Annotated in this window: 53 protein-coding genes, 2 tRNA genes, 1 riboswitch and 1 other annotated feature (2 of these 57 only partly in view); of the genes, 51 read left to right on the top strand and 4 right to left on the bottom strand. The window is 39.5% G+C overall.

What is annotated here, in order from left to right; translation table 11 throughout:
- Window positions 1-293 carry the start of a cytochrome ubiquinol oxidase subunit I gene (locus UN64_RS01130; protein WP_077359271.1) on the bottom strand. Its footprint begins 1,048 nt before the window's first position, so only the first 293 of its 1,341 coding nucleotides appear in the window; its start codon is at window positions 291-293; its stop codon lies off the left edge, out of view.
- Window positions 294-436: 143 nt separating this feature from the next.
- Between UN64_RS01130 and UN64_RS01125 the strand changes: the two genes are divergently transcribed.
- The 4 genes from UN64_RS01125 (at window position 437) to UN64_RS01110 (ending at window position 2,930) form a co-directional block, all read left to right on the top strand.
- Window positions 437-1,036 (top strand): TVP38/TMEM64 family protein, encoded by a 600-nt coding sequence (locus tag UN64_RS01125; protein ID WP_245801934.1) that lies wholly within the window; start codon window positions 437-439, stop codon window positions 1,034-1,036.
- Between the two features lie 129 nt (window positions 1,037-1,165).
- A complete protein-coding gene (dcd, locus tag UN64_RS01120) occupies window positions 1,166-1,681 on the top strand; it encodes a dCTP deaminase (RefSeq protein ID WP_077359270.1) in 516 nt (171 codons plus the stop codon).
- A gap of 13 nt (window positions 1,682-1,694) precedes the next feature.
- Entirely contained in the window at window positions 1,695-2,336 is a 642-nt protein-coding gene (locus UN64_RS01115; RefSeq protein WP_077359269.1) for a dCTP deaminase domain-containing protein, read from the top strand.
- 99 nt (window positions 2,337-2,435) lie between these two features.
- Window positions 2,436-2,930, top strand: coding sequence for a dUTP diphosphatase (locus UN64_RS01110; protein WP_077359268.1), 495 nt, complete (start codon window positions 2,436-2,438; stop codon window positions 2,928-2,930).
- 30 nt (window positions 2,931-2,960) lie between these two features.
- Here UN64_RS01110 and sspI read toward each other — a convergent pair whose 3' ends face one another.
- Window positions 2,961-3,167, bottom strand: coding sequence for a small acid-soluble spore protein SspI (gene sspI / locus UN64_RS01105; RefSeq protein WP_066291537.1), 207 nt, complete (start codon window positions 3,165-3,167; stop codon window positions 2,961-2,963).
- Between the two features lie 103 nt (window positions 3,168-3,270).
- Here sspI and UN64_RS01100 point away from each other — a divergent pair, with 103 nt between their 5' ends.
- From UN64_RS01100 to pheT, 3 genes are all read left to right on the top strand, one after another.
- Complete coding sequence (locus UN64_RS01100) at window positions 3,271-4,035, top strand: TrmH family RNA methyltransferase (RefSeq protein ID WP_077359267.1); 765 nt, start codon at window positions 3,271-3,273, stop codon at window positions 4,033-4,035.
- Between the two features lie 81 nt (window positions 4,036-4,116).
- Window positions 4,117-4,339 (top strand) — a binding site (T-box leader).
- Window positions 4,340-4,378: 39 nt separating this feature from the next.
- Window positions 4,379-5,413 (top strand): phenylalanine--tRNA ligase subunit alpha, encoded by a 1,035-nt coding sequence (gene pheS, locus UN64_RS01095; RefSeq protein ID WP_077359266.1) that lies wholly within the window; start codon window positions 4,379-4,381, stop codon window positions 5,411-5,413.
- A gap of 18 nt (window positions 5,414-5,431) precedes the next feature.
- Window positions 5,432-7,855, top strand: coding sequence for a phenylalanine--tRNA ligase subunit beta (gene pheT / locus UN64_RS01090; protein ID WP_077359265.1), 2,424 nt, complete (start codon window positions 5,432-5,434; stop codon window positions 7,853-7,855).
- Window positions 7,856-8,150: 295 nt separating this feature from the next.
- Here pheT and rnhC read toward each other — a convergent pair whose 3' ends face one another.
- Window positions 8,151-9,095, bottom strand: coding sequence for a ribonuclease HIII (rnhC, locus tag UN64_RS01085; protein WP_077359264.1), 945 nt, complete (start codon window positions 9,093-9,095; stop codon window positions 8,151-8,153).
- A gap of 153 nt (window positions 9,096-9,248) precedes the next feature.
- Here rnhC and zapA point away from each other — a divergent pair, with 153 nt between their 5' ends.
- From zapA to UN64_RS00995, 18 genes are all read left to right on the top strand, one after another.
- On the top strand, window positions 9,249-9,512 hold the full coding sequence (gene zapA, locus UN64_RS01080; RefSeq protein ID WP_066291524.1) for a cell division protein ZapA: 264 nt from the start codon (window positions 9,249-9,251) through the stop codon (window positions 9,510-9,512).
- Window position 9,513: 1 nt separating this feature from the next.
- Entirely contained in the window at window positions 9,514-10,050 is a 537-nt protein-coding gene (locus tag UN64_RS01075; protein ID WP_077359263.1) for a CvpA family protein, read from the top strand.
- Window positions 10,051-10,318: 268 nt separating this feature from the next.
- Entirely contained in the window at window positions 10,319-12,034 is a 1,716-nt protein-coding gene (gene polX, locus UN64_RS01070) for a DNA polymerase/3'-5' exonuclease PolX (protein WP_077359262.1), read from the top strand.
- 32 nt (window positions 12,035-12,066) lie between these two features.
- The gene (locus UN64_RS01065) at window positions 12,067-14,424 is read left to right on the top strand and encodes an endonuclease MutS2 (RefSeq protein ID WP_077359261.1); all 2,358 of its coding nucleotides are present in this window, start codon (window positions 12,067-12,069) and stop codon (window positions 14,422-14,424) included.
- A gap of 387 nt (window positions 14,425-14,811) precedes the next feature.
- Window positions 14,812-15,216: a DUF350 domain-containing protein gene (locus UN64_RS01060; RefSeq protein ID WP_077359260.1), complete on the top strand. Its 405-nt coding sequence runs from the start codon at window positions 14,812-14,814 to the stop codon at window positions 15,214-15,216.
- Between the two features lie 260 nt (window positions 15,217-15,476).
- The gene (locus tag UN64_RS01055) at window positions 15,477-17,168 is read left to right on the top strand and encodes a long-chain-fatty-acid--CoA ligase (protein ID WP_077359259.1); all 1,692 of its coding nucleotides are present in this window, start codon (window positions 15,477-15,479) and stop codon (window positions 17,166-17,168) included.
- 306 nt (window positions 17,169-17,474) lie between these two features.
- On the top strand, window positions 17,475-18,074 hold the full coding sequence (gene fadR / locus UN64_RS01050) for a fatty acid metabolism transcriptional regulator FadR (protein ID WP_077359258.1): 600 nt from the start codon (window positions 17,475-17,477) through the stop codon (window positions 18,072-18,074).
- Between the two features lie 25 nt (window positions 18,075-18,099).
- Entirely contained in the window at window positions 18,100-18,873 is a 774-nt protein-coding gene (locus UN64_RS01045; RefSeq protein ID WP_077359257.1) for an enoyl-CoA hydratase, read from the top strand.
- A gap of 15 nt (window positions 18,874-18,888) precedes the next feature.
- The gene (locus tag UN64_RS01040) at window positions 18,889-19,659 is read left to right on the top strand and encodes an electron transfer flavoprotein subunit beta/FixA family protein (protein ID WP_077359256.1); all 771 of its coding nucleotides are present in this window, start codon (window positions 18,889-18,891) and stop codon (window positions 19,657-19,659) included.
- A gap of 12 nt (window positions 19,660-19,671) precedes the next feature.
- On the top strand, window positions 19,672-20,643 hold the full coding sequence (locus UN64_RS01035) for an electron transfer flavoprotein subunit alpha/FixB family protein (RefSeq protein WP_077359255.1): 972 nt from the start codon (window positions 19,672-19,674) through the stop codon (window positions 20,641-20,643).
- A gap of 202 nt (window positions 20,644-20,845) precedes the next feature.
- Window positions 20,846-21,436: a histidine phosphatase family protein gene (locus UN64_RS01030; RefSeq protein WP_077359254.1), complete on the top strand. Its 591-nt coding sequence runs from the start codon at window positions 20,846-20,848 to the stop codon at window positions 21,434-21,436.
- A gap of 116 nt (window positions 21,437-21,552) precedes the next feature.
- Entirely contained in the window at window positions 21,553-21,864 is a 312-nt protein-coding gene (trxA, locus tag UN64_RS01025) for a thioredoxin (RefSeq protein ID WP_077359253.1), read from the top strand.
- A 130-nt stretch (window positions 21,865-21,994) separates the two neighbouring features.
- Window positions 21,995-22,939, top strand: coding sequence for an NAD-dependent epimerase/dehydratase family protein (locus UN64_RS01020; RefSeq protein ID WP_077359252.1), 945 nt, complete (start codon window positions 21,995-21,997; stop codon window positions 22,937-22,939).
- Window positions 22,926-23,864 (top strand): lysylphosphatidylglycerol synthase transmembrane domain-containing protein, encoded by a 939-nt coding sequence (locus tag UN64_RS01015; protein ID WP_077359251.1) that lies wholly within the window; start codon window positions 22,926-22,928, stop codon window positions 23,862-23,864. The genes UN64_RS01020 and UN64_RS01015 overlap by 14 nt, the downstream gene beginning before the upstream one ends.
- Complete coding sequence (locus UN64_RS01010; RefSeq protein ID WP_077359250.1) at window positions 23,861-25,318, top strand: alkaline phosphatase family protein; 1,458 nt, start codon at window positions 23,861-23,863, stop codon at window positions 25,316-25,318. The genes UN64_RS01015 and UN64_RS01010 overlap by 4 nt, the downstream gene beginning before the upstream one ends.
- A gap of 3 nt (window positions 25,319-25,321) precedes the next feature.
- Window positions 25,322-26,062, top strand: a complete 741-nt coding sequence (locus UN64_RS01005; protein WP_077359249.1) for a glycosyltransferase family 2 protein — start codon at window positions 25,322-25,324, stop codon at window positions 26,060-26,062.
- Between the two features lie 362 nt (window positions 26,063-26,424).
- Window positions 26,425-28,176 carry an excinuclease ABC subunit UvrC gene (gene uvrC, locus UN64_RS01000; RefSeq protein WP_425590093.1) on the top strand — a complete coding sequence of 584 codons (1,752 nt, stop codon included), beginning with the start codon at window positions 26,425-26,427 and terminating at the stop codon, window positions 28,174-28,176.
- Window positions 28,177-28,241: 65 nt separating this feature from the next.
- Window positions 28,242-28,430: riboswitch (Lysine riboswitch) on the top strand.
- Window positions 28,431-28,776: 346 nt separating this feature from the next.
- The gene (locus tag UN64_RS00995) at window positions 28,777-30,015 is read left to right on the top strand and encodes an aspartate kinase (RefSeq protein ID WP_077359247.1); all 1,239 of its coding nucleotides are present in this window, start codon (window positions 28,777-28,779) and stop codon (window positions 30,013-30,015) included.
- Window positions 30,016-30,055: 40 nt separating this feature from the next.
- Here UN64_RS00995 and UN64_RS00990 read toward each other — a convergent pair whose 3' ends face one another.
- Window positions 30,056-30,502: a YslB family protein gene (locus UN64_RS00990; RefSeq protein WP_077359246.1), complete on the bottom strand. Its 447-nt coding sequence runs from the start codon at window positions 30,500-30,502 to the stop codon at window positions 30,056-30,058.
- A 304-nt stretch (window positions 30,503-30,806) separates the two neighbouring features.
- Here UN64_RS00990 and UN64_RS00985 point away from each other — a divergent pair, with 304 nt between their 5' ends.
- The 26 genes from UN64_RS00985 to UN64_RS00850 form a co-directional block, all read left to right on the top strand.
- Entirely contained in the window at window positions 30,807-31,415 is a 609-nt protein-coding gene (locus tag UN64_RS00985) for a succinate dehydrogenase cytochrome b558 subunit (RefSeq protein ID WP_077359245.1), read from the top strand.
- A gap of 15 nt (window positions 31,416-31,430) precedes the next feature.
- Window positions 31,431-33,191 carry a succinate dehydrogenase flavoprotein subunit gene (gene sdhA, locus UN64_RS00980; RefSeq protein WP_077359244.1) on the top strand — a complete coding sequence of 587 codons (1,761 nt, stop codon included), beginning with the start codon at window positions 31,431-31,433 and terminating at the stop codon, window positions 33,189-33,191.
- A 2-nt stretch (window positions 33,192-33,193) separates the two neighbouring features.
- The gene (gene sdhB, locus UN64_RS00975) at window positions 33,194-33,949 is read left to right on the top strand and encodes a succinate dehydrogenase iron-sulfur subunit (protein ID WP_066291494.1); all 756 of its coding nucleotides are present in this window, start codon (window positions 33,194-33,196) and stop codon (window positions 33,947-33,949) included.
- 153 nt (window positions 33,950-34,102) lie between these two features.
- On the top strand, window positions 34,103-34,570 hold the full coding sequence (locus UN64_RS00970; protein ID WP_077359243.1) for an acyl-CoA thioesterase: 468 nt from the start codon (window positions 34,103-34,105) through the stop codon (window positions 34,568-34,570).
- A 155-nt stretch (window positions 34,571-34,725) separates the two neighbouring features.
- Entirely contained in the window at window positions 34,726-34,950 is a 225-nt protein-coding gene (locus tag UN64_RS00965) for a helix-turn-helix domain-containing protein (protein WP_066243534.1), read from the top strand.
- Window positions 34,951-35,140: 190 nt separating this feature from the next.
- A complete protein-coding gene (gene glcT, locus UN64_RS00960; protein ID WP_077361056.1) occupies window positions 35,141-35,989 on the top strand; it encodes a glucose PTS transporter transcription antiterminator GlcT in 849 nt (282 codons plus the stop codon).
- Between the two features lie 430 nt (window positions 35,990-36,419).
- Window positions 36,420-38,492 carry a glucose-specific PTS transporter subunit IIBC gene (gene ptsG / locus UN64_RS00950; protein ID WP_077359241.1) on the top strand — a complete coding sequence of 691 codons (2,073 nt, stop codon included), beginning with the start codon at window positions 36,420-36,422 and terminating at the stop codon, window positions 38,490-38,492.
- A 13-nt stretch (window positions 38,493-38,505) separates the two neighbouring features.
- Window positions 38,506-38,772, top strand: a complete 267-nt coding sequence (locus UN64_RS00945; RefSeq protein WP_077359240.1) for a phosphocarrier protein HPr — start codon at window positions 38,506-38,508, stop codon at window positions 38,770-38,772.
- On the top strand, window positions 38,772-40,487 hold the full coding sequence (ptsP, locus tag UN64_RS00940) for a phosphoenolpyruvate--protein phosphotransferase (protein ID WP_077359239.1): 1,716 nt from the start codon (window positions 38,772-38,774) through the stop codon (window positions 40,485-40,487). Before UN64_RS00945 ends, ptsP begins: the two co-directional genes overlap by 1 nt.
- Before the next feature lie 526 nt (window positions 40,488-41,013).
- On the top strand, window positions 41,014-41,817 hold the full coding sequence (gene racE, locus UN64_RS00930) for a glutamate racemase (RefSeq protein ID WP_171978767.1): 804 nt from the start codon (window positions 41,014-41,016) through the stop codon (window positions 41,815-41,817).
- Window positions 41,818-42,062: 245 nt separating this feature from the next.
- Window positions 42,063-43,109 (top strand): GerMN domain-containing protein, encoded by a 1,047-nt coding sequence (locus UN64_RS00925; protein ID WP_077359237.1) that lies wholly within the window; start codon window positions 42,063-42,065, stop codon window positions 43,107-43,109.
- 99 nt (window positions 43,110-43,208) lie between these two features.
- Window positions 43,209-43,817 carry an XTP/dITP diphosphatase gene (locus UN64_RS00920; RefSeq protein ID WP_077359236.1) on the top strand — a complete coding sequence of 203 codons (609 nt, stop codon included), beginning with the start codon at window positions 43,209-43,211 and terminating at the stop codon, window positions 43,815-43,817.
- Window positions 43,802-44,320 (top strand): metallophosphoesterase family protein, encoded by a 519-nt coding sequence (locus UN64_RS00915; protein ID WP_077359235.1) that lies wholly within the window; start codon window positions 43,802-43,804, stop codon window positions 44,318-44,320. The genes UN64_RS00920 and UN64_RS00915 overlap by 16 nt, the downstream gene beginning before the upstream one ends.
- A 94-nt stretch (window positions 44,321-44,414) precedes the next feature.
- Window positions 44,415-44,488: transfer RNA gene (locus UN64_RS00910), tRNA-Gly, on the top strand.
- A 190-nt stretch (window positions 44,489-44,678) separates the two neighbouring features.
- Window positions 44,679-44,755: transfer RNA gene (locus tag UN64_RS00905), tRNA-Arg, on the top strand.
- A 323-nt stretch (window positions 44,756-45,078) separates the two neighbouring features.
- Window positions 45,079-45,981: a branched-chain-amino-acid transaminase gene (ilvE, locus tag UN64_RS00900; protein ID WP_077359234.1), complete on the top strand. Its 903-nt coding sequence runs from the start codon at window positions 45,079-45,081 to the stop codon at window positions 45,979-45,981.
- 24 nt (window positions 45,982-46,005) lie between these two features.
- Window positions 46,006-47,673: a dihydroxy-acid dehydratase gene (ilvD, locus tag UN64_RS00895; protein WP_077359233.1), complete on the top strand. Its 1,668-nt coding sequence runs from the start codon at window positions 46,006-46,008 to the stop codon at window positions 47,671-47,673.
- Window positions 47,674-48,227: 554 nt separating this feature from the next.
- Window positions 48,228-49,946, top strand: a complete 1,719-nt coding sequence (ilvB, locus tag UN64_RS00890; protein ID WP_077361052.1) for an acetolactate synthase large subunit — start codon at window positions 48,228-48,230, stop codon at window positions 49,944-49,946.
- The gene (gene ilvN / locus UN64_RS00885) at window positions 49,943-50,461 is read left to right on the top strand and encodes an acetolactate synthase small subunit (protein ID WP_066291458.1); all 519 of its coding nucleotides are present in this window, start codon (window positions 49,943-49,945) and stop codon (window positions 50,459-50,461) included. Before ilvB ends, ilvN begins: the two co-directional genes overlap by 4 nt.
- 15 nt (window positions 50,462-50,476) lie before the next feature.
- Window positions 50,477-51,502, top strand: coding sequence for a ketol-acid reductoisomerase (ilvC, locus tag UN64_RS00880; RefSeq protein ID WP_077359232.1), 1,026 nt, complete (start codon window positions 50,477-50,479; stop codon window positions 51,500-51,502).
- On the top strand, window positions 51,489-53,030 hold the full coding sequence (locus UN64_RS00875; protein ID WP_077359231.1) for a 2-isopropylmalate synthase: 1,542 nt from the start codon (window positions 51,489-51,491) through the stop codon (window positions 53,028-53,030). Before ilvC ends, UN64_RS00875 begins: the two co-directional genes overlap by 14 nt.
- Window positions 53,031-53,048: 18 nt before the next feature.
- A complete protein-coding gene (leuB, locus tag UN64_RS00870; RefSeq protein WP_077359230.1) occupies window positions 53,049-54,143 on the top strand; it encodes a 3-isopropylmalate dehydrogenase in 1,095 nt (364 codons plus the stop codon).
- Between the two features lie 18 nt (window positions 54,144-54,161).
- The gene (gene leuC / locus UN64_RS00865; protein WP_077359229.1) at window positions 54,162-55,598 is read left to right on the top strand and encodes a 3-isopropylmalate dehydratase large subunit; all 1,437 of its coding nucleotides are present in this window, start codon (window positions 54,162-54,164) and stop codon (window positions 55,596-55,598) included.
- Complete coding sequence (gene leuD, locus UN64_RS00860) at window positions 55,585-56,178, top strand: 3-isopropylmalate dehydratase small subunit (protein ID WP_077359228.1); 594 nt, start codon at window positions 55,585-55,587, stop codon at window positions 56,176-56,178. Before leuC ends, leuD begins: the two co-directional genes overlap by 14 nt.
- Window positions 56,179-56,220: 42 nt before the next feature.
- Window positions 56,221-57,171 carry a threonine ammonia-lyase gene (gene ilvA / locus UN64_RS00855; protein ID WP_077359227.1) on the top strand — a complete coding sequence of 317 codons (951 nt, stop codon included), beginning with the start codon at window positions 56,221-56,223 and terminating at the stop codon, window positions 57,169-57,171.
- Between the two features lie 269 nt (window positions 57,172-57,440).
- Window positions 57,441-57,671 carry the start of a tetratricopeptide repeat protein gene (locus tag UN64_RS00850; protein ID WP_077359226.1) on the top strand. The gene runs 786 nt beyond the window's last position, so the window shows 231 of its 1,017 coding nt (coding positions 1-231); the start codon lies at window positions 57,441-57,443; the stop codon falls past the right edge of the window.

Raw genomic sequence — 57,671 nt, 5'->3', positions numbered from 1 at the left:
TCAATCTGAAAAGGCAGTGAGATTACTTTACCTACGATTTCCATGAATCCAGGCCAAAGTAGCGAAAGCTGAACACCTACTATAGTTCCAGAGGGAATAGCAACACCTAGTAATACAGCAAACGCCTTAGTCCAGCGCTTTGCCATGATGGCATAATCATTGTCCCCTTTTACTTGATGAATGATTTCTGCGATAACAATCATTAAGGGAAGACCAACACCGAGGGTAGCAAAAATGATATGAAAACCCAGTGATGTGCCAAAAAACGCTCTCGCGAGTACTACTGTGTCCATGCCGAATCCTCCTAAAAAATAAAACTATGTAAACAAACAATCTATGTTTAAGGTGTCATAAAGCATATAGGTTTATTCACGCGATAAAATTGTCATATAGTGCTCGTCTGCTGTCATATGTTGACTTAAAGGGGAGGTGCGGCGTGTTAGAGAATACTAGTGTTTACATGGAAGTCCTTAAGTTCAGCGGAATTTTTGCCCCTTTGCTCTTTATACTTCTGCAAGCGTTCAGGCAATTTTTTTTCTTGCCAGTTGGTTTGATCTGTCTTACAGGAGGAATTTTATTTGGTGCAGTAGCAGGCACTTTTTATTCTGTCATCGGCATTACCCTGTCGAGTGTACTCTTTTATTTTGGGATGAAAAGTATGCCAAAGCTTATGAAAAAAGTAAAAAGACTGCAAAGAAAATGGATTGGAAAAAGAATGCCTTTTTCAGTAGGTCAGATAGCCATCTTAAAGATGATTCCATTCATGCATTTTCACCTGTTAAGTCTTTGTTTGATCGAAGTTTCGTCAAATTTTAAAGAATATACAAAGGCAAGCATCATCTCAAACATTCCTATAGCCATTTTTTATTCATCGTTCGGATCTATTATGCTCTCATTGTCTCTTTTAACTTCAGCCATACTGCTTATTGTGCTTTCAGTCCTGTTTTATTTGCTAAGACGGAAAGAATGGGTCATAAAATGGAGTGAGTTTTTTGAGGAAACAGAAAAAGCAGAAAAGAGACGCATGCCTGCTTAAGGCATGCTTTTTTATTTATAGAAAGAAGTAAATAAAATGTTGAAAAATTTGTCATAATTTGCTAGGTTAAATAGGAGAATTTAAAAATATTTTATCTCTTGAACCAGTTTAAAAATGGAGGGATAACTTTTGATTTTATCAGGTTTAGAAATAAAAAAGAATATAGGCAAAGATATAGTAATTACTCCCTTTGATGAAAAACAATTGAATCCAAATAGTTATAATTTGAGATTAGGAAAAGAGCTATTATTATATGAAGTAGAAATTCTAGACATGAAGAAAAAAAATAAGACCAAGCTAATAACTATCCCAGAAGAAGGGCTGATTCTACAACCTGGTAAACTTTATTTAGGCAGAACTCTAGAGTACACAGAAACTAATAATTATATCCCCACTATAGAAGGTAGATCATCGATAGGGAGATTAGGTCTCACAATTCATTTTTCCTCTCCGTATGGAAATATTGGTTTTAAGGGCTATTGGACTTTAGAAATATCATGTGTACAGCCAATACGGATATACGAAGGTGTGAATATTTGTCAGATATACTACCATACAATTAAAGGAGATTTTGAAAATTACAGTGGCTTAAAGTATCAAAATAATAAAGGAGTTCAACCCAGTTATTTATATAAAGAATTTTAATGGGGGATTAATTATGTCAGTTGTACCTTTTATTACTGATGGAAAACATCAAAGCATAGTCACAAGACAAGAAGAATTTTCTTTAGAAGATTTAAAAGTATTAATGACCAATTTGGATACAAACCAACTAAATGAACCTCATGAAGCAAATACATCATATGATCTTAGGGTGGGAAAGGAGTACTTGGATCATAACGAGCCAAGACAAATGCGTTTAGCAGAAGGACAAGTAATAACTTTAAATCCTGGAGCAGCAGTAATTATTGAAACAGAGGAATATGTTCACTTCCCAAGATATAGATTTGGACAGATACTACCCAAAGTGGGTTTGCTCAGGGTAGGAATTTCAAATACAACCTCTAAAATAGATCCGGGTTATAGAGGTAAACTTTTAATAACAGTATTTAATCTTGGAAAACGAACTGTGAAGCTAAAAAAGGGTCAAAAATTCTGCAGTTTAATTATACATAACGTATTACGTGACGGAGTGCATGTATATGATAAAGAGCCTAAACAACTAGAAAGTAATCCGAGAGAAAATAAGAGGGAAAAATTCAAAAACATTGTAACTGGCCCATATTGGGGGTTTATTAGTTTTTTAATAAGCTTATTAGTGACAATAAGTATAGCAATTATATCAATTATAAAAGACTGAAAAAAAGATGCTGGGATTCCGGTATCTTTTTTTGTTATAAAATTTATCATCAAATCTAGATTACTTTGTTATAATATTTCTGTTAAGGAGGTCTTAATTTTGAATTTCGAACAACTTTTTTTAATGCAGCAACAACTGAATGAAAGAATTGTGAATAAATATAATCTACATGATAAAGAATTGTATGAAGAACACCTATTTGCTTTGATTGTGGAATTAGGTGAACTGGCAAATGAAACAAGGTGTTTTAAATATTGGAGTATTAAACCACCTTCCCCTCGTAATGTAATTTTAGAAGAGTATGTTGACGGTTTTCATTTTATATTATCTCTAGGATTAGATTTAAATATAAATAAAAATGAGATTTCCTTTATTGAAAGTACTAACTCTGAAAAAACAGTAATAGAACAATTTCTTTCTTTATATAAAATAATTAGTCAATTACAAGTGAATAAAAGTAAAAATGTCTATCTGTTATTATTATCAAATTATTTAGATTTAGGGTATATGCTTGGGTTTACAAATGATGATATTGTAACAGCCTACTTTGATAAAAACGCCGTAAACCATGAGCGTCAAGATACAGGATATTAATAAAAAACAAAACCCGGAAAAAACCGGGTTTTATTTTAAGCCGTTAGATAAAGTTGTTAAGATTTCTTCCTTCTTTTGTTCGTCTGAATTTTTCCAGATTACTTCGAAAAGGACACCTAGACCAGGAAGCATTTTTTCTTCTCCGCTCTCAATGGCATCAACGATCGTATCTTGCAATTGTTCTTTATTGTTGCCAGTAACGTTATGCAATACAGCTTTTCTCAAATCAAGATTCATGGATAAGCACCTCTATTAATATTTTTCTTTTTTTATTGTGCACGTTCTGATCTTGTTTTATGAAAAAATTAATAAATTTTTATGATTTAAAGGAGTACTTATTATGAAACACATCGAATCCGAATCCAACGCTTCGTTAAAGCAATGGAAAAAACTGCATTCAAGAAAAGAAAGAGAAAAAACAGGTACTTTCCTGCTGGAAGGTCCACATCTTATTGAAGAAGCAATTTCTTCTGGTGCAAAGCTTCAACATGTCATTATTGAAGAGAACTTTAAGATTAAAGAGGAATGGCTCAAAAATAAATTCACGTTATGGTCTGTCCCTGCAAAACTAATGAAACAGCTTTCTGAAACAGAAAAACCACAAGGTATTATTGCTGTATGCGAAATGACGGAACAGCCCGAAGAACGAATTAAACGAAATAGACGCTATTTGCTGATTGATGGTGTTCAAGATCCAGGAAACTTAGGAACAATTATACGTACGGCAGACAGTGCAGGAATTGATGGGGTTTTCTTAGGAGAAGGTACAGCAGATCTTTATAATGGCAAGACCGTTCGTTCTACTCAAGGATCGCTATTCCATTTGCCGATTATAAAAGCTGATCTAAAAGAAATAATAACTGAATGTAAAGCTGAAGATGTTCCTGTGATTTCAACATCCCTGCAAGAGGCAGTTGATATGAGAGAGCTGCCAGATATGAACGGATTCGCATTGATAATGGGAAATGAAGGATCAGGTGTACAAGCGATGTTTCAAGAACAATCCTCGATTAACGTCAAGATACCAATCTTTGGTCAAGCAGAATCCCTTAACGTTTCCGTCGCGACGGGCATTCTTCTTTATGAGCTTCAGCGCAAACGATGATGTTTTCTTGTTTTTATACTGAGATCGTTGCAATTCTTGATTTTGTTCATATATAATGTAAAAAGACGAATATGAATAGATTAAAAAACACAGATGGAGAAGAGTAGATAATCATTCCGCCAAAAAGGGAGGAAATGTCCTGGACTGTAAGCATTTCTTTGGTAGGTATTATTGAATTCACTCCTGAGTTGCCACCTGAACATTAAAAAGTAGGGCTGGCCGGTGAAGAGCCGTTATTAAAATGAAGTGAACAGTGTATTTTCATTGTTAAATTGGGTGGTACCGCGAACTCCTCGTCCCTTATTGGATGAGGAGTTTTTATATTTTTAAGGAGGGGTTGTACTTGAAAGACCGTTTAGAAGCACTAAAAGTAGAAGCGATCGAAAAAATCAATGAAAGTCATGATTTGAAAGATCTTCAAGCTGTTAAGGTAGCTTACCTAGGAAAAAAAGGACCCATTACTGAAGTTTTAAAGGGAATGGGGAAGTTGTCGGCAGAAGAAAGACCTGTGATCGGTGCTTATGCGAATGAAGTGCGTGACAGCATTCAGCTTGAACTAGAAAAAAAGCAGACAGAATTAGAAAATGCTGCGATTACTGAGAAGCTAGCGAAGGAAACAATTGATGTTTCTTTGCCTGGAAGACCTGTAAAACAAGGAAATGCGCATCCGCTTACAGCTGTTGTAACTGAAATTGAGGACTTGTTCCTAAGCATGGGCTTTACGATTGCAGAAGGGCCAGAAGTGGAGACTGACTATTATAATTTCGAAGCTCTAAATTTGCCTAAAGGCCATCCGGCTCGCGACATGCAAGATTCTTTCTTTATCACAGAAGACATCTTACTTAGAACACAGACTTCACCGGTTCAAGCTCGTACGATGGAAAAGCATGAAGGGCAAGGTCCTGTGAAAATCATCTCTCCAGGAAAGGTTTACCGAAGAGATAACGATGACGCAACACATTCTCATCAGTTCATGCAGATTGAAGGACTTGTTGTTGACCAGAACGTGCGTTTAAGTGACTTAAAGGGTGTTCTTGAAACGTTCGCTAAGAAAATGTTTGGTGAAGACCGCAAAATTCGTTTGCGACCTAGCTTTTTCCCGTTTACAGAACCGTCTGTTGAAATGGATATTTCTTGTTTTAAATGCAGCGGGAAAGGATGTTCAATCTGTAAACAGACAGGCTGGATTGAAATTTTAGGAGCAGGTATGGTTCATCCGAACGTTCTGGAGATGGCTGGTTTTGATTCTAAGAAGTACACAGGCTTTGCATTTGGTATGGGGCCTGAGCGAATCGCAATGCTTAAATACGGCATAGATGATATCCGCCATTTTTATGCGAATGATATCCGGTTCTTAAAACAATTCAAAAATGCATAATTAGGGAGGGGAAATTTGATGCTAATTTCTTATAACTGGCTAAAAGAGTATGTAAATGTAGAAATCAGTCCGTCTGAGCTAGCGGATAAAATAACGAAGAGCGGTATCGAAGTTGAAATGGTTGAATCCTTGAATAAAGGGATCAGCGGAGTTGTTGTCGGGTATGTAAAAGAGTGTATACAACATCCAAACGCAGATAAGCTGAGAGTCTGTAAAGTTGATATCGGGCAAGGGGAAGTTTCTCAGATCGTTTGCGGCGCACCGAATGTTGCAGAAGGACAAAAGGTAGCAGTGGCAGTTCCTGGAGCAGTTCTGCCTGGGAACTTCAAAATAAAAAAAGCAAAGCTTCGCGGCGAGGAATCTCTTGGAATGATTTGTTCCCTGCAGGAGCTTGGAGTTGACACAAAGCTTGTTCCGAAAGAATATTCTTCAGGAATCTTTGTGATGCCGTCTGATGCAGAGCCAGGAAGCGACGCATTGGAATATTTAAACTTGAATGACCATGTGTTGGAGCTTGGGCTTACGCCAAACCGCGCAGATTGCCTTAACGTTTTAGGTGTTGCTTATGAAGTAGCAGCTATTTTAGAGCAAGATGCTAAACTTCCAGATACATCGATCACGGCATCCGAAGAAAAAGCTGAAGATTTTATCTCTGTTAGCATTGAATCTTTAGAAGACAATCCTTATTATGGGGCGATGATCATTCGTGATGTTAAAATCGGACCATCACCATTATGGATGCAAAATCGTTTAATGGCTTCAGGTATTCGTCCGATCAATAACATTGTTGATATAACAAACTATGTTCTTCTTGAATATGGACAGCCGCTTCACGCATTTGACTACAACCGTCTCGGTTCAAAAGAGATTGTTGTTCGCCGTGCTGCAGAAGGGGAGCAAATTCAGACACTTGATGATCAGAATCGCTCGTTGAAAGACACCCACTTGGTAATTACAAATGGCAAAGAGCCGATTGCAGTTGCAGGTGTTATGGGTGGAGCAACAAGTGAAGTTCAGAATGACACAACAAACGTGCTCCTAGAAGCAGCATATTTCGCTTCAAGCCGTGTGAGAGCAGCTTCAAAAGATCTCGGCTTGCGAAGTGAAGCAAGTTCGAGGTATGAAAAAGGAATCGACCGCAACCGTGTTTATGCGGCAGCGAAAAGAGCGGCAGGGTTAATGGCTGAATTAGCTGGCGGTAAAGTAGCAGATGGAATTGTAGAAGCTGGAAAACGCGAAGTGAATATGTATTCTGTAAAAATGGATGTTTCTAGAATGAATAATCTGCTTGGAACGACTATCACATCCGAACAAACTGCAGCTATCTTTGATCGCTTAGGTTTTTCATATAAAGAGTCAAACGGAATATTTGAAGTTGTTGTTCCTACTAGAAGACCTGATATTACGATTGAGGCTGATTTAATTGAAGAAGTTGGGCGGATTTATGGGTACGATCGCATCCCTACGACTTACCTTTTATCAGAGGCACGTCCTGGAGGCTTAACAGCAAGTCAGGCTAAGCGACGTGAGATTCGTAAATATTTAGAAGGTGCTGGTCTTTATCAGGCAGTAACTTACGCACTGACAACACCAGAAAAATCTACGCATTTTTCATACACGGAAGATGCTGTATACCCGATCTCAGTTGCTCATCCGATGAGTGAAGAGCGCAGTACTTTGCGCATGAGTTTATTGCCTCAGCTTCTGGAAGTACTTCAATATAACCAGAATCGCTCTATGGAAGACTTGGCGGTTTATGAAATGGGGTCCGTTTTCATTAATCGCCAGGAAGTTTTAAACGACCTTCCTGAAGAATACGTGTTTGTTTCAGGAGCTGTAACAGGTGTATTTAACGAACACTTGTGGCAAGGTGAAAGAAAAACAGTAGACTTCTATGTGTTAAAAGGAATCTTAGAAGGACTAATGAGTGAATTGAATCTTTCTGAACGCATTACGTATGAGTCTGGTGAAATTGAAAACATGCACCCGGGAAGAACAGCCGTTGTAAAATTAGATGGTATTCCAGTTGGGCTTGTAGGTCAGCTTCACCCAGCACTGCAAAAAGAGATGGATCTAAAAGACACTTACGTTTTCGAGCTGAACGCAACGAGTCTGATCGAAGCAGAAACAGATCAAATGGTCTATCAGACATTGCCGCGTTATCCTTCAATCACTCGTGACATCGCACTAGTAGTTGATCAAGACTTGCCTGCTGGCGATCTGTTCACAGTGATTCAAGCTGCTGGCGGTGAGCTGCTGAAAGAAGTGAATCTGTTCGATCTGTATCAAGGAGAGAAGATGGAAGAAGGAAAGAAATCACTTGCTTTCTCTTTAAAATATTTTGATCCAGAGCGTACACTGACTGACGAAGAAGTTGTAACAGCACACAATCGCGTTTTAAAAAGTTTAGAAGAACACTTTGGAGCGCAGTTAAGAAAATAAAGGTAAATAGAAACTGGCTTGCTTTCATGCAAGCCAGTTTTTATTTGATTTTAGCATGTATTTTAGGCTTTTACGGTACGTGTTCTTTAATCTGTTACACATTCGCCCCGTATTTTGGACTTACACCCGAACAAGTACATGTTTCACCCCAATTCAGGCAGTTTCACCCGATTGTCTCCAAGTTTCACCTAATGTCCCTAGACGACCGCCCCAGACGTATAATTTTTAAGGCTTCATAGCCACACATTCTATAACGTATTACGTTAAAACCAGTATTTCGGCTTAAAAATGCAGTTCATGAACGCTTTTTTTTCAACAGGTTCAAAGCCTTTTGAGTGTTAGCGAAATGTTTCTTTGTTGCTGTATCAAAAACGGATTCTCCGAACTGTTCTGCTAGTTCAGCCGCTTTCACATCAACGTGAGGTCCGGCGCCTTTTGGAATAACAGTGTTAAAACGTGCTCCGAGTTTATCCATCTCCTTTAAAAAACTGTATCTAGCTAATATTGAGGCAGCAGCTACTGCGAGATGGATTGATTCACCTTTTGTAGCAAAATAGATGCCCTCTTTTAAAAGGTTTTTCTCTTTCGTTAAGTAATTAAAATAAACGCCTGGTTCGCAAAACTGATCTACTAATATCCCATCGATCTCTGCGCCTTCTATTTTAGCTTTCACATTTTGAAGAGCGCGATTATGCAAGATCGCTTTTATTTTTCCTTGAGTCATCCCTTTTTGCTGAAGCTCATTATATTTTTCATTATTAAGTACAAGGAGGGAGTAGGGTACAGTGTGAATAAGTTCTTTCGCAATCTGAACGATCTGTTTATCGTTTAAATGCTTGGAATCCTTGACCCCAAGTTCCCTTACCAGTTCAAGCTGGTCTCGTGATACATATACTGCTGCAACTGTCATCGGTCCGAAATAATCACCTGTGCCAACCTCATCGCTTCCGATCATCGATAATTCTGCAGCATTTTGAGGCGGTGCATAACGATGAGGCGGTTTAGTTGTTTTGCTTTTTACTTTAGATGGTGAGGCTTGACCTGAAAATTTTTGAGAAGCTTCTTCTGCTCCTTTACCTTGAAACAGTACTTTTCCCGAATTGTAAGCTGTTACTGTACAATCTGGAAGTTTTGCAGAAAAGACAGCACCAGGCGGAGTTTTATCCTGGACGGCATGAGCCAGTTCTTTTTTCATTGTTAAGATTTCGGTATTCGTCATTTTTTTTACAACATGACCCATATTATTGCCCCCTAAAATTATTCAATTTCCAAATATATCAAAATTTCTCTAGAAATGAACAGAAATATTTTCAACTATGTAAGATATTTGATAAGATGTAGATTAGAGTATTCATCTAATGATTGATCCTTTTATTGATAAGGAGGTTTTTTCGTGGCGGAAGACAAAAATAAAAACCGTACGACGGTCGAGATTTATGGACAGCGTTATGTAATTGCAGGGACCGAACCTTCCAGCCACATTCATTTAGTAGCTGATAAAGTAGATTTGAAAATGAGAGAAATTCAGTCTCATAATCGGTTTCTCGATTCGAAACAACTCGCTGTACTGACAGCGGTAAATACAATGAGTGAATATTTAAAGATTAAAGAAGAGCTGAAAAAATTGCAACAAAGAATTGGAAAAGAGGAAAGTTAACATGCTGGATTTAATTCTGTTTATTGTATTATTGGGTGGCTTTTTGATCGGGTTAAAACGCGGGTTTATTATGCAGCTCGTACACTTGATCGGATTTATCGCAGCTTACATCGTTGCTTATCTGTATTATGATGATCTTGCCCCAAAGCTTGAGCTATGGATCCCATATCCGTCTTCTAATGATGGTTCTGCCTCATTATTGCTTAATAGCATCTCACTCGAGCAGGCCTATTACAATGCGATCGCTTTTGCTATTTTGTTCTTTGCAACAAAAATCATTCTGCAGATATTAGGCTCTATGCTGGATTTTCTTGCACATTTACCGATTTTGCATACTGCAAACAGATGGCTTGGCGGACTGTTAGGCTTTGTAGAAGTTTATCTAATCTTATTTATTTTGCTGTATATCGCAACATTAGTGCCTATCGAATCATTTCAGGCGCATTATGATAATTCATGGATTGCACAGGGAATGGTCAAAAACACCCCCGTATTTTCTGAGTCAGTTAAGGAAATGTGGATGAAACATATGGCGTAAAACTTCTCCCTCCTTGGAGAAGTTTTTTTATTAAATGACTGTTTCGTATATATTGTAGCTCTTTGACAGTTGTTGATTTCCGCTTCAGGTTGCTCGCTTTCCATGGGGTGTACTGTGAGCCTCCTGCCGCTTTGCGCCATTAGGAGTCTCGCATCTTACGCTTCAATCATCTTGTCATTGAAGGAAATGAAAAATTCCAAAAACAACAACAATCTGTTAGAAGAGAGCCTATTAAAATAAATCGAGATCGAAAGAAAGGGAGTACATTATGGCTAATAAAAAAGAAATTGTACGTGCGTTAGAACAAATTGCTCTTTATCTCGAAATTCTAGGAGAAAATTCCTTCAAAGTTTCCGCTTACCGAAAAGCCGCAAATGCTCTAGAAGGTGATGAGCGAACGATGGATCAAATAGAAGATGTTTCGAAAATAAAAGGCATTGGCAAAGGAACCGCTGCAGTTATTATCGAAATGATGGATAAAGGTGAATCAGAGCTGCTTATTGAACTTCAGGAAAAAGTACCCTCTGAACTTATTACATTATTACAAGTTCCTAACCTGGGAGGAAAAAAGATTGCGAAACTTTACTCAGAACTGGGCGTAACAAATATTGAAACGCTAAAAGAAGCGTGTTCTGCCGGTAAAGTAAGAGAAATTGCGGGATTTGGAGCAAAGACAGAAGAGAAGATCCTTGCTTCATTAGACGATATTGGAAAGAGACCTGAAAGGCTGCCGATCGCTTATATGCTCCCAATAGCTGAAAATATTGAGGCACAGCTTGAAAAGATGCAATATATTGAAAAATTTTCAAGAGCAGGCAGTCTAAGAAGGTACAGGGAAACGATTAAAGATCTTGATTTTATTATATCTTCGGAAAATCCTGGAAAAGTGAAAGAACAGCTACTAAACTTGCAGGGAGTTACAGATGTAATTGCAAGCGGTGATACGAAGGTTTCCGTCGTATTAGGAGAGAAAATGGCTGTTTCAGTAGATTTTAGAATTGTTGAACCCGAGCAATTCGCAACGACACTGCATCATTTTACAGGTTCAATGGAACATAACGTTAAAATGCGGCAGCTCGCTAAAAGCAGAGGAGAAAAGATTAGTGAATACGGTGTTGAGATTACAGAGACTGGTGAAGTTCGAACGTTTAAAACCGAAGAAGAATTTTACACGTATTTCGGGCTAAATTGGATACCGCCAGAAGCGAGAGAAACTGGTGAAGAAATCGAACTTCTGATGAAAGATTATGAGTTTGTTAACTTATCGGATATTAAAGGAGACCTGCATCTGCATTCTACTTGGAGTGACGGCGCATTCTCGATAGAGGAGATGGCTGAAGAAGCAAGGAACCTTGGATATGAGTTTATGGCTATTACAGATCATTCCCAGTATCTGCGGGTGGCAAACGGACTTACTCCAGAGAGGATCCGCATGCAGCGGAAAGAGATTGATAAACTGAACGAAAAATATAAGGACTTCAAAATATTTGCTGGCATTGAAATGGATATATTACCAGATGGTACACTAGACTATGATGATGATCTTCTCGATGAGTTGGATTTTGTTATTGCGAGTATCCATTCTGCTTTTTCACAAGACCAGAGCAAGATCATGAAACGTTTAAAAACAGCGCTCGATCACAAAAAGGTAGATTTAATTGCTCATCCGACTGGGCGCCTGATCGGCCGAAGAACAGGCTACGATGTTGATGTGGATATGCTGCTTCAGCTCGCATATGAAACAGATACCGCAATCGAATTAAATGCTAACCCAAACAGACTGGATTTATCACCAGACTGGCTTAGAAAAGCACAGGAGCTCGGTGTGAAGATTGCAATTAATACGGATGCGCATTATAAAGAAACGATGAAACATATGGAGATTGGGGCTGCGGTAGCACGAAAAGGTTTTATTAAAAAGAGTTCTGTAATAAATACGATGACTTTAAAAGAATTTGAAACCTATTTAAACCGTAAAAAATAGCTCTATATCCTCGGATCAGGAGGAAGTTTAACATGCAAGAAAAAATGTTGCGAGTTTTAGAATTAAAAAAAGTAATTGAAAGATTAAAAAAGCATGCAAGCTGTTCATTAGGAATAAATAAGATTGAAGCTCTTGTCCCTTTAACGGAACTTGAAGAAGTGAACACTGCACAAGAAGCGACAGATGAAGGGGTAAAAGTACTCCGTCTAAAAGGACAGGTTCCTTTCGGCGGGATATTTGATATTCGTTCAAACGTAAAACGCTCGAAAATCGGAAGTCTTTTAAACGAGGAAGACTTGATGGATATTGCGTCAACTCTTTATGGCGGCAGGAGATTTAAGCGTTTTATCGAGGGATTAGTGGAAGATGGCATCGAACTTCATATTTTGAAAAATGCTGCCGAACAGATCATTCCATTGCAGGAAGTTGAACAGTCAATTAAAAATTGTATAGATGACCACGGAAAAATGATGGATAGTGCGAGCACAGAGCTAAGAACAATACGCCAGCAGCTTCGTACGTTCGAAGCTAGAGTCAGAGAAAAGCTAGAATCAATCGTCAGATCTTCAAGCTATCAAAAGATGCTGTCAGATTCTATCATAACGATTCGTAATGATAGATTTGTTATTCCTGTTAAACAAGAGTACAGAGGGAATTTTGGCGGTATGGTTCATGACCAGTCTGCCAGTGGTGCTACGCTATTTATTGAACCGCAATCAGTCGTAACCATCAATAATCAGGTTAAAGAAGCAAAAGCGAAAGAAACACGTGAAATAGAGAAGATATTAAGAGAACTCACTGTCCAAGTTGCTGAAACAGCTGATGATATTCTCTTGAACGTAGATGTTTTGGCAGAGGTTGATTTTATTTTAGCTAAAGCGCGATTTGCAAATGAACTAAAATGTACTAGACCGATTATGAATGACAAAGGTTTCATTGCTCTCTATAACGGCAGACATCCCCTGCTCGATCAGGAGACAGTAGTACCAACGAGTGTGAAGCTTGGAGGAGAGTATCAATCTCTTGTTATTACGGGTCCGAATACAGGAGGGAAGACCGTTACTTTAAAAACGATCGGTCTTCTTACATTGATGGCCCAATGCGGATTGCAGATTCCAGCACAGGAAGAATCTGAGATGGCTGTTTTTAAAACGATTTTTGCAGATATAGGCGATGAGCAGTCTATCGAACAGTCATTAAGTACATTCTCATCCCACATGGTTAACATTGTTGATATCTTAAACAAACTAGATTATGAATCTCTTGTACTATTTGACGAACTCGGTGCAGGAACAGACCCGCAAGAAGGTGCAGCACTAGCGATTTCTATTCTAGATTTCGTATTTGCAAGAGGAGCCCGCGTTGTAGCGACAACACATTACAGTGAATTGAAAGCCTATGCTTACAACCGTGAAGGCGTTATGAATGCCTCAGTAGAATTTGACGTACAGACACTGCGTCCAACATACAGGCTTTTAGTCGGAGTTCCAGGACGAAGCAATGCTTTTGAAATATCGAAAAGACTCGGTCTGCGACAAGATATTATCGATTCAGCTAGAGCTCAGATCAGTGAAGACGATAATAAAATTGACAATATGATCCGATCTCTTGAAGATAACCGTAAACAAGCAGAAAAAGAGATGCAAGAAGCTAAGCTTAAAAGAAAAGAAGCTGAAGCCATTAAAGCTGACCTTGAACGCGAGTTAGAGCTTTATCAAAATGAGAAAGAGCGGCTGTATCAGAAGGCGAAAGAAGAAGCAGAACGAGCTGTTGAAAAAGCACGGGAAACAGCGGAAGCGATCATTGTTGAAATTCGTGAGCTTCAAAAATCAGGCGGACAGATTAAAGAGCATAAACTGATTGAAGCCAAAAAGAGATTGGAAGAAGCTGTTCCAAAATCAAAGACGAAGAATAAGAAACCAAAAGCTGCATCCACTAAGAAAGAATATGTACCTGGTGATGAAGTAAGAGTGTTAAGTGTCGGTCAAAAAGGACACATCGTTGAAAAAGTCAGCAGCAGCGAGTATCAAGTGCAAATCGGTATCTTAAAAATGAATGTATCAGAACGAGATCTGGAATGGATTAAAGAATCCAAACCAAAACCTGAACCGCGTTCTTTTGTAAAAGTAACAGGTTCAAATGATTCTTCACGTCCAGAACTGGATTTAAGAGGTAAAAGGTATGAAGATGCGATGCTAGAGGTTGACAGATACTTAGATGAAGCCATGATGGCAGGCTTTAACCAAGTTTATATCATTCATGGAAAAGGAACTGGAGCACTTCGAAAAGGCGTACAAGAGCTATTAAAATCACATCGCAATGTTAAGTCTACAAGAATGGGTGCCGCAGGTGAAGGCGGAGGCGGAGTAACAGTAGCCGTGTTAAAGTAATCCAGACTAAATACAAGAAATCATCGTTTTTCACTTACAGCCGCAGGAGCACCATCTTTCTTTTAACCGCGGAAAGCAAGCAGTCCTTGACGGAAATCAACTACTTTCAAAAAAGCTCTCTTCTAAAGGATTGTTGCTACAAAGAGGTTTTTTATAACTTCTTCATTGAATAGTTAATTGAAGCGGAAGGACGAGACTCCAGCAGGATGAGTGGGACAGGTGAGACCATTCAATGACGCAAAGCGGCGAATGGGCTCACCGCACACCCTGCGGAAAGGGAGTCCTGTAGCGGAAATTAACCTCTTACAAAAGCAACATAGATTACGAAAACAGCTTTTACTATGAGGCTGAATCGATTATCAAGCCATCTACAAAGGGGAATTGCCGATGGATTTTATGGGAAATGCTTTTTTAAAAACAGCAGCAAACTATAGCGTTGTAGTGCTTTGTATGGTCCTGTTTCTAGCTGTATTCGAGCTTGTGACGCGATATAAGAACTGGGTTGAAATTAAAAATGGAAATCTTTCAGTTGCAATGGCGACAGGCGGTAAGATTTTTGGAATCGCCAACATTTTTCGATATTCTATTTCCCAGAATGACTCTTTGCTAATGATGGTCATGTGGGGAATATTTGGATTCATTTTACTTTTAATCGGTTATTTTATTTATGAATTTTTAACGCCAAAATTTCAGATCGATAAAGAAATTGAAAATGATAATAGAGCTGTAGGTTTTATTTCGATGGTTATCTCAGTAGGTCTGTCGTTTGTTATTGGGGAAGGCATTGAATAGTTGAAGGGATAAAATATGGAAACGTTATTTAAAGTTCTTTTTGTTCTTAGCGGATTATTTATTGTGGCAGGTTTTGTTTATTTATTATTTTTCACATGATTAAAATCCAGACCTTTCTATATGGGGTCTGGAATTTTTTGGTCAAAATTTTACCGATTATTTTTAATTTTTAAAAAAGTATATAAAATTGTATACGTTTTCAATATAATAGGAATAAAGATATAGAAATTTTTGAAGGAAGGCGTGAATTAAAGGAGGAGATGCAAGTGGAAAGAAGGTGGCTTAACAGTTACCCAAGTGAAATTCCGGGACATCTTGATTACGACAGCAGACCTTTATTCGCGTATTTAGAAGAAGCAGCAGAACAGAAAAAAGATAATACTGCTGTTCATTTTTTAGGCAAGACTTTAACGTTCGGTGAACTGTATGAAAGTTCTTTACGGTTTGCACATTCACTTTCAGCATTAGGAGTGAAAAAAGGGGACCGTGTAGCGATTATGCTGCCAAACTGTCCACAGGCTGTAATTGCTTATTACGGTACTTTGTTCTTAGGTGGAATAGTTGTCCAGACGAATCCTCTTTATACGGAAAGAGAGCTGCGGCATCAGCTTTCTGACAGCGGTGCAAAGGTAATCGTCAGTTTGGATCTGCTCTTTGGAAGAATTTCTGCTGTACGGAATGATACGAATGTTGAGCACGTTATAATAACCGGTATTAAGGACTATTTGCCATTTCCCAAAAACCTGATTTACCCGTTTGTGCAAAAAAGGCAAAATCCAACGGTTATCGTAAACATTTCTTATAATCATGAAGTTCATTCTTTCACTGAACTGCTTAAACGGTCAAAACCAATTAAGCCCGAGGTCAGCATCTCTCCTGAGGATGATCTGGCATTATTGCAATATACGGGCGGTACTACAGGGCCAGCAAAAGGTGTAATGCTTACACATCAAAACCTGGTCGTCAATGCTTTACAGTGCAATGCTTGGATGTATAAGAATCGGGATGGAAAAGAAAAGATACTTGGGGCTCTGCCGTTCTTCCATGTGTATGGGATGACATGTGTTATGAATTTAGGAATCATAACAAAGGCGCAGATGATTATACTCCCGCGATTCGATCCGGCACAAGTGTTGAAAACGATTCATAAAGAGCGTCCGACACTATTTCCAGGAGCTCCCACCATGTATATTGCACTTCTGAACCATCCTGATTTAAAGAAATATGATCTTTCTTCTATCCAGGCTTGCATAAGTGGCTCAGCAGCTTTGCCTCTGGAAGTTCAGCAAAAGTTTCAGGCGATTATTTCTGGTTCATTAGTTGAAGGTTATGGTCTAACTGAAGCTTCACCAGTAACTCATGCAAATTTAATTTATGGAGAGCAAGTAAGAGGAAGCATCGGCCTGCCTTGGCCGAATACTGAAGCAGCTATAATATCTGCTGAAACTGGTGAATGGGCAGAACCAGGTGAGATTGGCGAACTGGCTGTAAGAGGCCCTCAAGTCATGAAAGGGTACTGGAATCAGCCTGAAGAAACAGCATCAGTTTTTAGGGACGACTGGCTTATCACGGGTGATATGGGCTACATGGACGAGAGAGGATACTTTTACATTGTTGATCGCAAAAAAGACCTTATTATTGCGGGCGGCTTTAATATTTATCCTCGTGAAGTGGAAGAGGTTTTATACGAGCATGAAAGTGTTAAAGAAGCAGTAGTCGTTGGTGTACCTGATGAATATCGCGGAGAGACCGTAAAAGCTTTTGTTGTACTGAAAGAAGGAGCGGAGTGTACAGAAGAAGAACTGAATAAATATTGCCGCGAACACCTGGCGTCATTTAAAGTGCCGAGATTGTATGAATTTAGAGATGAACTGCCTAAAACGATGGTAGGGAAAATTCTCCGCAGAGTCCTTCTTGAAGAAGAACGAGAAAAAGCAAAACAAAATAACTGATTTACTATTAAAAACCGCCATTGTGCGGTTTTTGTTTTGGGTTGAACATTCTGTGGAATTCCATCATCAGGAAAAGTATTCTTTCTTAAGAAACTTCTTTTAAAAGTTGATTAGAGCAGAAATCAACCACTGCCAAAAGCAATAAAGTTTGTTGAAAACACGCTTTTAAAAACTTCCCGCTTGTCAACATAGATAAAAAAATGACATAATGAAATTGACAGAAAAGAAAGATTTGTTTTACAATTATGAATGAACAATCATTCATTTTTTTATATGGTTGTGCTATACACAAATGAGGCGATAGTTATGAAACGAAAAGGTCCAAAATACGAAAAAATAATTGATGCTGCTGTTAATGTCATTGCAGAACACGGCTATCATCAATCCCAGGTTTCAAAGATAGCAAAAGAAGCAGGTGTTGCTGATGGCACCATCTATCTTTATTTTAAGAACAAAGAAGATCTGCTTGTTTCTGTTTTTAATGAGAAAATGGGGACCTTTATCGAAAAAACAGAAAATGAGCTCAAAAGTAATGACTCGGCGATTGAAAAGCTTAGAACACTTGTCGAGATGCACTTTAAGCAATTAACCGCAGATCACGAATTATCTATCGTAACACAATTAGAGTTGCGCCAGACAAACAGACAGCTCCGGGCCAAAATAGGGGAAGTACTAAAGAGATATTTAAACCTAATCGATTCCATACTTACAGATGGCATGAATGAAGGTGTGTTTGTAAGAGATATGGATTACAGGCTTGCCCGACAGATGATTTTCGGAACAATAGATGAAACGGCTACGAACTGGGTAATGAATGATCATCGATATGATCTCCCCGCTCTTTCCGGTCCCGTTCATCAAATGCTCGTTAATGGTCTGGCAGTCAGATCTGCACAGCCAGAATAAAAGATTCTTGAGGAGGATTGATAAAGTGAATTATTTGCAAGTTGAAAAGCAAGGTAAAGTAGCCGCTATAAAGCTTAATCGAGCACCTGCTAATGCTCTTTCAACCGGTGTGATCGAAGAAATTGACGGAGCATTGGATCAAATAGAACATGACAACTCGATAAAAACAGTCGTTATTCTTGGAGAAGGGCGTTTTTTCTCAGCAGGAGCAGATATTAAGGAATTCATGGAAGTTCCAGATGAAAAAGGATTTGCTCTGCTTGGCAAGAAAGGCCAAGACGTTTTTAACCGCATTGAACAATTTTCAAAACCGGTTATTGCTGCCATTCACGGAGCAGCCCTCGGCGGAGGTCTGGAACTTGCGATGAGCTGTCATATAAGGCTTGTTGCAGAAGATGCAAAGCTTGGGCTTCCTGAACTGACTCTAGGTCTTATTCCAGGATTTGCAGGAACTCAAAGGCTGCCTCAGTTAGTAGGTGTTCCAAAAGCATGTGAGATGCTCTTATCCAGCCAGCCTATTTCAGGAAAAGAAGCTGTATCTTTTGGATTGGCTAACGATTCCTGTCCTGCTGAAGAACTTTATGAAAAGGCTTACAAAATGGCAGAGAGCTTTTCAGAAAAAAGTGCTGTGTCCATTAAATACACATTAGAATTACTGAATTATGCTAAACATGGTCTCTATGAAAAGGGAGCAGAGAAAGAACAGGAACTGTTTGGAAAAGCATTTAAGAGCCATGATGGGCAAGAGGGGATCCAAGCATTCATAGAAAAAAGAAAGCCTGTGTTTCAGGACCGATAATTAGGAGGGGTAATAATGAATATTTTTGTTATTTTAAAACGTACTTTCGATACAGAAGAAAAGATCTCTGTTTCAAATAATAGAATTTCCGAAGACAGTGCTGAATTCATCATCAATCCTTACGACGAGTATGCGATTGAAGAAGCGATCACATTAAAAGATGCACATGGAGGAACAGTTACAGTTGTAACTGTGGGCGATGAAGACTCTGAGAAAGAGCTTCGTACAGCTTTGGCGATGGGTGCCGATCAAGCGGTGCTTATTTCAAATGAAGACTTAGATAGTCAGGACCAATTCACAACTTCTTCCGTTTTAGCTGCATATTTTAAGGATAAAGAATATGACATCATCTTAGGCGGAAATGTAGCGATTGATAACGGAACTGGTCAAGTGGGTCCGCGTTTAGCAGAACTGCTTGATATTCCTCATGTAACTACAATAACAAAAATTGAAATTAACGGTACCACAGTAAATATTGAGCGTGACGTAGAAGGAGATCTAGAAAAGATTGAAACTTCCCTTCCGTTGCTGGTAACAGCACAGCAGGGCTTGAATGAGCCACGCTACCCATCGCTTCCAGGAATAATGAAAGCAAAGAAAAAGCCGCTTGAAACTTTAGAGCTGGATGATTTAGATATCGATGAAGACGATGTAGAAGCTAAAACAAAAACAGTAGAAATATATCTTCCTCCTAAAAAGGAAGCTGGAAAAATCTTATCTGGTGACACGGCTGATCAAGTGAAAGAACTTGTATCTCTGTTAAGAAACGAAGCAAAGGTTATATAAGGGGGAGACATCATGGCAAAAAAAGTTTTAGTACTTGCAGAATCTCGTGACGGTGCGTTGCGTAATGTATCATTTGAAGCAATTGCAGCAGCAAAAGAAATTTCAGGCGGAGGAGAAGTATTTGCTGTATTGTGCGGCGACACTGTACAATCCCTTGCCAATGAATTAATTCATTACGGGGCTGATCGTGTTTTAGTCGCAGAAAATGAAAAGCTCGCAAACTATACCACAGATGGCTACTATCAAGCTTTGAAACAAATTATCGATGAAGAAACACCGGAAGCAATTGTTTTCGGACATACATCACTTGGAAAAGATTTGTCACCGAGGCTTGCAGCACGTTTAGAATCTGGTCTGATCTCAGACGTAACTGGATTAGAACAAGCTGGTGAAAATACAGTGTTTACACGTCCTGTATACTCAGGAAAAGCATTCGAAAAGAAATTAATCAATGATGGACTAATCTTTGTTACAATTCGTCCAAACAATATTGCGCCATTAGAGAAAGATGAATCACGCTCTGGAGAAGTGAAATCTGTATCTGTTGAAATTAAGGATCTTAGAACGATCGTTAAAGAAGTTGTTCGCAAAGCTTCTACAGGTGTTGATTTATCAGAAGCAAAAATTATCGTTGCTGGCGGACGCGGAGTGAAATCTGAAGATGGATTCAAACCTCTTCAAGAACTTGCAGATGTACTAGGTGCAGCTGTTGGGGCTTCCCGAGGAGCATGTGATGCAGATTATTGCGATTACTCCCTTCAAATCGGCCAAACCGGTAAAGTTGTAACACCTGACTTGTATATCGCTTGTGGAATCTCTGGTGCCATTCAGCACTTAGCAGGGATGTCGAATTCAAAAGTCATCGTTGCTATCAACAAAGATCCAGAAGCAAGCATTTTCTCCGTAGCAGATTACGGAATTGTTGGCGACCTTTTTGAAGTAGTTCCATTGTTAACAGAAGAGTTTAAAAAAGTGTTAGTATAAAATAAACGATCAAAACGTCCGGTTCGCTGGACGTTTTTTTCAAACCTTTGAAACGGTTGATTTCCGCTCCAGGATGCCAGAAGAGAGACTTTGAGCGAAGAAGGAAGATTATGAGCGAAACTCGAAAAAAAGAGCGAACGTGTAATAAAAATAAGAACATATACCGTGAAATTTGCATTTACATAAAAAGGGGGAGCTTTTTGTGACGACTATAGCATTTATTCGCCATGGGGAAACGGATTGGAATATTGAGAGAAGGGCTCAGGGATGTATGGATATTCCGTTGAACGAACAGGGAATCAAGCAGGCTAGAGCCCTTGCGGAACGTCTTCGTGCAGAAAAATGGGATGCGATCTATGCGAGTCCATTATCAAGAGCTTTTAAAACCGCAGAAGCGATTCAGGAATTAACCGGGCTGGACATTGTGCCGGATGATAGACTGCGCGAGATCTCATTTGGAGAAACAGAAGGAACGACTGAAGCTGAACGAATCGAACGCTGGGGAGAAGATTGGATCCAGCTTGAACTAGGGAGAGAAACAAATGAGCTAGCTGATATACGCTGGCAGGAAGTATTAAGAGAAATTGTTCAGAATCACGAAAACCAAAAAGTTCTAATCGTGACTCATGGTGCACTCCTTGTGAGGATTTATAAATCTCTTTTACAGGATAAAACTGATAAGTGGTATGGATTGAATAACACATCTCTTTCTATCTTTAAACTTCAGGATCAAAATTGGTCTTGTGAATTGTTTAATTGTCAAAAGCATTTAGAAGAGGCAAATACCATTTAAAGTTTGTCATAATTAAAACTTGGGTACCATAAGGTTGAGCAAACTATTAGCAACTGTGTAATTTGTGGTGATATACTTTGTTTACACTTTGTTAATTTAAAAGGAGGGCCAAATAAATGGCTATTGTAAATGCATCAGATCAAACATTTAATACAGAAACAAATGAAGGTTTAGTACTTGCTGATTTCTGGGCACCATGGTGTGGACCTTGTAAAATGATCGCTCCCGTTCTTGAAGAACTAGATCAAGAGCTTGAAGAAGTTAAAGTTGTTAAACTTGATGTAGATGAAAACCAAGAAACAGCTGGAAAATACGGTGTAATGAGTATTCCTACACTTCTAGTATTCAAAGACGGTCAAGTGGTTGATCAAGTTGTAGGCTTCCAGCCAAAAGAAGCATTAGTTGAGCTGTTAAACAAACATAAGTAAACAACGCCAAAGCCCGGTATTCCGGGCTTTTTTCTATGGGAGCTGTTGACGCCTAATTTGATTATCGATATAATACTATCGGTAATGAAAATCATTATCATTAAAAAGTTTCAGGGGAGGATGAACCAGCGTGAACATACTGGTAACAGGTGGAGCAGGCTTTATTGGGAGCCATTTGCTTCGTTCCCTAAACTTGTACAAAAACTTAACAATTACGGCTATTGATTCTTTTCATGGGTATTATAGCCGTGAAAGAAAATTGGATCAGCTAAAGATGGCTGGCTCCGGATTTGAATTTATTGAACTCAATCTGCTTAACGAAAAAAAAGTTATGGAGCTTTTTGAAAATAAAAAGTTTGATACGGTTATTCATTTAGCGGCAATTCCTGGAGTACCTAAATCAATACTAAATCCTCATGAATACATAGATTTGGATATAAAGGCAACAGTGAACATTTTGAACGCATCAGGACGAACCAATGTTCAGCATGTCATATTTGCTTCTTCTTCCTCAGTTTATGGAAACCAAGGTCACCGCCCTCTAAAAGAAAGCGATGCGAACGGTCAAGTTGTTTCTCCGTATGCAGCTTCTAAATGGTCTGCTGAATCATTCTGTCATGCCTATCGTCATTTGTACGGATTCGATTTAAGTATACTGCGCTTTTTTACAGTATATGGTCCATGGGGAAGGCCAGATATGGCGATTCCGCTGTTTGTTAAAAAGCTGTTGAGAGGTGACCCGGTCTCGGTTTTCTCTAAAGGGACTGCTCGTGATTACACATATATTGATGATATAATCACCGGAATTCTATCCGTTATGAAACGCCCGAAAGAGAGCCGAATTTTTAACCTTGGAAGCGGAAAGCCAGTTTCAATAGAACAGCTCATAGAAACATTCCGCTTGTTTTTTCCGCATCTCGAAACTATTGAACTTCCACATCGTTTAGGAGATGTACAATCAACTTGGGCTGATATTAATAAGGCTGGGAAAGAGCTGTATTTTAATCCTTCCATCTCAATTTCAGAAGGAATTGAACGAACGATTGAATGGGCCAAAAACTATGAACGGTTTTAAAACGATAAAAATGGCTGCTTTTGTGAGTCTTATGATTCTTTTTGTCTGGCTTACGATAAGGTACTACAGCTGGAGTCTTTTTCTCGAGGGATTAACAAGTCTAATACGTACTCCTTTGTTATTGCTGTTTATGTTTTTGGGATATCTGTCTGCATTTTTCCTGAGAGCACTAGGTTGGCAGATGTATTTATCAAAAAATATAAACTTTCGCCATTATCTTTATGGTCTGTTTTTTAGCTTGCTCGTAAATCATCTCTTACCTGTAAAAGCTGGAGATCTTATGCGTATTGGCTATTTAAGCAGCATTAAGCCCGATATCGGAAAAATAGAGATTACGGAGTCAGTTGTGGTTATGAGAATCTTTGATCTAATTGTACTAGGAACAGCTGCCATAGGGTTTGGAACATATATTGGAATTTCTCTATCTCCGAACTATTTTTATGTATTTGTAACAACTGTTTTGGGTGGACTCCTTTTCCTATATCTTTCAAGTAAGAAGATTCCTTTCTTCGATCGTTTATCTAAAAAACTGTTTTCGATCCTTTTATCAGCACGTTCAATAGGAATATTATCGATCATCTCGCTTAGCTGGATGCTTGAAGCTGCTGTTGTTTATGGGACTCTTTTATCTTTTTCTGAATCGGCCGATGTATGGGAAAGTATATGGGTAAATTCTATTACGATTGCTGGTCAGGTATTTCATTTTACACCAGGAGGAGCAGGAACATATGAAGCGACGATGTCATCAGCGCTGATTGCTGCTGGCATAACACCTGCTGTAGCTTTACAGACTGCAATCATAAGTCATCTGTTTAAATTTGTTTTCTCTTTTCTAGTTGGAGCTTTTACAGTCGTCAAGGCACCGATATCTTTTAGAGAGCTGTGGCTAACGCTGAAACAAAAGAAAGAGGTTAATCAAACATGAAGAAAGCGTCAAAATTTGAAAAAGTTGCTGCACGCTGCTGGAATCTATTAAATGAAGGGAAACCTTTTACTCCTATTTTTACAACGGGTGTTTTCTTGTTGTTCTTTATCGGGCAATGGAGTGAAACCTCTTTTTGGTTTTCCTTTTTCTTAAGTCTGGCAGGGACAATACCATTATTTATTCTTTGTTTTTTATATGATTTTCCGCTCTTTTTAAGAAATTATTTATTTATTCCCTTAATAGCCGCATTGCTGTTAGTGCAAGCCCCGCCATTATCACTTTGGCTTTTGGCCGCGGGTCTTTATTTCTTCTTTACCGTGTTCTTTTGGGGAACAATTTATTATCATTTGAGAATTGGTACAACATGGATGAACTTCACTCGCTTTTGGAAACTTGTATTAAAGAATAGTGATTCTACAAGTGGAAATGCCCAAGAACAGCTGCCAAAAGTACTTATGATATTATCGGTGTGGCACTACTTATTTGAAACAGTAAAGGATGGCGCATTAAGTTTTGCAGAATACTCCCCGGTTCTTTATGTAACTGCTGGTTTCGGCTTAATTGCTTGGATCTTGCACCGTTATTTATTCGACTGGAAACCTGCCGAATATGAAGAGTTCACTGAGGAAGAAACGATTCAGGCTAAATCAGACAAAGTAATTGTAATCGTGGTAGATGGTATGAGAAAAGATCGTTTTGAAAAAGCTCATACTCCATTTTTGGATGAGTTAAAAGCAGAAGGTACAGAATACCGACAGATGGAAACTGTTTACCCTGCAAGAACCGTTGTATGTTTTTCCTCCATGTTTACAGGGACTTATCCAAGGGAGCATGGGATTACCTCAAATATGGTTTGGCGTCTTGGCATTAAAGTTGAAAGCATATTTGATTCCTTGCGAAAAGTTGGTAAAAAAGGCAAGCTCCTTGGCATCGCACATTTGGTTGATGCGATGGGCAGTGATGTAGAAACGGTAACTGCTGTAATGAAAAATGATGTGGCAGATCCATCGATCATGCAGCGAGCTAGGAATATCATGGAATCGGATAACCCTGATCTCTTTATTGTACAGATGATCGCAACGGATCAAACGGGGCACAGCAGAGGTGTTTTCTATGATGAATACCTTCAAAAAATTAACGAAGCTGACAAGCTCATCGAAGATTTTGTCCAATATCTAAAAAAAGAAGGCCATATGGAGAATACAACACTGATCATATGTGCAGATCACGGACAAGCTGACGGAATAGGCGGACATGGTCACTTAGATGAAGGAGAACGCTTCGTTCCATTCATCATGCATGGACCTCATATCCGTAAAGGGATAACCGTGGAAGAAAAGCACAGCTTAGTATCTCTGGCACCAACCATTGCTCATCTTCTTGGTGCACCATTTCCGGAAAACAGCAGAGGTCCAGTTTTAAAACAGGCGATAAAAGAAAGCAGGGAAATGTAATACATGAAAAAAGTAAATAAAGTCATTGTTTTTTTACCTGCTTATAATGAGGGAGATTCGATCGGAGAAGTAATACGGAAAATCCCCCGTGATTTTCATTCAGCTGTTGATGTTGAAATTATGGTTATTGATGATGGGTGTACGGATCGAACAAAAGAAGTTTCTTTGGCAGCAGGCGCAGATTATTATATTTCTCATACCGAAAACAAAGGTCTAGGAGCAGCTGTTCGAACAGGATTAGAATCCTGTTACTTACATGGTGCAGATATTGCTGTAATGATTGATGCTGATAACGAATATCCGGCTGATGAAATCCCTAAACTTATTCAGCCGCTGCTGGATGATCAGGCAGATTACTCGATGGGTTCCCGATTTTTAGGAACGATTTCAGGAATGAAATTACATCGCCGTCTAGGAAATTACTTTTTCACTTTGCTGCAATGTCTTTTACTAAGAAGGTGGATTCGTGACGGTCAGTCAGGGATGAGAGCTTTTAACAGAGAAACGATGAGAGATTTTGAGATTATTCATGATTACAACTATGCACAAGTGTTGACGCTTAATCTCGTTCGAAAAGGATTTCGGATGATTGAAGTTCCAATCACCTACAAAGTTAGAACGACAGGTACTTCATTTATCACTTTCAAGAAATATTTAGGGAATGTGATACCTGGAATATGGAATGAAATGAGAAGACCTGTAAGAAAGATCAGAGAGTATCCTTCTTACGATACAAATGAATGATTATCATTTCAAGACCTGCCTACTGAGGCAGGTCTTTTTTAAGGCTTCTTTCGAAAACTTTAATGATTTGTAAGAAGTTGATTTCCGCTCCAGATGCTCGCTTTCCGCAGGGTGTGCGGTGAGCCTCCTAGCGCTCTGCGCTATCAGGAGTCTCACCTGTCCCACTCATCCTGCAGGAGTCTCGCATCTTCCACTCCAATCAACTTGTCAATGAAGTGAATGAAAAAATCGAGCCAAAAGCAAGATCAGAAAAAAGGGATGAGCGGTAATGAATTAAAAAAGTCATTTTCTATGATATTATGATTAAATAATGGGTACACCAGAGGGGTGGATAAATATTGACCTCAATTAAACAAAAATTGATGCTTCTTCCTGATCAGCCTGGCTGCTATTTAATGAAGAATGAATTTGGAAAAGTAATCTATGTAGGGAAAGCAAAAGTATTAAAAAATAGAGTGAAATCCTATTTTTCTGGATCGCATGACGGAAAAACCCAGCGGTTAGTCAGTGAGATCAGAGACTTTGAATATATTGTCACTTCAACTGAAATGGAAGCTTTAGTTCTCGAGATGAATCTAATCAAAAAACATGATCCGCGTTACAACGTCATGTTAAAAGATGATAAAAGCTATCCATACTTAAAAGTTACTTCTGAAAAACAACCTCGGCTCTTATACACTAGGAAGATAAAGAAAGACGGCGGGAAATATTTTGGCCCCTTTGTTAACGCATATGCTGCACAAGAAACAAAAAAACTCCTGGATCGTATTTTTCCGCTGAGAAAATGTGACACGATGCCGAAAAGAGTCTGCCTCTATTATCATATTGGGCAATGCCTTGGTCCATGTGTTTATGAAGTTTCAGATGAACAGAACAAACAAATGGTAGAAGGTATCATCAAGTTTCTGAATGGCGGTTACCAGGATGTGAAGACACAGCTGTCAGAAAAAATGCTTGAAGCATCTGAGGCATTAAACTTCGAGCGTGCGAAAGAACTTCGTGATCAGATCCAGCATATTGAAGCCGTTATGGAAAAACAAAAGATGATGACTTCTGATTTAGTCGACAGAGATGTATTCGGTTATCATTTCGATAAAGGCTGGATGTGTGTACAGGTGTTTTTTATTCGGCAAGGAAAAGTTATTGCTAGAGATATATCTGTGTTCCCTTTTTACGGGGAGGCGCACGAAGACCTGCTTACTTTTATTGGCCAGTTTTATCTTCAGAAAAATCATCTGCTTCCAAAAGAAATTCTTTTGCCCAAACAAGTGGATGCTAATATGATTCAAGAGCTTCTGAAAGTTAAAGTTCTTCAGCCTCAAAAAGGACAAAAGAAAGAACTAGTTGAATTGGCCACAAAAAATGCAACTCTTGCATTAAACGAAAAGTTTGCATTAATCGAGCAGGATGAAGCACGGACAATAAAAGCAGTCGAAAACTTAGGCGAAAGAATGGGGATTGCTCCGCCATACAGAATTGAAGCTTTCGATAACTCTAACATTCACGGTACAGACCCAGTTTCAGCTATGGTCGTCTTTGTTGACGGGAAGCCTTATAAGAAGGATTATCGAAAGTATAAGATTAAATCCGTCGAGGGTCCTGATGACTATGCTTCTATGAAGGAAGTAGTTCGCAGAAGGTATTCCAGATTGCTTAGAGAAGAAGGTGAATTGCCAAGCTTAATCCTGATTGATGGCGGGAAAGGCCAAATTTCAGCTGCTCAAGATGTACTTGAAAACGAACTTAATCTTTTCATCCCTGTTGCCGGGCTGTCAAAGGATGAGAAGCACCGCACTTCTCAATTGTGGCTTGGTGATCCTCCTGAGATGATCCATCTTCCGAGAAACAGCCAAGAATTTTACTTGCTGCAAAGAGTGCAGGATGAAGTGCATCGATTTGCCATTTCTTTTCATCGCAAGGTTCGGTCAAAAAGTATGTTCGAGTCAACTTTGGATGGCATTGCTGGGATAGGAGAGAAAAGAAAGAAGATGCTGCTCCGTCACTTCGGTTCAATGAAAAAAATGAAAGAGGCAACTGTAGAAGAGATTCAGGAAGCGGGAGTGCCAAGAGCAGTTGCGGAAGAAATAAACAAAGCATTTTTATCAAAAGACTAGTTGCAGTCATTTAGTAACTTTGTTAAAATGAGACCAACTTTATAAATATGCCATGCTTCTAATGAAGTGATGGTAGAGGAGCAGGAACCAATAGTATCCCATCTGAAGAGAAGAAGCTCTTGCGAGGGTGGAAGAAAGGGGATTCTTGCCGAAGTGTAAAAGGACTTCTAGCCTTTTATGCTGGACCTGTATTGAATAAATACAGAGCTGTCACACAATTCCCCCCAGGACTTGTGTGGAGGACTATCTCACTAGGGGGAAACAAACTTGGCTTGCTGCGGATATAGCAACAATAGGGTTTTTCCTTATTGTTGCTTTTTTGTTTTAGTTCTTATCTTAAGGTTGTTGCTTATGTTCAGTTTTCTAATTTCTTCACTGACTAGTTGATTGGAGTGCAAGGTGCGAGACTCCTGCGGGATAAGCGGGACAGGTGAGACCATTCAATGTCGCAAGGCGGCGAGTGGGCTCACCGTACCCCCCCGCGGAAAGCGAGTATCCTGGAACGGAAATCAACTACTTTCATAGAGCAACAACGTTAGCGAAAACAGCCTTTGTTTTTAAAAGAGATAGAAAATTACAACAGGAAAGGATTTGGAGAAGATGGGGAGAATCGTACAAAAATTTGGCGGTACAAGTGTTGGTTCGGTTGAACGGATTCAAAATGCTGCAAAAAGAATTATCAATGAAGTCAACAATGGCAATGAAGTTGTTGTTGTCGTTTCTGCAATGGGCAAAACAACAGATGAACTTGTTAGATTGGCTGGAGAAATCAGCAAAAATCCTTCTAAGCGTGAAATGGATATGCTCCTCACAACCGGTGAACAAGTCACTATAGCTTTATTAACGATGTCTTTGCATCAGGAAGGTTATAAAGCTCTTTCCCTTACAGGCTGGCAAGCAGGTATTCAAACAGAAAATAATCATTCAAATGCTAGAATACTAGACATTGATTCTGAACGGATCAACAAATTGTTAAAAGACGGAAATATTGTGGTGGTTGCAGGATTTCAAGGCTTGATTCCTGAAACGAATGATATCGCAACACTTGGAAGAGGCGGATCAGATACAACAGCTGTAGCGCTGGCAGCCGCATTGAAAGCCGATCGCTGTGATATTTATACAGATGTTACCGGTGTTTACACGACTGATCCCCGTGCAGTTAAAACAGCAAGAAAAATACCATCTATTTCTTATGATGAAATGCTTGAAATGGCTAATCTTGGGGCCGGTGTTCTGCACCCAAGAGCTGTAGAATTTGCAAAAAACTATTCAATCGTTTTAGAAGTCAGATCAAGTATGAGTGATGAACGAGGAACGCTAGTAGAGGAGGAAGCAACGATGGAACAAAACTTAATGGTAAGAGGTTTAGCTTTTGAAGGTAACATAACAAAGATTACGGTAACCAACATGCCAAATGAAATAAATGCTTTGTCGGATTTATTCACGATCTTGGCAAGCAACGGGATAAATGTAGACATTATCATTCAAAACGTGATGAACGAAGAAAAGACCAATATCTCTTTTTCCATTGACTCCAGTATATTGTCAGACACTCAAGAAGTACTTGCTGAAAACCAAGATAAACTGGGCTTTGAATCAATCAGCTATGAAGGCAACCTTGCTAAAGTATCCATCGTTGGTTCAGGAATGATCTCCAACCCTGGTGTAGCAGCAATGATGTTTAAAGCTTTGTCCGACCAAGATGTAATGATTAAAATGGTTAGTACATCTGAAATTAAGGTTTCAACTGTAGTAAAACAGGAAGATATGATTAAATCAATCGAAACTCTTCATGACACATTTGAATTAGATGCACGTGTACCTATTCAGAACCAATAATTTCTCACAACTGAAAAAGCCGGCATCAGCCGGCTTTTGTTTATTCGATCGTATCTTTTTTGTCCCATTGGACCGTTATGGAAACTTTATTCCGTTTCATTGACTCAAGCGCTTCAGTTGTACATTTTTTTTGCAGCTGAATTTGTTCTGCTAGAAAACCAGCTTCTAAGCTAAAAGTGTTGTGCTGGAAATTCTCGATTCTCTGTTCGATCAGTAATGAATGAAGTGAAAACACCATTTCTGTTTTTGATGCTTCAATCATTTCGAGATTACCCCAGCCAGCCTCTTTGAAGAAAGCACTTACTTCTTCCATTGTATGTAAAGGGTATTTTCTGGCAAGGTGTCTGCCAGCCCAATATAAAATATTTCTTTCTTGTTTACCAAGAAGTTCAGGTAACAAATCGCTGCGAAGGATCTCGTACCCAAAAGCTGAAACAGAAGGCTTTTCGGCAGGGGTAGTCTCGTCCTTTGTTTTTTGTTTAAACATTCTGCATCCCTTCTTTCTATTTTTATTATAACGGGTAAGAGGAGCAAACTCTATAGCAACTCGGTATTTGTCGAAAAAGTAATAAAGAAAAAACGCTGATGTAGCAATAAAATATCACAATTAAGTTGTTAGCGTTTTCTTGACGGTGTCAAACGATGGGAGTAAAATGGACATGTTGCTAGTTGATTAAACTAATTGTTTAACACTTTTTCCTCAAAAAAAGAGGAAACTTAAAACGCTTACATGTGGAGAGGAACAAAAGATTAGCAGCCAGAGAGAGGCTAAATTTGAAGGGGGCAAGAAAATGGCTGGCAGTAAGGATTTTGTAAACAGAAGGATTCATTCACTTTTAGGAGTTATTCCTATCGGGCTTTTTCTCGTTCAGCACTTGGTTGTAAACCATTTTGCAACTAAGGATGCTGATGCATTTAACGCCGCAGCACATTTTATGGAAAATCTGCCGTTTCGTATTTTCCTAGAAACTTTTGTGATTTACTTACCGATTTTATTTCATGCGGTTTATGGTCTTTATATAACGTTTCAGGCTAAAAATAACGTTAGCCGCTATGGATATTTCCGCAATATGATGTTCCTTGTTCAGCGTGTAACAGGTGTTATCACTTTAATTTTTATTGCATGGCATGTTTGGGAAACACGCGTTCAGGCAGCGTTGGGAGCGGAAGTAAACTTTTCAATGATGGCTGATATTTTAAGCTCTCCATTTATGATCGCGTTCTACTTAATCGGAGTATTATCTGCAGTATTTCATTTTGCTAACGGACTATGGTCGTTCTTTGTCAGCTGGGGCCTTACTGTTTCGCCTCGTTCACAGAAGATTTCAACTTACGTAACGATGGGTGTGTTCGTAGCACTTGCTATCGTTAGCGTACGTACTATTTTTGCATTTATTTAAAAGGGGTGAGACAAATTGAGTAATCAAAAAATTATCGTTGTTGGCGGAGGTCTCGCCGGGTTAATGGCTACAATTAAAGCAGCTGAAGCTGGTGTAAATGTCGACCTCTTTTCAGTAGTTCCAGTAAAACGTTCGCATTCTGTTTGTGCTCAAGGCGGTATAAACGGTGCTGTAAATACAAAGGGTGAAGGGGATTCGCCTTGGGAACACTTTGATGATTCAGTTTATGGCGGTGACTTCTTAGCAAATCAGCCTCCTGTAAAAGCTATGTGTGATGCTGCTCCTGGAATTATCCACTTAATGGACCGTATGGGTGTTATGTTCAACAGAACACCTGAAGGTTTGCTTGATTTCCGCCGTTTTGGAGGAACTCAGCATCACCGTACAGCGTTCGCTGGTGCGACAACAGGACAGCAATTGTTATATGCACTTGATGAGCAGGTTCGCCGTCATGAAGTTGCAGGACTTGTTACAAAGTACGAAGGCTGGGAATTCTTATCGGCAATCATTGATGATGAAGGTCAATGCCGCGGTGTTACTGCTCAAAACTTAAAGACTATGGAAATTGTCAGCTTTGCAGCAGATGCTGTTATCATGGCAACAGGCGGACCTGGTATCATCTTCGGTAAATCTACGAACTCCGTAATCAACACAGGTGGAGCAGCTTCAGCTCTTTATCAGCAAGGTGTTCATTATGCAAATGGTGAGTTTATTCAAATTCATCCAACTGCTATCCCTGGTGACGATAAGCTTCGATTGATGAGTGAATCGGCACGTGGTGAAGGCGGCCGTGTTTGGACATATAAAGATGGAAAGCCGTGGTATTTCCTTGAAGAGAAATATCCTGCTTATGGAAACCTTGTTCCGCGTGATATTGCAACACGTGAAATTTTCCATGTTTGTGTAGATTTAAAGCTCGGTATCAATGGAGAGAACATGGTATACCTGGATCTTTCACACAAGGATCCAAAAGAACTTGATATTAAACTTGGTGGAATCATTGAAATCTATGAAAAATTCATGGGAGATGATCCTCGTAAAGTTCCAATGAAGATCTTCCCTGCGGTTCACTATTCAATGGGCGGCATGTGGGTAGATTATGATCAAATGACAAACATTCCAGGTCTTTTCGCTGCAGGTGAGTGTGAGTACCAATACCATGGTGCAAACAGATTAGGAGCTAACTCTCTATTATCTGCTATTTTTGGCGGAATGATGGCTGGTCCGTCTGCAGTTAAATACATCAGAGGTTTGGAAAAGACAGTTGAAGATGTTTCTTCTTCTGTATTCGAGAACCAAGTTAAGAAAGATCAAGAAGTATATAACAACATCCTTTCTATGGATGGAACTGAAAATGCATATGTGATCCATAAAGAATTAGGAGAATGGATGACTGATAATGTAACGGTTGTTAGATACAATGATAAATTGAAACAAACAGATGAAAAGATTCAGGAATTGATGCAGCGCTATAAGAACATCAATATTAATGATACTTCTAAGTGGAGTAATCAGGGAGCATCGTTCACTCGCCAGTTATGGCACATGCTTCAACTTGCACGTGTTATTACTCTTGGAGCATTAAACCGTGATGAGAGCCGTGGTGCGCATTACAAACCTGATTTCCCTGAACGTAATGATGAACAATGGTTAAAGACTACAAAAGCGAAATTCAATCCTGCAACAAACGGACCTGATTTTGAGTACGAAGATGTAGATGTTTCGCTTATCCAGCCGCGTAAACGTGACTATTCTAAGAAGAAGGCAGGGGTGTAAACATGAGCACAAAAATGGTGAAATTCATCATATCAAGACAAGATAACCCAGAGACTGCCCCATATTTAGAAGAGTTTGAGATTCCGCATCGTCCAAATATGAACGTTATATCTGCTCTTATGGAAATTCGTAGAAACCCTGTAAATGCAAAAGGTGAAGCTACGACTCCCGTAACTTGGGAGATGGGATGTCTGGAAGAAGTTTGTGGTGCATGTTCAATGGTTATCAACGGAAAGCCTCGTCAATCCTGTACGGCTCTTGTTGATCAGTTAGAACAGCCAATCAGACTTGAACCAATGAAAACTTTTCCGGTTGTTCGTGACCTTGCGATCGATAGAAGCAGAATGTTCGATGCGCTTAAGCGTGTTAAAGCATGGATTCCGATCGATGGAACGTACGATCTTGGTCCAGGACCGAGAATGCCTGAAACTAAACGTCAATGGGCATATGAACTTTCAAAGTGTATGACTTGCGGTGTTTGCTTAGAGGCTTGTCCAAATGTTAATAGCAATTCAGATTTTATTGGACCAGCTCCACTTTCACAAGTTCGTCTGTTTAACGCACACCCAACAGGTGAAATGAATAAAGAAGAGCGACTGAATGCGATTATGGATGATGGAGGACTTGCAGAATGCGGTAACTCTCAAAACTGTGTACAGTCTTGTCCAAAAGGAATTCCTTTAACAACTTCTATCGCAGCTCTTAACCGTGATACTACATTCCAAGCGTTTAAGAACTTCTTTGGAAGTGACAGATAAATGATAGATAAAGGCTTCTCTCGATAGGGAGAAGCTTTTTTCACTATCAAGAAGTAAAACTTATGCACGATGAATTTTTTGATGCAGCAAGCACACCTAGACTGACTCGAAGGGATAGCTATTGCAAAGATTTCGATAAAAGGTGGTAAGCTAATGGCAAGACAAGATTATATTTCAAATATGGAAGAATGGAAAAAGGGATTTCATTTTTTTCACGAATTGAATGTTCGCTTTGGCGAAATTGATGGTTTTGGACATGTTAATAACACAAACGTCTTTATCTATATGGAAGAAGCAAGAATTGCCCTCTTTAAAGAACTAGGTTTGATGACATCTTGGGGAGCGCCTGATTCCGTGGAAATTCCAGTTGTCGCAGATCTGCAATGTGATTACCTTGCTCAAATCATGTATGATGAGACATTAAAGATATATGTAAAAATTAATGAAGCAGGATCATCTTCTATTGATCTGCATTACCTAGGAGTCAATGAGGAGAACAAACCGGTTTTCACTGGTAGAGGAGCAATTGTTCAGATTTCCAGGAAGAGCGGACGTCCTTTAAAGTGGAATGAAACATTAAAAAAACAATTGGATAACTTTTCACATAAAGCCCATATATAAAAAATGGGCTTTTTTTTATTTTATTATGGAATATTATGGGGACTTTTTAACTTAACCAAGTCACTTACACATGTGTTATGACATAGTATATGTTGACTAAATACTTCCAATATTCGTTGGCGGTTCCTAAACCCTAGCAAGGAGGGGTGAATTCATTGAAAGATAAACACTACCGACCGAAGCCTCTACTTACAAAAAGAGAGAGAGAAGTTTTCGAACTATTAGTCCAAGACAAAACCACAAAAGAAATTGCGGAACAATTATTCATTAGTGAGAAAACAGTTCGAAACCATATTTCGAATACCATGCAAAAGCTTGGGGTTAAAGGACGCTCTCAAGCCGTTGTAGAGTTATTGAGGCTTGGAGAACTCGAGATTTAGTCAGGAAGCGGCTTTCACGTGAAAGCCGTTTTCAGTTTGCGTTTAAATTCAATTAAGGCTAAATAGGCAAGACTGTTGTATGCAAAGTAGTGATACAGGTAAAAGTTGCAATTGATTTTTTAGCTCTTTTTCAGATATGATGACTAAGATGTCTATGGTTTCTGGCCAGATAATGAAAAAGGTGAAAATCATGAATAATAGCCTGCAAGTTAAAAAGGTACTAAATAACAATGTCGTGATTGTGACAGATTCCTCTGAAAAAGAACAGATTGTCATTGGAAAAGGAATTGGGTTTGCAAAAAAACAAGGAGATTCAGTCCACTCTGCCCAAGTTGACAAATTGTTTGTTTTAAGAAATGAAAATGAACAAGAGCAATATAAGACACTCCTGACTTATATAGATGAAGAAACTGTTGAGTTGATTAACGATATTATCGTTCATATAGGATCGCGTTTTGATAATGATTTGTTGAACGAGCATATACATGTGGCTTTAACAGACCATATCGCATTTGCTATTAAACGGCTGCAGCAAGGGATGGACATAAAAAATCCATTTCTAACTGAGACTCAGACGTTATACCCTAAAGAATATACGGTCGCGGAAGAAGTGATCGAGGTCATTAACAAATCCCTTAAAATTCATCTTCCTGAAGGTGAAATAGGCTTTGTTGCCCTTCATATTCATAGCGCGATTACAAATAAGAGTGTTAAAGATATAAAAAAACACTCGGAGCTTATTAATACACTTATGCAGATGATTCAGCATTCACTGGATCTTGAAATTGATACGAAAAGCATAAATTATCTCCGTTTAGTAAGACACTTAAGACATGCAATTGAGCGGATCTCAATGGGCGATATTATGGAAGAACAAGAAAAGTTAGCAAAAGTGTTGAAAGAAGAATATCCAGTGTGCTACAATTTGGCTTGGAAGTTGATCAAGGTAATGCAAAATTCCTTGAACAAGCCCGTGCCACATGCAGAGGCAGTGTACTTAACCATGCATTTGCAAAGGCTTTCGCGATATGACAACTAGACAAAATGTAACGAGTAACTAAATATATACAGCGTTTTTACGTGTTACTGATTCGATCAGGCATAAGTAAAGAACAAAGTGTAGCGAATGCTTAATTAGGATATATTATATCTGATTAGGTAAATTTGCTCATGTTCTTTATTTATGTCTTTTTTGTTTTAGCGGAAGTAAATGGAAGGGTTATCATAATAAAAGGCTTTTTTCTAAAGTATTGTTGCTATTTGGAACTTCTCTTCATTTGCAAGATGATTGTAGCGCAAGGTTGCCGACTCCTACGGGACGAGCGGTCAGGTGAGACTCCTAATGGCGCAAAGCGGCAGGAGGCTCACCGCACGCCCCGTGGAAAGCGAGCAACCTGGAGCGGAAATCAACCACTTTCAAGAGCGACAATGTATGCGAAAACAGCCGAATAAAAAAAGGAGGACTTCCTATGTGGAAAAAGCTTTTTGGTGTACTTCAGCGTGTAGGTAAAGCTTTAATGCTGCCAGTAGCGATTTTACCAGCAGCTGGTTTGCTGCTTGCATTTGGTAATGCATTTAAAAACCCTGCATTGATTGAACGAATACCAGCATTAGATGCAGCATGGTTTCAGCTTGTTGCAGAGGTAATGGAGAAATCAGGAGACATCGTATTTGCGAACTTATCATTATTATTTGCAGTAGGTGTAGCCGTTGGTCTTGCAGGCGGTGAAGGCGTAGCAGGTCTTGCTGCTATTATCGGTTATTTAATTATGAATGTTACGATGAGTGTCATTGAGGGTGTTACACCTGATATGATCGGAAAAGATCCGTCATTTGCAAGCGTTCTTGGAATCCCTACTCTTCAGACTGGGGTATTCGGAGGTATTATTGTCGGTATCCTGGCATCATATCTCTACAAACGTTTTTACAACATAGAACTTCCTCAATACTTAGGTTTCTTTGCAGGGAAACGTTTTGTTCCGATTATTACTGCTGTATCAGCATTAGTTCTTGGTATTTTAATGACATTTATTTGGCCTCCTGTACAGAATGGTCTTAACACTTTCTCTGAGAGCATGATCAATTCTAATCTTACAGTTGCAGCCTTTATCTTTGGTGTAATTGAAAGATCATTGATTCCTTTTGGTCTTCATCACATTTTTTATTCACCATTCTGGTTTGAGTTTGGTTCTTATAAGTCAGCTGCAGAAGGTCTTGTACGTGGTGACCAGGCCATCTTCTTTGCTCAATTAAAAGATAATGTAGAACTGACAGCTGGTACATTCATGACAGGTAAGTTCCCATTCATGATGTTTGGACTTCCAGCTGCAGCACTTGCTATGTATCATGCAGCTCGACCTGAGCAAAAGAAAGTAGTTGCAGGTATCATGGGTTCTGCTGCCTTAACTTCATTCTTAACAGGGATAACAGAACCAATTGAATTTACATTCTTGTTTGTAGCACCAGTTCTTTTTGGAATTCATGCCATTTTTGCAGGACTTTCATTCATGGTGATGCACATATTAAATGTTAAAATTGGTATGACGTTCTCTGGTGGGGTAATTGACTATTTACTATTTGGTGTTCTTCCAAACCGCACAGACTGGTGGCTTGTAATTCCAGTAGGATTGGTTTTCTCAGTTATCTATTACTTTGGTTTCCGTTTTGCTATTCAAAAATGGAACTTAAAAACACCTGGACGTGAAATCGTTGATGATGAAGTGGAAACGAACGTTGGACCGTCTAATAAAGATTCATTAGCTGCGAATATTTTAGAAGGCTTAGGCGGAGAATCTAACATAGCTGATTTGGACGCATGTATTACACGTCTTCGTGTTTCTGTTCGTGATCCTAAGGAAGTTGATAAAGATCGTTTGAAAAAGCTGGGTGCATCAGGAGTTCTTGAAATGGGGAACAGCATTCAGGCTATTTTCGGAACTCGTTCTGATACAATCAAGAGCGAAATACGAGATATTATGAACGGCAAGACAGTTGCTAAGCCTAAAAACAGTGAAGCAACTCCTGAACAAGGAGAACTTGCAGATACTTCTGATCAAGGAACTGTAAACCCAACTTCTTCAATTTCATCTGAAGAACGTTTTGTATCACCGATTAAAGGGAAAATAATTCCGATTACCGAAGTTCCCGATCAAGTTTTCTCAGGTAAAATGATGGGTGACGGTTTTGCGATTGAACCAGCAGAAGGTTTGGTTGTATCGCCGGTAAATGGTAAGATAATTAATGTCTTCCCGACTAAGCATGCGATCGGGATTGAATCAGATAACGGAAAAGAAATCTTGATCCATTTTGGAATCGACACTGTTAAATTAAAAGGTGAAGGTTTCGAAAGCTTTGTGTCTGAAGGGGACAAGGTATCAGCTGGCCAAAAACTTCTCCAAGTTGATTTGAACTTTGTAAAAGAAAATGCACCATCTATTATTACACCGATTGTGTTTACAAACTTATCGGGTGAAACTGTTTCAGTCGAAAAAACAGGAACAGTAGCAATTGAAGAAGAAAATATTATTACATTCAAAAAATAAAGGGGTAATTAAAATGGCAGAAAAAATATTTAAAGTAACTAGTGAATCAGGAATCCACGCTCGTCCAGCAACAACATTAGTAAACCAGGCAGGACAATTCAGCTCTGATATTACTCTAGATTATAACGGTAAGAGTGTTAACTTAAAGTCAATCATGGGTGTTATGAGTTTAGGTATTCAATCCGGAGCTGAGATTACGATCAAAGCTGAAGGTTCAGATGCAGACGAAGCAATCGCAGCACTAGAAGATGTAATGAAAAAGGAAGGGCTTGGTGAGTAATGTCTGAAAAAATTTCAGGTATTGCAGCATCAGCCGGCATTGCAATTGCTAAAGCGTTTGTACTTCAAAATCCAGAATTAACGATTGAAAAAAAATCAATTGAAGATTCATCTCAGGAAATTGAACGATTCCAGTCAGCTCTTGAAAAATCCAAGGAAGAGTTGACAGTTATTAAAGATAAAGCTAATGAAGAACTGGGGGAAGATAAGGCAGCGATTTTTGCTGCCCATCTTCTTGTCCTTAGTGACCCTGAACTGGTTGATGCTGTAAAACAAAAGATTAAAAGTGAAAAAGTAAACGCTGAATCAGCTATGAATGATGTTTCTTCCATGTTTATCGACATGTTTGAACAAATGGACAACGAATATATGAAAGAGCGTGCTGCAGATATTCGTGATGTATCTAAGCGTGTATTAGCTCATCTATTAGATGTTCAATTTGCAACACCAGCGAGCATTTCTGAGGAAGTTGTTATTCTTGCAGAAGACTTAACGCCATCAGATACAGCGCAGCTTAACCGTAAATTTGTAAAAGGCTTTGCAACTGATATCGGCGGAAGAACTTCGCATTCAGCGATCATGTCCCGTTCAATGGAAATTCCTGCAGTTGTCGGAACGAAGACCATTACAGAAAAAGTGGAGAATGGTGTCATGATTATCATCGACGGTTTGGATGGACAAGTTATTGTTGATCCAACTCAAGATGAAATCGCAACATATCAGGAGAAGAAAAAGCAATATCAGCAGCAAAAGGAAGAGTGGGCGAAGCTAGTAAATGAAAAAACTCTTTCATCTGATAATGTTCAAGTAGAACTTGCTGCGAATATTGGTACTCCTGCAGATGTAAAAGGAGTTCTCGAAAATGGAGCTGAAGGCGTTGGATTATATCGTACAGAATTCTTGTACATGGGCCGTGATCAGCTACCAACTGAAGAAGAGCAATATAAGGCTTATAAAGAAGTTCTCGAAAAAATGGAAGGAAAGCCTGTTGTTATCCGTACATTGGACATTGGCGGTGACAAAGAACTTCCTTACTTAAATCTTCCAAAAGAATTGAATCCATTTTTAGGATTCCGTGCGATTCGTCTTTGTCTGGAAGAACAAGATATTTTCCGAACACAGCTTAGAGCACTGCTTCGCGCCAGCACTTTTGGCAACTTAAAGATCATGTTCCCAATGATCGCTACTCTTGAAGAATTCCGTTCTGCAAAAGGCATTCTTATTGAAGAAAAAGAAAAGCTTGTTAAAGAAGGAACAGAAGTATCAGAGAACATAGAAGTAGGAATCATGGTTGAAATTCCGTCAACAGCTGTAATGGCAGATACGTTTGCTAAAGAAGTAGATTTCTTCAGTATCGGCACAAATGACCTGATCCAGTATACGATGGCTGCGGACCGAATGAATGAACAAGTATCTTATTTATACCAGCCATACAGTCCGGCGATTTTAAGACTTGTAAAAATGGTTATCGATGCTGCTCATAAAGAAGGTAAATGGACGGGTATGTGCGGTGAAATGGCAGGAGATCCAATTGCTATCCCTATTCTTTTAGGACTAGGTTTAGATGAATTCTCTATGAGTGCCACTTCAGTTCTGCCAGCAAGAAGCCAGATCAGAGGGCTCTCCAAAGAAAAAATCAGTGCCCACATCGATGAAATTCTGCAAATGGATACAATGAAAGATGTTGTAGAATTTGTAGAGAAGAACTTTAAATAAAAGTTGGTTTTAAATTAAACAAGGACTATGGGATGTTTCCATAGTCCTTTTACGTACATTCTAGTCTTTGCAATAAAAAAAGGACCAAAATCTATTTTTAGACGTGAAGGCTGGACTAGATCGTTTTGCATCCTGTTCATTTCGGAAATTTCTTCATTGATAAAGTTGATTGGAATGAAAGGTGGGAGACTCCTCGAAAATGAAAATCACATTTTCTTCGTGCGATGTAACGCTGTCGAAGCCTTCCTTGTCCTGTGGGACGAGTGGGACAGGTGAGACTCCTAATTACCCAAAGGGTGAAGGAGGCTCACCGCCCGCACCTCGGAAAGCGAGCACCTGTAACGGAAATCAACCTCTTTCAAGTGAAACAAGGATTGCTAGAACGGATGTTGTTGAAATTTTCGAGTTTCTTTCAAGAATAGTTTACATTCGAACGATTTTTATTGCATTTTCATAAAAATATTAGCAGAATAGAAAACAATGATAAACGCCTTTTGTTTTCAGTATTGTGTATAGAGATGAGGCGATGTATGTTTTGAATAGACCTATAGGCGTAATAGATTCAGGAGTGGGCGGGTTAACCGTTGCCAGAGAGCTGATGAAACAGCTCCCAAAAGAAGAAATCATTTATTTAGGTGATACAAAGCGATGTCCATATGGACCTAGACCTTTTGAAGAGGTAAGAACATATACATGGGAAATGATAGACTTTCTTATTAAGCAGGAGATCAAGTTACTTGTAATCGCATGCAATACCGCTACAGCTGCTGTATTAGAAGAAGCTAAAAAGAAACTCGATATACCTGTAATAGGGGTAATACACCCTGGGGCACGTTCTGCCTTAAAAGCAACTAAGAATAACCATGTAGGGGTCATTGGCACGATCGGAACAATAAATAGCGGAGCGTATAAACAGGCTCTTCAGAAGATTCGCAGTGATGTAATCGTTGAGAGTTTGGCTTGTCCTTTGTTCGTTCCTCTTGTTGAACAAGGTAAACTTTCCGGAGAAGAAACATTGAATGCTGTTTCAGAAACATTATATCCTCTGAAGGATGTTTCAATAGACACACTCATTTTAGGCTGTACCCATTACCCATTATTACGGCCGGTAATTCAGCGCGTTATGGGTGAACATATCAAAATCCTATGTTCAGGGGCAGAAACTGCTCGGGAGGTTTCAGTTATCCTCGATCATAGTGGAATTTTGAATACAGGAGAAAAGAAACCGGTACACAGATTCTTGGCGACGGCAGAAAGCAGCCAGTTTTTAAAAATAGCCAACCATTGGCTTAATACAAAAATAGATAAAGTAGAATGTATCAAGCTTTAATAAAAGAGCAGACTCACATTTTTGTGACTCTGCTCTTTTTAATTATCTTTTAATTTAGGCCGCTTTCTAAAAGACAATTGTTTTTTAGATGTCTTTAATGTTCGTCACTGAATAGCCGGAGCAGAAATCAACTACTTTCAAAAAAAACATGTTTGCGAAAATAACCTTTTATTTTTGTACAAGTGGTCTATCAGAAGAAGATAGCTCGTATACATAATAGTACAAACCACTTGAGGAGGGAAAGTATGCGCAAAATAATGAAGTCAGGTGCTCCGCTGCTTTTATTATCAGTGTCATTACTGGTATCGGGTTGCGGATTAGGGGGAGAGAAAGCAGGAACTGAGCTTGATCCCCCAAAAGTGAATTACGTAAAGGAAGGAAAATCACTTGATAAAAAAGAAAAAACAGCTAAAACCGAAAGTACTCAAAAACGACAGCTGTTTTTATTCGACAGCAACGGTATGGTTGTACCTCAAGTCCTTGCTTTGCCAAAAAATGATGAAACGGCCAAGCAGGTTCTGCAATATCTTGTAAAAGATGGTCCGGTAAGCAATATGATTCCGAATGGCTTTCAAGCTGTATTGCCTGCAGATACGGAAGTTCTATCGGTAAATATAAAAAAGGGTACAGCCACTGCAAACTTTTCAAAAGAATTTACGGAGTATAATGCAAAAGATGAAATGAAGATTCTTCAAGCCATAACCTTTACGCTTACACAGTTTGATAATATTAAAAAAGTGAAGATACAAATCGAAGGCAAGAACCAAAACTCAATGCCAGTAAATAATACACCTGTTGGTGAAGGTGTCAGCAGAGTGGATGGAATTAACCTCGAGAACGGCAGCGTAGCAGATATAACAAACAGTGAACTTGTAACACTTTACTTTTTAGCCCAGACACAAGATCAAACGTACTATGTACCTGTTACGCGCCGTGTAGCGAAAGAAGGAACCGACAAGGTCACAGCTACTATTGAACATCTAATAGACGGTCCTTCTGCTGAAAGCAACCTTCTGACTGATTTTAGAACGGATGTAAAACTATTGAGTACTCCTGTTGTAAAAGATGGAGTAGTTACTCTTAATTTCAACGGTGCTGTATTAGATAACAAAGAAGAAAGTATGATTGCAGATGAAGTATTAAATTCAATTGTTCTTTCTTTAACTGAGCTTTCAGAGGTTAAGAAAGTCGCCATAAAAGTAGATGGAAAGTCAAAGATCTTTACTGAGAAAGGAAAAGAGCTTACAGCCCCTGTTTCCCGTCCGAAAGAAGTTAATACAGGTGAATTTTAAATCAGCAAATGATGTGATAAAGTAAAGAGACGAGAAAATCGTCTCTTTTTTGTGCTTCACCAAAGTTTCTTTATTTACGATGATAGCGGAGGACAATATATGAAAATTTTAATTGCTACAAAAAACATAGGTAAAGTTAAAGAGTTTCAAGCCATGTTCAAAGATTTTGGTATTGAAGTCATATCGCTGCTTGACATAAAAAATAGTCCGGATGTTGAAGAAACTGGGGTTACTTTTGAAGAAAATGCGATTTTAAAGGCAGAAGCCATCTGTTCCATTATGAAAATTCCAGTTATCGCTGATGATTCTGGTCTGGAAGTAGATGCACTTGAAGGAAGACCAGGAGTTTATTCTGCAAGATATGCGGGAAGCGAGAAAAGTGATGAGGCTAACATGGATAAAGTTTTAAACGAACTTAGGGGAGTAGCTGAGCCGAATCGGACTGCACGTTTTGTTTGTGCATTAGCTTTTGCAAGACCCGACATAAAAACATTTGTCGTAAGAGGTACATGCGAAGGTGAAATCTTGTCAGAAAAACGGGGTACTGAAGGGTTTGGGTATGATCCGATCTTCTACCTTCCCCAATTAGATAGTTCCATGGCAGAGTTGTCGAAGGAAGAAAAGAATAAAATCAGCCACAGAGCTGTCGCATTGCAAAAATTAAAAGATTTTATCAGCAAGGAGGACATGCTATGGCAAAAGCCTTGATTGTTAGTGACAGTCATGGATTAAAAGAAGAATTAATTACGATAAAAAAACGTCATGAGAATGAAATTGATCTAATGATCCATTGTGGAGATTCTGAACTTGAAACAAATGCCAAGGAGCTGTCTGGATATGTTACTGTAAGGGGGAATATGGACTTTCTTGGTAAGGATTTTCCGAATGAAGCTATTGAGATGCTTGGAAATAAGTGTTTGTATATTACTCACGGGCATTTATATGATGTAAAGATGTCTCATCTGTCTCTTGCTTATAGAGCAGAAGAAACAGGTGCCGTTATTGCCTGCTTCGGTCATTCGCATATTGCTGAGGCTTACGAACGGGAAGGAATGGTTTTTATCAATCCCGGAAGTATAAGACTGCCTAGAGGAACTTTTGAAAAAACGTATGCTATTTTAGAGGTTAATGATGTCGATATTTCAGTAATCTTTTATTCACTGGAAGGAAAGCGAATCGACCATCTATCAAAAGGATTTAAAGGGAATTAAAGAGGAACTGCGAAAAAATTAAAGAAATAGGTTGACTCTTTTGTAGATATCATGTATATTAAATTATGTCGTCGCGACAAGATCTAATATGTCTGCGGGTGTAGTTTAGTGGTAAAACAAGAGCCTTCCAAGCTCTGGTCGTGAGTTCGATTCTCATCACCCGCTCCATTTGTTTTTCTCACGTTCAAATGGCACAAAAGAGTTACATCTGAAGTTTACAGATCTTACATTTAAAAATGCATGTTATAAAAAACATATTTGTATCCACGGTCGACAGGTGGAACAAATCACTGTGTGCCCGCAGCGCATGGTAATTGCGGAAAGCGCATTGCTATGCGGAATGGGCTCCAATACATATGTCCCAGTAGCTCAGCTGGATAGAGCATACGCCTTCTAAGCGTACGGTCGGGAGTTCGAATCTCTCCTGGGACGCCATATAACTATTTCTATTACATAATCAAACACGTTTCGTGTCCTCTCTTAAAGGATGCGGAGCGTGTTTTTTTATGTATTTTTTTGTGATTATTTTGTTTTGTTGAAAGCGCTTTAAAAATGTTTACAAATATGTGTGTAAACTATTTTTTTGCCTCAACCATGGGAATGGAAGCGCCTTCAAAATATCAGAAAAGTCAGAATTAATTATTTTTAAGAAAATTCATGGTTGACCCTGCTCAGATATGGGCGTAATATTGTCAACAATTATTAATTGTTTTTAAAAAATTCTAATAATTCAATTTCCGAAGAAAAGGAGGATCACGATGCAGGAGCAATGGGTTTATGTAAATGGTGAGTACGTATTAAAAGACGATGCTAAGGTTTCAGTTTATGATCATGGTTTTTTATATGGAGATGGGGTGTTCGAAGGCATTCGAGTCTATAATGGCAACGTTTATCGATTAGAAGAACATCTTCAGCGCTTATACGAATCAGCTCAATCCATTATGCTAAACATTCCACACACTAAAGAAGAGTTAACAAACATCATTGTAGAAACGCTCCAGAAAAACAAATATCGTGATGCTTATATCCGATTAGTTGTTTCACGAGGTAAAGGCAATTTGGGATTAGATCCGTTTACATGCGGAAAACCTGGAGTCATTGTAATTACAGAGCAGCTTGCTCTCTTTCCGAAAAAACTTTATGAAACAGGTCTTGAAATCATAACTGTTGCTAGCAGAAGAAATAGACCTGATGTTTTAAGTCCAAAAGTGAAATCATTGAATTACTTAAATAATATTTTAGTAAAAATTGAAGCGAGCCTGGCAGGAGTTAGTGAAGCGCTGATGCTGAATGATCAAGGGTATGTAGCAGAGGGCTCTGCAGACAATGTATTCATCGTTAAAGGAAACACGATTAAAACGCCTCCTGGTTATTTAGGAGCTTTAGAAGGAATTACGAGAAACGCAATTGTTGAGATCGCTAATGAACTTGGATACAAAATGGTGGAAGAACCGTTCACGAGACATGATGTGTACGTAGCTGATGAAGCATTTCTTACCGGAACCGCTGCAGAAGTAATTGCAGTTGTAAAAGTTGACGGAAGGGTAATCGGAAACGGAGCACCTGGTGAACATACAAATAGATTATTAGACGCTTTCAGGAAAAAAGTTGTTGAAGAAGGTGTGAAGGTTTATTCAGGACAGACCGTTCAAGCAGGATAAAAGTTGTATTGGAGTGTTTCAAACATGCGCAGTAATATGATCAAACAAGGAATCGATAGAGCCCCGCACAGAAGTCTTCTCCACGCAGCGGGTGTTGCACCAGAAGATATGGATAAACCATTTATCGGTGTTTGTAATTCCTATGTTGATATTATTCCGGGGCACATGCACTTAAATAAAGTGGGTGAATGGGTCAAAGAAGCCATTCGAGAAGCAGGCGGAATACCTTTTGAATTCAATACGATCGGTGTTGATGATGGCATCGCGATGGGGCATATCGGAATGCGTTATTCGCTTCCGAGCAGAGAAGTCATTGCAGATGCAGCAGAAACTGTAATCAATGCTCATTGGTTTGATGGCGTCTTTTATATTCCGAACTGCGACAAGATTACACCGGGAATGCTTATGGCTGCTGTTCGCACCAATGTACCGGCAGTATTTGTTTCAGGCGGACCGATGGAAGCAGGGAAATCGATGGCAGGGAAATCACTTTCACTTGCCTCGGTATTTGAAGGTGTTGGCTCTCATTTAGCCGGAAAAATGACTCGAGAAGAACTCTTGGAACTTGAAACAAGTGCTTGTCCAACATGTGGATCATGTTCAGGAATGTTTACAGCTAACAGTATGAATTCAATTATGGAAATGCTGGGGATTACTTTGCCGGGCAACGGCACCATCGTAGCAACTTCAGATGAGCGGAGAGACTTGATCCGCGATGCGGCAAATTCTCTTATGAACCTAGTAAAAGAAAATGTCCGTCCTAGAGATATTATTACGAAAGAAGCGATCGATGATGCTTTTGCACTTGACATGGCAATGGGAGGATCGACTAACACAGTCCTCCACATGCTCGCGATAGCAAATGAAGCTGAAATCGATTACGATCTGCCACGGATCAATGAGATTGCAGAAAGGATTCCCTACTTGTCTAAAATCTCACCTGCTTCGGATTATTCCATGCAGGATGTTCACCGGGCTGGCGGCGTTAGTGCGATCATCAATGAACTTTGCAAAATGGAAGGTGCAATTCATAACGACCGTATTACGATTTCCGGTGAAACTCTTCGAGAGAGGGTCCGCGACGCTGAGATTATAGATGATGACGTTATTCGCCGAAAAGACAATGCTTATTCACCAGTTGGCGGGTTATCAATCCTTTATGGAAACATAGCACCAGATGGCTGTGTTATCAAAGTGGGTGCGGTTGATCCTTCAATCAAGACTTTTCAGGGAGAAGCTATCGTTTATGAATCTCAGGACGAAGCGATTCAAGGAATCAACAATGGTGAAGTCCGAGAAGGGCATGTTGTAGTTATTCGCTATGAAGGCCCTAAGGGTGGACCGGGCATGCCTGAGATGCTCTCTCCTACATCTGCTATTGCAGGAATGGGATTAAGCACAAAGGTTGCTCTCATAACAGACGGACGCTTTTCAGGAGCATCCAGAGGGATTTCTATCGGTCACATCTCACCGGAAGCTGCACAAGGTGGTCCGATTGCATTTATCGAAAGTGGAGATCCGATACTAATTGATTTAGTGAATAGATCGATTCATGTAATGCTGACAGAAGATGAGTTGAATAAAAGAAAAGAAAACTGGGTTAAACCTGAGCCGAAAATTAAAAAAGGCTACTTAGCCCGATACGCTGCTTTAGTTACTTCAGCTAATACTGGCGGAATCTTAAAAATTTAAAACCTTAAAACGATGACGGAGAACAATGGTAGATACGGAATACACAGAGAGCCGGGTTGCTGTGAGCCGGTTATTCCAAATACCAGGACATCCCTCCTGAGTGTCCTTTTGAAAGTTACTTGAGTAGGAAGGGCCAAGCGGTTATTTCCATTTTTAAACCGCTTGTTATCAAATGACGGCTTATTCGTCACGAGGCGGTGTCTTTATAGAAGATATCGTGAAAAAGGGTGGTACCGTGAAAATGAAACTTTTTCACCCCTTTGGATAGGATTTTCCTGTCCATTTGGGTGGGGAAGTTTTTTTATTGGCTTTTTCTAAATTTTGCTCTTTTTTAAGCACTTCATTGATTAGTTGATTGGAGCGTAAGGTGCGAGACTCCTGCGGGATCAGCGGGACAGGTGAGACCCCGTCAGTGCGAAGCGATAGGGAGGCTCACCGCCCGCCCCGCGGAAAGCGAGCACCTGGAGCGGAAATCAACCCTTCTAGGAGCTGCAAAGGTTTAGGTAAAAGCTTTTTACAAATAAATGGGTTCAAAAGATGAAGGAGGAATGAAAATGAAGGCCAGTTGGGTGGCTGAACAAAAAACGGTTGAATCTTCATTAGTCTCTGGTGCTGAACTATTTATTCAAGGACTGCAGAATGAAAACGTAGACGTTGTTTTTGGGTATCCAGGTGGTGCAGTGCTTCCAATCTATGATGCTCTTTACAAAGCAGAAATGAAGCATGTACTGACAAGGCACGAACAAGGTGCGATTCACGCGGCTCAAGGGTATGCGAGAGTTACAGGAAATCCAGGTGTGGTGCTTGCGACTTCAGGGCCAGGTGCTACTAACCTTGTAACCGGCATTGCTGATGCCATGATTGATTCCATCCCTCTTGTTATTTTCACGGGGCAAGTAGCTACAAAAGTCATTGGCACTGATGCTTTTCAAGAAGCGGATATCGTAGGGATTACGATGCCGATTACAAAGCACAACTATCAAGTGCAGAAGGCGGAGGATCTGCCTCGGATCATGAAAGAAGCTTTTCATATTGCGAACACTGGCAGAAAAGGACCTGTGTTAATCGATATACCAAAAGACATCGCAGTTAATAATGCACCTTTAAAAGAGGTTTCAGACATTCATCTGCCCGGTTATCAGCCGACTCTGAAGCCTAACATCCTCCAAGTAAAAAGGCTGAACGAAGCTTTACAGATGGCAAAGAAGCCTGTTCTTCTTACAGGAGCAGGTGTACTTGCAGCTAAAGCCGAGGAAGAGCTTTTAGCCTTTGCGGAGTATTATCAGATTCCTGTTGCTCAAACATTGCTAGGACTTGGAGGATTCCCGGCAGATCATCCTTTATGCTACGGAATGGCAGGAATGCATGGCACATATGCAGCAAATATGGCGCTTTATGATTGTGATCTTTTAATAGGGGTTGGTGCCAGATTTGATGACCGCTTAACCGGGAATCTAGAGCATTTTGCTAAAAAAGCGGTGGTTGCCCATATTGATATCGATCCCGCAGAGATCGGAAAAAATGTACCGACAGAGATACCTATTGTAGGGTGTGCCAAAGAAACCTTGAAGGCTTTAAATCAGACATGCGGTGAAAAAGGCAATTCGAGCGAATGGGTGATACAGCTTTCAAAATACCGAAGCGAACTTCCACTTACGTATAAATCTAATGATAAAGAATTAAAACCGCAAAAATTAATGGAAATTTTACACGAAGTTACAAAAGGTGCTGCAATCGTTTCGACAGATGTTGGACAGCATCAAATGTGGGCAGCCCAATATTATACGTTTTCAACTTCAAACAGATGGATTACATCTGGAGGATTAGGAACGATGGGCTTTGGCTTTCCGGCTGCTATAGGGGCCAAGGTAGGAAGACCAGATCTTCCGGTAGTCGCTGTTGTAGGCGATGGAGGATTTCAGATGACCTTGCAGGAACTGGGTGTTCTGCAGGATTGGGAACTTCCTGTAATCGTTGTGATTGTTAACAACAAATCACTAGGTATGGTCCGGCAATGGCAGGAGATTTTTTACGAAAAAAGATATTCACACTCTCTCCTTGATATTCAGCCTGATTTTGTAAAACTTGCAGCAGCATATGGGATCGAAGGCAAGCGTGCTGAAAACGAAGATGAAGTAAGGGAGGCATTAGAGGCTGCACTTTCTTCAAAAAAACCTTTCGTATTAGATTGTGCAGTTTCGGCTGATGAAAATGTATATCCGATGATTGCTCCAGGAAAAGGACTTCACGAAATGATTGGAGTGAGAGGATGAGACGCATTATTTCTGCAACAGTGTTAAACGAAAGCGGTGTTCTGAATCGGTTAACCGGGTTGCTGACAAAAAGACAATTTAACATTGAGAACATTACAGTCGGACATACGGAGGACCCTGCCGTTTCAAAAGTGACCTTGACAGTTTGGGTAGAAGATGACAGAAAAGCTGAACAACTGGTTAAACAGCTTCATAAACAGATCAATATTTTAAAAGTCCGTGATCTCACAAATATGGCTCTTGTTTCAAGAGAGCTTGCACTTATTAAAGTATTAACCACTCCGGATACACGAAGTGAAATAAAAATGCTGATTGAACCATTTAGGGCTACAGTTCTCGATGTTTCATTAGAGAACGTTACGCTGGAAGTAACCGGCGACAGTGAAAAAGTAGATGCACTGATAGAACTGCTTCGTCCTTATGGAATCAAAGAGATTTCAAGAACTGGCATTACAGCTATTCCAAGAGGAACACAAAAGAAAGTTTTAGAGCTTCACCCCTATTCTATTATGTAAAGGAGACTATTAAAAATGGCTAAAGTATATTACGAAAACGAACTTTCAAATGATGTATTAAAAAATAAGAAGGTAGCAGTAGTTGGTTATGGATCACAAGGGCATGCACACGCACTGAACTTAAAAGACAACGGCTATGATGTTGTAGTTGGTGTCCGAGAAGGAAGATCTTTTGATGAAGCAGTAAAAGACGGATTTGAAGTATATCCTGTTCGCGAGGCAGCACGTCTAGCCGACGTTGTTATGGTACTGCTTCCGGATGAAAGACAGCCTGAGGTATATAAAAATGAGATCCTGCCAGAGCTTTCTCCGGGAAATGCTCTCGTGTTTGCACATGGATTCAATGTTCATTATCACCAAGTTGTACCGCCTGAAAATGTGGATGTGTTCTTGGTTGCTCCTAAAGGTCCGGGTCATCTAGTACGCAGGACTTTTGAAGCGGGCGAAGGTGTACCTGCATTGTTTGCGGTTTATCAAGATGCTACAGGTACTGCTAGAGAAACTGCTCTTTCTTACGCAAAAGGCATTGGTTCCGCTCGGGCAGGTGTACTGGAAACAAGCTTTCAGGAAGAAACCGAAACCGATTTATTTGGAGAACAGGCTGTCCTTTGCGGCGGATTATCCTCACTTGTAAAAGCGGGATTTGAAACACTTACAGAAGCGGGATATCAGCCAGAGGTTGCTTACTTCGAATGTCTGCATGAGTTAAAGCTCATCGTTGATCTTATGTATGAAGGCGGATTAGAAGGAATGAGACATTCTATCTCTGATACCGCTCAATGGGGAGATTTCCAGTCAGGTCCTCGTGTTATTGATGGAAGAGTAAAAGAATCGATGAAAGAAGTATTAAAAGATGTTCAATCTGGTGAGTTTGCAAAGAATTGGATCTTGGAAAACCAAGCGAATCGTCCTGTATTCCATGTAGTAAATTACCAGGAAAAAAATCACCCAATTGAAAAAGTGGGGAGGGAATTACGTGCGATGATGCCGTTTGTTAAAGCAAAACAGAAGAAGGAGGCTGTCGTCAGTGCGAACAATTGAAATTTTTGATACGACGCTGCGTGATGGAGAACAAACAGCAGGTGTAAATTTAAATACTGAAGAAAAAATAGAGATCGCAAAAAGGCTTGAACGATTAGGTGTTGATGTTATGGAGGCTGGCTTTCCTGCAGCCTCTAAAGGAGATTTAGATGCTGTTAAAAAGGTGGCATCGATCATTAAGGATTCCTCTGTGACAGGTTTGGCAAGATCGAATCAATCGGATATTGATCACGCATGGGAAGCGCTAAAAGAGTCTGCTGAACCGAGGCTGCATGTATTTATCGCAACCTCCCCGATTCATATGACTTACAAATTAAAAAAAACACCTGATCAAGTAGTAGAAGCAGCCGTTGAAGCAGTTAAGTACTCAAAGAAAAAATTTCCGGTTGTTCAATGGTCTGCAGAAGATGCGTGCAGGTCAGATCTTGTTTTCCTCGCGCGGATCGTTGAAAAAGTTATCGATGCAGGGGCGAGCATTATCAATATCCCTGATACAGTGGGATTCACAAATCCAGAAGAATACGGAAAAATATTCCGCTATCTATTAAAGAATGTACCAAACATACAAAAAGCTGTTTTATCTGCTCACTGTCATGATGACCTCGGAATGGCAGTAGCAAATTCCCTTTCAGCAATTGAGAACGGAGCAAACCAGATCGAATGCACAATCAACGGAATCGGAGAAAGAGCTGGAAATGCATCTTTAGAAGAGATTGCAGTAGCGCTAGCTATCCGAGAAGACTTTTATCAGGCAAAAACGAATCTGAAGTTAAACGAGATCAGCCGTACAAGTCAGCTTGTTAGCCGTCTTACAGGTATTGCCGTTCCGCCAAATAAAGCTGTGGTGGGCAAGAATGCTTTTGCTCACGAATCGGGTATTCATCAAGATGGTGTGTTAAAAGAAAAATCAACTTATGAAATTATTACGCCTGAACTTGTCGGAGTCCCTTCTAACCAGTTAGTGCTGGGTAAGCATTCCGGCAGACATGCATTTAGGGATTATTTATCCAAATTAGGCTTCCAGCCAGAAGAAAGCAAAATAAAAGTTATATTTGAAGATTTCAAATTACTTGCTGACCGAAAAAAAGAAATGACAGAAGAAGATATTTTTGCACTTTTGATTGATCATAGAATTCAGCCGGAAGTTCCGCTTTATCAATTAAAAGATATACAGGTTAACTATGGCACTAACCAAATTCCTACTGCGACATTAAGACTTTTGACTCCTGATGGAAAGGTGATTCAGGATGCTGCAACGGGATCTGGAAGCGTAGAAGCTATTTATAATACTCTCGGAAAAATGCTTCCGTCCTCACTGAAGCTGAATGATTATCGAATTCAATCTGTAGGAGCCGGCAGGGATGCACTTGCTCAAGTGTTTGTGCAGATCGTCTGTGATGGCAGCGAAGTCAACGGAAGCGGAACGGCACAGGATGTTCTTGAAGCTTCAGCTAAAGCTTATGTTCATGCATTCAATAAACTTCAGCTTCATTCGGATAAAACAAACTACGAAAGAATGAGCATTTAATTTAGGGAGGGATGTTAGATGAAAAAGAAGATAACAGTTTTGCCAGGAGACGGAATCGGTCCTGAAGTGATGAAGGGAGCTCTGCAAGTATTAGACGGTGTTGCTGCAAGATTCGGTCACGAATTTCAAACAACAGAAAAATTGTTTGGAGGTACAGCCATTGACCAAAATGGCAAACCTCTGCCAGACGATACTTTAGAAACTTGTAAGAACAGTGATGCTGTGCTGTTAGGAGCAGTTGGAGGACCTAAATGGGACGGTCAAACCGTAAGACCTGAACAAGGACTTTTGGCATTAAGAAAAGAATTGAATGTGTTTGCCAATATACGACCTGTTACAGTCTTTCCTGGTCTTGAAAATCTATCTCCCCTTAAATCAAACAGAGTAAAAGGTGCGGATTTTGTATTTGTAAGAGAATTAACGGGCGGAATCTACTTTTCAGAGCCAAAAACACGAAACGAAAAACTTGCTGTTGATACGCTTTCTTATTCAAGGGAAGAAATTACGAGAATTATTGAAAAAGCGTATGAGTTGGCGAGAGTGAGAAGAAAAAAAGTTACCTCAGTAGATAAGGCGAATGTTTTGGAGACCAGTAAGCTGTGGAGAGAAATTGTTGAAGAAACTGCTAAGAAATACAGCGATGTTGAAACAGAGCATTTACTAGTTGACTACGCTGCTATGAGGATGATCAGCAGTCCTTCAAGTTTTGATGTTGTCGTAACAGAAAATATGTTTGGTGACATTTTATCTGATGAAGCATCTGTGATCCCAGGATCTCTTGGCATGATGCCTTCTGCTTCAGTCAGTCAAGAAGGACCAGGTTTGTATGAACCGATTCATGGTTCAGCACCCGATATTGCAGGCAGCGGGAAAGCGAATCCTATTGGAATGATTTTAAGTACAGCTATGATGCTTCGCCATTCGTTCAAGCTCGAAAAAGAAGCTGCTGCTGTTGAACTGGCTGTTTTTGAAACATTGCAAGCAGGTTATAGAACGCAAGATATATATGATGGAACGGGCAATCTAGTTTCTACGAAAGAGATGGTTAATCAGATTCAATTCAGGATGATTGAAGATTCAACAAGTGCAACACTGCTTGAGGTGTATGTGTAAGAAGGGAGGCCCCAGCCATTGGGTAAAACAATAATAGATAAATTGTGGGAAAGTCATGTTGTAGCAAAAGAAGTAAATAAACCCGATCTCTTATATATTGATCTTCATCTGCTTCATGAAGTTACTTCTCCACAGGCGTTTGCTGGTTTAAGAGAAAAAAACAGGAAGGTAAGAAGACCAGATCTATGTTTCGCCACTATGGATCATAATATCCCGACGGTAGACCGGTTCAACATTAAAGATGATACCTCCCGCCTTCAAGTTCAGACGCTCGAAAAAAACTGTGAAGAATTTGGAATTAAACTGGAGGGACTTGATTCTCTGCAGCAAGGAATCGTTCATGTAATCGGTCCTGAACTAGGGCTTACTCTTCCAGGGAAAACGATTGTTTGCGGCGACAGCCATACCTCAACACATGGTGCATTTGGAGCGCTCGCCTTTGGAATCGGCACGAGTGAAGTAGAACATGTTCTGGCTACACAAACGCTATGGCAGAACAAGCCAAAGCAGATGAACGTAAAGATTGAAGGAGAGCTAGGCTATGGGGTTACAGCAAAAGATGTGATTTTATGGTTTATCGCCAATTACGGAACAAATGCAGGAACGGGCTATATTATTGAGTTTTCAGGGAGTACTGTTCGTGATTTTTCGATGGAAGAGAGAATGACTCTATGTAATATGTCGATTGAAGCAGGTGCAAAAGCTTCTGTAATTGCACCGGATGAAAAAACGTTCAGTTATGTTCAGGGAAAAACCTATGCACCAAAAGAAAGTGAGTTTAACGAAAAATGCGAGGATTGGAAAAAGATTGTTTCAGATAGTGATGCAGTATTTGATCAAGTAATCGAAATTAATGCTTCTGACATTGAACCTATGCTTACATGGGGCACTACTCCATCCATGTGCCTGCCGATTAGCGGGCAGATTCCTGCAGCAGAATCTGCTTTTTCAATAGAAGAAAAACAATCGATAGAGAGCGCCCTCTCTTACATGGGTTTTAATGGCCATGAAAAATTAGAAGGTGTAGAGGTTCAGCATGTTTTTATCGGGTCATGCACGAATTCCAGATTAAGTGATTTAATAGAAGCTTCAGTTGTTGTTGAAGGTGAAAAGGTTCATCCTGATGTTAGAGCGATCGTTGTGCCGGGATCACAATCAGTAAAACGTGAAGCAGAAGGTTTAGGGATTCATAAGATCTTCTTGGATGCTGGTTTTGAATGGCGTGACTCTGGATGCTCAATGTGTTTAGGGATGAATGATGATATTGTTCCTGAAGGGGACAGATGCGCATCTACTTCGAACCGGAACTTTGCCGGAAGACAAGGAAAAGGAGCAAGAACGCATCTTGTTAGTCCGATCATGGCTGCAGCTGCTGCGATTAACGGAAAATTCACGGATGTCCGTTCGATGCTGCAAACGAAAAATCCGGAGGTGGACCGATATGTCGGGATTTAAAACACTTACGGGAAAAGCTGCTTCTCTAAAAAGGGACCACGTGGATACGGATCAGATTATTCCGAAGCAATTTTTGAAAAAAATTGATAAAGCAGGATATGGAGAATTTTTGTTCTATGATTGGAGATATCATTCACAAGGACAAGAAAATCCGGATTTTGATCTTAATAAAGAAGAAACAAAAGGTTCTTCTATTTTAATTACAGGTAAGAACTTTGGATGCGGTTCATCCAGAGAACATGCCCCTTGGGCGCTAAAAGATTATGGTTTTCACATTATTATTGCGGAGAGTTTTGCAGATATTTTTTTTAATAACTGTGTAAAAAATGGCATCTTGCCAATCAGACTTTCTGCAATTGAGATTCAGCAATTATATACTGATCGTTCCGTATCTGTTATCCCTCACTTGACCGTTAGTTTGGAGAACCAGCAAGTTGTGAATGAACGCGGTGATCGGTTTGATTTCGAATTCGATCCGTATTGGAAAAATATGCTCATAAATGGCTGGGACGAAATTTCAGTAACACTTCAATATGAAGATAAAATAAAAAAATATGAATTTGAAAGGATTGTGAATTAACATGGGGATTTAACAGTCACGAATGAAAAGTTATTTCATGCAATGGAGGAAGTCTCAAAAATTGCACACCGTACACCTTTAAAACAATCGGCTACTTTAAACAAGTGGACGGGCGGCAAGGTCTATATGAAATTAGAAAACCTTCAAAAAACAGGGTCGTTTAAATTAAGAGGTGCTTATTATAAAGTTTCAACTCTCAATGATTTTGAAGCTGCTCGAGGTGTAATAGCAGCTTCTGCAGGAAATCATGCGCAAGGTTTGGCTCTCTCTTGTTTTAAACGAGGCATTAAGTCAAAAATCTTTATGCCGGAAAATGCTCCTCTATCTAAAATAGATGCCGTAAAGTCTTATGGAGCAGATATCGTATTGCAGGGTGAAAACTACCAAGCTGCCTTTGAAGCTGCAAAAAGAGAAGAACAAATGAACGGATCTAAGTTTGTTCATGCATTTGATGATCATGATGTTATTGCAGGACAAAGTACAGTTGCACTTGAAATGCTGCAGCAGAAGCCTGAATTGAAAAAAATCATCGTCCCAGTTGGAGGAGGAGGTCTTCTTGCTGGCATCAGTCTAGCAGTTAAAAGGCTGAGACCGGACGTCAAAGTTATTGGGGTGCAATCTGCAAACGCGAGTGCAGTTTATCAAGCATTCACAGGTGTGAATGTCAAAACATTATCTCGTGCTTCGATAGCTGATGGAATTGCGGTGAAAAAACCAGGTGAACTTACGGTTCCATTGATCACAAAATATGTAGATGAGATGGTTACCGTAACAGAAGAACAGATCGCATTTGCGATGATGTTCATGCTGGAGCGTGAAAAAGTAGTCGTAGAAGGAGCTGGAGCGGCAAGTCTTGCAGCTGTACTTTTTCACAATCAACTCGCTATAGATCAAAAAGTAGGTGTGATTATAAGCGGAGGTAATGTTGATCCTCACAAATGGTCACAATACAAAGAATTGGCTGACAAACTTAACATGAAACGGATCAGCTGATATTAAGAAGCTCTTAAAGGAGAACCTGCTCCTTTAAGAGCTTTTTTGTGAACAATGGATGTTGAGTGTCTTTCTCATACGAACCTTAATTTTCAATTCATGTAATGATTTATGTGTGATTGCTCATTACCTATCAGTTTCGTGTACTTTCTCAAAAAGAATCATCCGTCTTTTGATACTCAGCAAATAGGATTAATCATCCCCTTCTTGAGTTCCGAAGTCGAAACTGATATTCTTTAGTCAAATCTATACGGAAGCGGAGAATTGTGATGACAAACGACAAGGAAAACAAAAACAATATCATTCGGTTTCCAAATTTAACAGGACGGCTATTAGAAAAAGGTATGGATTCTTTAAAGAACAAACAATATGATGAATCACTGTCTTGTTTTGAACAGCTGCTGCATACTGATCCGATGCATTCACAAGGAAATCTCGGACTTGTCTTAAGTTTGATCGAGTTAGGAAGATTGCAGGAAGCAAAAACACGCTGTGACAGG

Origin of the sequence: Fictibacillus arsenicus (assembly GCF_001999465.1) — a bacterium.
In the GTDB taxonomy this organism is placed as follows: domain Bacteria; phylum Bacillota; class Bacilli; order Bacillales; family Fictibacillaceae; genus Fictibacillus; species Fictibacillus arsenicus.
The sequence above is the reverse complement of the archived record's forward strand: the minus strand, read 5'-3'. Positions and strand labels throughout refer to the sequence as shown.

What these genes read in the sequence shown, in the direction of transcription:
- ilvE (WP_077359234.1), top strand. Translation starts at nt 45,079, where the DNA reads ATGCAGGAGCAATGGGTTTATGTAAATGGTGAGTACGTATTAAAAGAC.
- UN64_RS00945 (WP_077359240.1), top strand. Translation starts at nt 38,506, where the DNA reads ATGGCAGAAAAAATATTTAAAGTAACTAGTGAATCAGGAATCCACGCT.
- sspI (WP_066291537.1), bottom strand. Translation starts at nt 3,167, where the DNA reads ATGAATCTTGATTTGAGAAAAGCTGTATTGCATAACGTTACTGGCAAC.
- racE (WP_171978767.1), top strand. Translation starts at nt 41,014, where the DNA reads ATGTATGTTTTGAATAGACCTATAGGCGTAATAGATTCAGGAGTGGGC.
- trxA (WP_077359253.1), top strand. Translation starts at nt 21,553, where the DNA reads ATGGCTATTGTAAATGCATCAGATCAAACATTTAATACAGAAACAAAT.
- pheT (WP_077359265.1), top strand. Translation starts at nt 5,432, where the DNA reads ATGCTAATTTCTTATAACTGGCTAAAAGAGTATGTAAATGTAGAAATC.
- UN64_RS01065 (WP_077359261.1), top strand. Translation starts at nt 12,067, where the DNA reads ATGCAAGAAAAAATGTTGCGAGTTTTAGAATTAAAAAAAGTAATTGAA.
- UN64_RS01100 (WP_077359267.1), top strand. Translation starts at nt 3,271, where the DNA reads ATGAAACACATCGAATCCGAATCCAACGCTTCGTTAAAGCAATGGAAA.
- UN64_RS00920 (WP_077359236.1), top strand. Translation starts at nt 43,209, where the DNA reads ATGAAAATTTTAATTGCTACAAAAAACATAGGTAAAGTTAAAGAGTTT.
- glcT (WP_077361056.1), top strand. Translation starts at nt 35,141, where the DNA reads ATGAATAATAGCCTGCAAGTTAAAAAGGTACTAAATAACAATGTCGTG.
- ilvC (WP_077359232.1), top strand. Translation starts at nt 50,477, where the DNA reads ATGGCTAAAGTATATTACGAAAACGAACTTTCAAATGATGTATTAAAA.
- UN64_RS00985 (WP_077359245.1), top strand. Translation starts at nt 30,807, where the DNA reads ATGGCTGGCAGTAAGGATTTTGTAAACAGAAGGATTCATTCACTTTTA.
- rnhC (WP_077359264.1), bottom strand. Translation starts at nt 9,095, where the DNA reads ATGGGTCATGTTGTAAAAAAAATGACGAATACCGAAATCTTAACAATG.
- leuB (WP_077359230.1), top strand. Translation starts at nt 53,049, where the DNA reads ATGAAAAAGAAGATAACAGTTTTGCCAGGAGACGGAATCGGTCCTGAA.
- ilvB (WP_077361052.1), top strand. Translation starts at nt 48,228, where the DNA reads ATGAAGGCCAGTTGGGTGGCTGAACAAAAAACGGTTGAATCTTCATTA.
- UN64_RS01040 (WP_077359256.1), top strand. Translation starts at nt 18,889, where the DNA reads ATGAATATTTTTGTTATTTTAAAACGTACTTTCGATACAGAAGAAAAG.
- ilvA (WP_077359227.1), top strand. Translation starts at nt 56,221, where the DNA reads ATGGAGGAAGTCTCAAAAATTGCACACCGTACACCTTTAAAACAATCG.
- ptsG (WP_077359241.1), top strand. Translation starts at nt 36,420, where the DNA reads ATGTGGAAAAAGCTTTTTGGTGTACTTCAGCGTGTAGGTAAAGCTTTA.
- fadR (WP_077359258.1), top strand. Translation starts at nt 17,475, where the DNA reads ATGAAACGAAAAGGTCCAAAATACGAAAAAATAATTGATGCTGCTGTT.
- UN64_RS00915 (WP_077359235.1), top strand. Translation starts at nt 43,802, where the DNA reads ATGGCAAAAGCCTTGATTGTTAGTGACAGTCATGGATTAAAAGAAGAA.
- leuD (WP_077359228.1), top strand. Translation starts at nt 55,585, where the DNA reads ATGTCGGGATTTAAAACACTTACGGGAAAAGCTGCTTCTCTAAAAAGG.
- UN64_RS01115 (WP_077359269.1), top strand. Translation starts at nt 1,695, where the DNA reads ATGTCAGTTGTACCTTTTATTACTGATGGAAAACATCAAAGCATAGTC.
- UN64_RS01060 (WP_077359260.1), top strand. Translation starts at nt 14,812, where the DNA reads ATGGATTTTATGGGAAATGCTTTTTTAAAAACAGCAGCAAACTATAGC.
- polX (WP_077359262.1), top strand. Translation starts at nt 10,319, where the DNA reads ATGGCTAATAAAAAAGAAATTGTACGTGCGTTAGAACAAATTGCTCTT.
- uvrC (WP_425590093.1), top strand. Translation starts at nt 26,425, where the DNA reads ATGCTTCTTCCTGATCAGCCTGGCTGCTATTTAATGAAGAATGAATTT.
- ptsP (WP_077359239.1), top strand. Translation starts at nt 38,772, where the DNA reads ATGTCTGAAAAAATTTCAGGTATTGCAGCATCAGCCGGCATTGCAATT.
- ilvD (WP_077359233.1), top strand. Translation starts at nt 46,006, where the DNA reads ATGCGCAGTAATATGATCAAACAAGGAATCGATAGAGCCCCGCACAGA.
- UN64_RS01035 (WP_077359255.1), top strand. Translation starts at nt 19,672, where the DNA reads ATGGCAAAAAAAGTTTTAGTACTTGCAGAATCTCGTGACGGTGCGTTG.
- UN64_RS00925 (WP_077359237.1), top strand. Translation starts at nt 42,063, where the DNA reads ATGCGCAAAATAATGAAGTCAGGTGCTCCGCTGCTTTTATTATCAGTG.
- UN64_RS01010 (WP_077359250.1), top strand. Translation starts at nt 23,861, where the DNA reads ATGAAGAAAGCGTCAAAATTTGAAAAAGTTGCTGCACGCTGCTGGAAT.
- UN64_RS01055 (WP_077359259.1), top strand. Translation starts at nt 15,477, where the DNA reads ATGCAAGTGGAAAGAAGGTGGCTTAACAGTTACCCAAGTGAAATTCCG.
- UN64_RS00995 (WP_077359247.1), top strand. Translation starts at nt 28,777, where the DNA reads ATGGGGAGAATCGTACAAAAATTTGGCGGTACAAGTGTTGGTTCGGTT.
- UN64_RS00970 (WP_077359243.1), top strand. Translation starts at nt 34,103, where the DNA reads ATGGCAAGACAAGATTATATTTCAAATATGGAAGAATGGAAAAAGGGA.
- sdhB (WP_066291494.1), top strand. Translation starts at nt 33,194, where the DNA reads ATGAGCACAAAAATGGTGAAATTCATCATATCAAGACAAGATAACCCA.
- UN64_RS01005 (WP_077359249.1), top strand. Translation starts at nt 25,322, where the DNA reads ATGAAAAAAGTAAATAAAGTCATTGTTTTTTTACCTGCTTATAATGAG.
- UN64_RS00990 (WP_077359246.1), bottom strand. Translation starts at nt 30,502, where the DNA reads ATGTTTAAACAAAAAACAAAGGACGAGACTACCCCTGCCGAAAAGCCT.
- UN64_RS01075 (WP_077359263.1), top strand. Translation starts at nt 9,514, where the DNA reads ATGCTGGATTTAATTCTGTTTATTGTATTATTGGGTGGCTTTTTGATC.
- ilvN (WP_066291458.1), top strand. Translation starts at nt 49,943, where the DNA reads ATGAGACGCATTATTTCTGCAACAGTGTTAAACGAAAGCGGTGTTCTG.
- UN64_RS01015 (WP_077359251.1), top strand. Translation starts at nt 22,926, where the DNA reads ATGAACGGTTTTAAAACGATAAAAATGGCTGCTTTTGTGAGTCTTATG.